The sequence below is a fragment of the Sphingomonas flavalba genome, assembly GCF_004796535.1.
Taxonomy (GTDB): domain Bacteria; phylum Pseudomonadota; class Alphaproteobacteria; order Sphingomonadales; family Sphingomonadaceae; genus Sphingomonas_L; species Sphingomonas_L flavalba.
Genome location: NZ_SPHY01000014.1, coordinates 1 through 54746 on the forward strand (window position 1 = coordinate 1; position 54746 = coordinate 54746).

At 69.0% G+C, this 54746-nt stretch carries 59 protein-coding genes, 1 tRNA gene and 1 pseudogene (1 of these 61 running past the window's edge); 33 read left to right on the top strand and 28 right to left on the bottom strand.

The features are described from left to right. The 5 genes and pseudogenes from E4A53_RS12050 to E4A53_RS12070 all read right to left on the bottom strand — a co-directional run. Positions 1-419, bottom strand: a pseudogene (locus tag E4A53_RS12050) (hypothetical protein); the annotation flags it as partial. A gap of 218 nt (positions 420-637) precedes the next feature. Then, entirely contained in the window at positions 638-2008 is a 1371-nt protein-coding gene (locus E4A53_RS12055) for a M24 family metallopeptidase (RefSeq protein ID WP_136163370.1), read from the bottom strand. Between the two features lie 53 nt (positions 2009-2061). Continuing rightward, complete coding sequence (locus tag E4A53_RS12060; RefSeq protein WP_239018287.1) at positions 2062-3354, bottom strand: M24 family metallopeptidase; 1293 nt, start codon at positions 3352-3354, stop codon at positions 2062-2064. A 236-nt stretch (positions 3355-3590) separates the two neighbouring features. Beyond that, on the bottom strand, positions 3591-4367 hold the full coding sequence (locus tag E4A53_RS12065) for an IclR family transcriptional regulator domain-containing protein (RefSeq protein WP_136163372.1): 777 nt from the start codon (positions 4365-4367) through the stop codon (positions 3591-3593). A gap of 219 nt (positions 4368-4586) precedes the next feature. Next, positions 4587-5366 carry a crotonase/enoyl-CoA hydratase family protein gene (locus tag E4A53_RS12070; protein ID WP_136163373.1) on the bottom strand — a complete coding sequence of 260 codons (780 nt, stop codon included), beginning with the start codon at positions 5364-5366 and terminating at the stop codon, positions 4587-4589. A gap of 110 nt (positions 5367-5476) precedes the next feature. On the opposite strand from E4A53_RS12070, the gene E4A53_RS12075 reads away from it, so the two are divergent. Both E4A53_RS12075 and E4A53_RS12080 read left to right on the top strand, forming a co-directional pair. Further along, entirely contained in the window at positions 5477-5920 is a 444-nt protein-coding gene (locus tag E4A53_RS12075) for a PaaI family thioesterase (RefSeq protein WP_136163374.1), read from the top strand. Then, complete coding sequence (locus E4A53_RS12080) at positions 5917-6306, top strand: PaaI family thioesterase (RefSeq protein ID WP_136163375.1); 390 nt, start codon at positions 5917-5919, stop codon at positions 6304-6306. Before E4A53_RS12075 ends, E4A53_RS12080 begins: the two co-directional genes overlap by 4 nt. 40 nt (positions 6307-6346) lie before the next feature. Here the strand turns inward: E4A53_RS12080 and E4A53_RS12085 are convergent, their stop codons facing one another. After that, a complete protein-coding gene (locus tag E4A53_RS12085; RefSeq protein ID WP_136163376.1) occupies positions 6347-7135 on the bottom strand; it encodes an SDR family oxidoreductase in 789 nt (262 codons plus the stop codon). A gap of 156 nt (positions 7136-7291) precedes the next feature. Here E4A53_RS12085 and E4A53_RS12090 point away from each other — a divergent pair, with 156 nt between their 5' ends. The 8 genes from E4A53_RS12090 (at position 7292) to E4A53_RS12125 (ending at position 17208) form a co-directional block, all read left to right on the top strand. Further along, a complete protein-coding gene (locus E4A53_RS12090; RefSeq protein ID WP_136163377.1) occupies positions 7292-8125 on the top strand; it encodes an SDR family NAD(P)-dependent oxidoreductase in 834 nt (277 codons plus the stop codon). After that, positions 8122-9561 (top strand): MFS transporter, encoded by a 1440-nt coding sequence (locus E4A53_RS12095; protein WP_136163378.1) that lies wholly within the window; start codon positions 8122-8124, stop codon positions 9559-9561. The genes E4A53_RS12090 and E4A53_RS12095 overlap by 4 nt, the downstream gene beginning before the upstream one ends. Before the next feature lie 71 nt (positions 9562-9632). Further along, positions 9633-10910 carry an acyl-CoA dehydrogenase family protein gene (locus E4A53_RS12100; RefSeq protein ID WP_136163379.1) on the top strand — a complete coding sequence of 426 codons (1278 nt, stop codon included), beginning with the start codon at positions 9633-9635 and terminating at the stop codon, positions 10908-10910. Next, entirely contained in the window at positions 10907-11995 is a 1089-nt protein-coding gene (locus tag E4A53_RS12105) for a Zn-dependent alcohol dehydrogenase (RefSeq protein ID WP_136163380.1), read from the top strand. The genes E4A53_RS12100 and E4A53_RS12105 overlap by 4 nt, the downstream gene beginning before the upstream one ends. Further along, entirely contained in the window at positions 11992-13035 is a 1044-nt protein-coding gene (locus E4A53_RS12110; protein ID WP_136163381.1) for a phosphotransferase family protein, read from the top strand. Before E4A53_RS12105 ends, E4A53_RS12110 begins: the two co-directional genes overlap by 4 nt. 16 nt (positions 13036-13051) lie before the next feature. Beyond that, the gene (locus tag E4A53_RS12115; protein ID WP_239018288.1) at positions 13052-13840 is read left to right on the top strand and encodes an SDR family NAD(P)-dependent oxidoreductase; all 789 of its coding nucleotides are present in this window, start codon (positions 13052-13054) and stop codon (positions 13838-13840) included. A 12-nt stretch (positions 13841-13852) separates the two neighbouring features. After that, positions 13853-15880, top strand: coding sequence for a 3-hydroxyacyl-CoA dehydrogenase NAD-binding domain-containing protein (locus E4A53_RS12120; protein WP_136163383.1), 2028 nt, complete (start codon positions 13853-13855; stop codon positions 15878-15880). Continuing rightward, positions 15877-17208, top strand: coding sequence for an amidase family protein (locus tag E4A53_RS12125; protein WP_136163384.1), 1332 nt, complete (start codon positions 15877-15879; stop codon positions 17206-17208). Before E4A53_RS12120 ends, E4A53_RS12125 begins: the two co-directional genes overlap by 4 nt. A gap of 7 nt (positions 17209-17215) precedes the next feature. On the opposite strand, the gene E4A53_RS12130 is transcribed toward E4A53_RS12125, so the two are convergent. After that, complete coding sequence (locus E4A53_RS12130) at positions 17216-17767, bottom strand: MarR family winged helix-turn-helix transcriptional regulator (protein WP_136163385.1); 552 nt, start codon at positions 17765-17767, stop codon at positions 17216-17218. Between the two features lie 103 nt (positions 17768-17870). Between E4A53_RS12130 and E4A53_RS12135 the strand changes: the two genes are divergently transcribed. Then, positions 17871-18107, top strand: a complete 237-nt coding sequence (locus tag E4A53_RS12135) for a thioredoxin family protein (RefSeq protein ID WP_136163386.1) — start codon at positions 17871-17873, stop codon at positions 18105-18107. A gap of 69 nt (positions 18108-18176) precedes the next feature. Here E4A53_RS12135 and E4A53_RS12140 read toward each other — a convergent pair whose 3' ends face one another. Then, positions 18177-18578 carry a hypothetical protein gene (locus E4A53_RS12140; protein WP_136163387.1) on the bottom strand — a complete coding sequence of 134 codons (402 nt, stop codon included), beginning with the start codon at positions 18576-18578 and terminating at the stop codon, positions 18177-18179. Between the two features lie 163 nt (positions 18579-18741). On the opposite strand from E4A53_RS12140, the gene E4A53_RS12145 reads away from it, so the two are divergent. Further along, positions 18742-19281 (top strand): CHAP domain-containing protein, encoded by a 540-nt coding sequence (locus E4A53_RS12145; protein ID WP_420822628.1) that lies wholly within the window; start codon positions 18742-18744, stop codon positions 19279-19281. On the opposite strand, the gene E4A53_RS12150 is transcribed toward E4A53_RS12145, so the two are convergent. The 3 genes from E4A53_RS12150 to typA all read right to left on the bottom strand — a co-directional run bounded on the left by E4A53_RS12150 (position 19282) and on the right by typA (position 22535). Then, on the bottom strand, positions 19282-19653 hold the full coding sequence (locus E4A53_RS12150; protein WP_136163389.1) for a hypothetical protein: 372 nt from the start codon (positions 19651-19653) through the stop codon (positions 19282-19284). A gap of 215 nt (positions 19654-19868) precedes the next feature. Further along, positions 19869-20522: a PEPxxWA-CTERM sorting domain-containing protein gene (locus E4A53_RS12155; protein WP_168694381.1), complete on the bottom strand. Its 654-nt coding sequence runs from the start codon at positions 20520-20522 to the stop codon at positions 19869-19871. A 180-nt stretch (positions 20523-20702) separates the two neighbouring features. Beyond that, positions 20703-22535, bottom strand: a complete 1833-nt coding sequence (gene typA, locus E4A53_RS12160; RefSeq protein ID WP_136163390.1) for a translational GTPase TypA — start codon at positions 22533-22535, stop codon at positions 20703-20705. Between the two features lie 132 nt (positions 22536-22667). Between typA and E4A53_RS12165 the strand changes: the two genes are divergently transcribed. The 3 genes from E4A53_RS12165 to E4A53_RS12175 all read left to right on the top strand — a co-directional run bounded on the left by E4A53_RS12165 (position 22668) and on the right by E4A53_RS12175 (position 25113). Beyond that, positions 22668-23057: a hypothetical protein gene (locus tag E4A53_RS12165; protein WP_239018289.1), complete on the top strand. Its 390-nt coding sequence runs from the start codon at positions 22668-22670 to the stop codon at positions 23055-23057. A 115-nt stretch (positions 23058-23172) separates the two neighbouring features. After that, positions 23173-24387, top strand: a complete 1215-nt coding sequence (locus E4A53_RS12170) for a toxic anion resistance protein (protein ID WP_136163391.1) — start codon at positions 23173-23175, stop codon at positions 24385-24387. 9 nt (positions 24388-24396) lie between these two features. Then, positions 24397-25113, top strand: a complete 717-nt coding sequence (locus tag E4A53_RS12175; protein ID WP_136163392.1) for a hypothetical protein — start codon at positions 24397-24399, stop codon at positions 25111-25113. Between the two features lie 16 nt (positions 25114-25129). On the opposite strand, the gene E4A53_RS14685 is transcribed toward E4A53_RS12175, so the two are convergent. The 3 genes from E4A53_RS14685 to pabB all read right to left on the bottom strand — a co-directional run bounded on the left by E4A53_RS14685 (position 25130) and on the right by pabB (position 28414). Further along, positions 25130-25276: a hypothetical protein gene (locus E4A53_RS14685; RefSeq protein ID WP_168694382.1), complete on the bottom strand. Its 147-nt coding sequence runs from the start codon at positions 25274-25276 to the stop codon at positions 25130-25132. Between the two features lie 102 nt (positions 25277-25378). Then, complete coding sequence (locus E4A53_RS12180; protein ID WP_136163393.1) at positions 25379-26581, bottom strand: pyridoxal phosphate-dependent aminotransferase; 1203 nt, start codon at positions 26579-26581, stop codon at positions 25379-25381. 30 nt (positions 26582-26611) lie between these two features. Next, positions 26612-28414 (bottom strand): aminodeoxychorismate synthase component I, encoded by a 1803-nt coding sequence (gene pabB, locus E4A53_RS12185; RefSeq protein ID WP_206366315.1) that lies wholly within the window; start codon positions 28412-28414, stop codon positions 26612-26614. A 9-nt stretch (positions 28415-28423) separates the two neighbouring features. Between pabB and E4A53_RS12190 the strand changes: the two genes are divergently transcribed. Beyond that, positions 28424-29086: an MBL fold metallo-hydrolase gene (locus tag E4A53_RS12190; protein WP_136163394.1), complete on the top strand. Its 663-nt coding sequence runs from the start codon at positions 28424-28426 to the stop codon at positions 29084-29086. 4 nt (positions 29087-29090) lie between these two features. On the opposite strand, the gene E4A53_RS12195 is transcribed toward E4A53_RS12190, so the two are convergent. Further along, on the bottom strand, positions 29091-29561 hold the full coding sequence (locus tag E4A53_RS12195; protein WP_136163395.1) for an MAPEG family protein: 471 nt from the start codon (positions 29559-29561) through the stop codon (positions 29091-29093). A 189-nt stretch (positions 29562-29750) separates the two neighbouring features. On the opposite strand from E4A53_RS12195, the gene rpmF reads away from it, so the two are divergent. The 5 genes from rpmF to E4A53_RS12220 all read left to right on the top strand — a co-directional run bounded on the left by rpmF (position 29751) and on the right by E4A53_RS12220 (position 32739). Continuing rightward, positions 29751-29930 carry a 50S ribosomal protein L32 gene (gene rpmF, locus E4A53_RS12200; RefSeq protein WP_136163439.1) on the top strand — a complete coding sequence of 60 codons (180 nt, stop codon included), beginning with the start codon at positions 29751-29753 and terminating at the stop codon, positions 29928-29930. A 28-nt stretch (positions 29931-29958) separates the two neighbouring features. Then, the gene (gene plsX, locus E4A53_RS12205) at positions 29959-31011 is read left to right on the top strand and encodes a phosphate acyltransferase PlsX (protein WP_136163396.1); all 1053 of its coding nucleotides are present in this window, start codon (positions 29959-29961) and stop codon (positions 31009-31011) included. After that, the gene (locus E4A53_RS12210) at positions 31008-31970 is read left to right on the top strand and encodes a beta-ketoacyl-ACP synthase III (protein ID WP_136163397.1); all 963 of its coding nucleotides are present in this window, start codon (positions 31008-31010) and stop codon (positions 31968-31970) included. The genes plsX and E4A53_RS12210 overlap by 4 nt, the downstream gene beginning before the upstream one ends. A gap of 80 nt (positions 31971-32050) precedes the next feature. Beyond that, positions 32051-32350 carry an integration host factor subunit alpha gene (locus tag E4A53_RS12215; RefSeq protein ID WP_136163398.1) on the top strand — a complete coding sequence of 100 codons (300 nt, stop codon included), beginning with the start codon at positions 32051-32053 and terminating at the stop codon, positions 32348-32350. Positions 32351-32355: 5 nt separating this feature from the next. Continuing rightward, the gene (locus E4A53_RS12220; protein WP_136163399.1) at positions 32356-32739 is read left to right on the top strand and encodes a MerR family transcriptional regulator; all 384 of its coding nucleotides are present in this window, start codon (positions 32356-32358) and stop codon (positions 32737-32739) included. 239 nt (positions 32740-32978) lie between these two features. Here E4A53_RS12220 and E4A53_RS15020 read toward each other — a convergent pair whose 3' ends face one another. Further along, entirely contained in the window at positions 32979-33731 is a 753-nt protein-coding gene (locus E4A53_RS15020) for a cold-shock protein (RefSeq protein WP_136163400.1), read from the bottom strand. Positions 33732-33966: 235 nt separating this feature from the next. On the opposite strand from E4A53_RS15020, the gene E4A53_RS12230 reads away from it, so the two are divergent. The 6 genes from E4A53_RS12230 (at position 33967) to rpoN (ending at position 39029) form a co-directional block, all read left to right on the top strand. Next, positions 33967-34755 (top strand): TerC family protein, encoded by a 789-nt coding sequence (locus E4A53_RS12230; protein ID WP_136163401.1) that lies wholly within the window; start codon positions 33967-33969, stop codon positions 34753-34755. 42 nt (positions 34756-34797) lie between these two features. Next, a complete protein-coding gene (locus E4A53_RS12235; RefSeq protein ID WP_136163402.1) occupies positions 34798-35418 on the top strand; it encodes a ribonuclease D in 621 nt (206 codons plus the stop codon). After that, on the top strand, positions 35411-36058 hold the full coding sequence (gene lptC / locus E4A53_RS12240) for an LPS export ABC transporter periplasmic protein LptC (RefSeq protein ID WP_136163403.1): 648 nt from the start codon (positions 35411-35413) through the stop codon (positions 36056-36058). The genes E4A53_RS12235 and lptC overlap by 8 nt, the downstream gene beginning before the upstream one ends. Then, complete coding sequence (locus E4A53_RS12245; protein ID WP_136163404.1) at positions 36055-36621, top strand: LptA/OstA family protein; 567 nt, start codon at positions 36055-36057, stop codon at positions 36619-36621. The genes lptC and E4A53_RS12245 overlap by 4 nt, the downstream gene beginning before the upstream one ends. A 90-nt stretch (positions 36622-36711) precedes the next feature. Beyond that, a complete protein-coding gene (lptB, locus tag E4A53_RS12250; RefSeq protein ID WP_136163405.1) occupies positions 36712-37479 on the top strand; it encodes an LPS export ABC transporter ATP-binding protein in 768 nt (255 codons plus the stop codon). 5 nt (positions 37480-37484) lie between these two features. Continuing rightward, the gene (rpoN, locus tag E4A53_RS12255; protein ID WP_136163406.1) at positions 37485-39029 is read left to right on the top strand and encodes an RNA polymerase factor sigma-54; all 1545 of its coding nucleotides are present in this window, start codon (positions 37485-37487) and stop codon (positions 39027-39029) included. Between the two features lie 116 nt (positions 39030-39145). On the opposite strand, the gene E4A53_RS14690 is transcribed toward rpoN, so the two are convergent. Then, a complete protein-coding gene (locus E4A53_RS14690; RefSeq protein WP_168694378.1) occupies positions 39146-39442 on the bottom strand; it encodes a hypothetical protein in 297 nt (98 codons plus the stop codon). Here E4A53_RS14690 and E4A53_RS12260 point away from each other — a divergent pair. Together E4A53_RS12260 and E4A53_RS12265 are read left to right on the top strand one after the other, a co-directional pair. Further along, complete coding sequence (locus tag E4A53_RS12260; protein ID WP_168694379.1) at positions 39423-40193, top strand: HupA family protein; 771 nt, start codon at positions 39423-39425, stop codon at positions 40191-40193. The genes E4A53_RS14690 and E4A53_RS12260 overlap by 20 nt on opposite strands. A gap of 14 nt (positions 40194-40207) precedes the next feature. Next, positions 40208-41542: a surface lipoprotein assembly modifier gene (locus tag E4A53_RS12265; protein ID WP_136163408.1), complete on the top strand. Its 1335-nt coding sequence runs from the start codon at positions 40208-40210 to the stop codon at positions 41540-41542. A 15-nt stretch (positions 41543-41557) separates the two neighbouring features. On the opposite strand, the gene E4A53_RS12270 is transcribed toward E4A53_RS12265, so the two are convergent. The 3 genes from E4A53_RS12270 to gyrB form a co-directional block, all read right to left on the bottom strand. Next, positions 41558-42796: a threonine synthase gene (locus tag E4A53_RS12270; RefSeq protein WP_136163409.1), complete on the bottom strand. Its 1239-nt coding sequence runs from the start codon at positions 42794-42796 to the stop codon at positions 41558-41560. Between the two features lie 50 nt (positions 42797-42846). Continuing rightward, the gene (locus E4A53_RS12275; protein ID WP_136163410.1) at positions 42847-43038 is read right to left on the bottom strand and encodes a hypothetical protein; all 192 of its coding nucleotides are present in this window, start codon (positions 43036-43038) and stop codon (positions 42847-42849) included. Between the two features lie 81 nt (positions 43039-43119). After that, complete coding sequence (gyrB, locus tag E4A53_RS12280) at positions 43120-45588, bottom strand: DNA topoisomerase (ATP-hydrolyzing) subunit B (protein ID WP_136163411.1); 2469 nt, start codon at positions 45586-45588, stop codon at positions 43120-43122. Between the two features lie 115 nt (positions 45589-45703). Here gyrB and E4A53_RS12285 point away from each other — a divergent pair, with 115 nt between their 5' ends. Then, a complete protein-coding gene (locus tag E4A53_RS12285) occupies positions 45704-46534 on the top strand; it encodes an AraC family transcriptional regulator (protein WP_136163412.1) in 831 nt (276 codons plus the stop codon). A gap of 482 nt (positions 46535-47016) precedes the next feature. Here the strand turns inward: E4A53_RS12285 and E4A53_RS12290 are convergent. Continuing rightward, positions 47017-47093, bottom strand: a tRNA-Arg gene (locus E4A53_RS12290). 82 nt (positions 47094-47175) lie between these two features. On the opposite strand from E4A53_RS12290, the gene E4A53_RS12295 reads away from it, so the two are divergent. Continuing rightward, positions 47176-47691 (top strand): hypothetical protein, encoded by a 516-nt coding sequence (locus E4A53_RS12295; RefSeq protein ID WP_136163413.1) that lies wholly within the window; start codon positions 47176-47178, stop codon positions 47689-47691. Between the two features lie 34 nt (positions 47692-47725). Here the strand turns inward: E4A53_RS12295 and E4A53_RS12300 are convergent, their stop codons facing one another. The 3 genes from E4A53_RS12300 to E4A53_RS12310 all read right to left on the bottom strand — a co-directional run bounded on the left by E4A53_RS12300 (position 47726) and on the right by E4A53_RS12310 (position 49632). Further along, positions 47726-48271, bottom strand: coding sequence for a phosphatase PAP2 family protein (locus E4A53_RS12300; RefSeq protein ID WP_136163414.1), 546 nt, complete (start codon positions 48269-48271; stop codon positions 47726-47728). Between the two features lie 3 nt (positions 48272-48274). Then, positions 48275-49087, bottom strand: coding sequence for a class I SAM-dependent methyltransferase (locus E4A53_RS12305; RefSeq protein WP_136163415.1), 813 nt, complete (start codon positions 49085-49087; stop codon positions 48275-48277). Between the two features lie 65 nt (positions 49088-49152). Then, positions 49153-49632, bottom strand: a complete 480-nt coding sequence (locus tag E4A53_RS12310) for an outer membrane protein assembly factor BamE (RefSeq protein WP_168694380.1) — start codon at positions 49630-49632, stop codon at positions 49153-49155. 114 nt (positions 49633-49746) lie between these two features. On the opposite strand from E4A53_RS12310, the gene E4A53_RS12315 reads away from it, so the two are divergent. Both E4A53_RS12315 and E4A53_RS12320 read left to right on the top strand, forming a co-directional pair. Then, positions 49747-50268: a ubiquinol-cytochrome C chaperone family protein gene (locus tag E4A53_RS12315; protein WP_239018290.1), complete on the top strand. Its 522-nt coding sequence runs from the start codon at positions 49747-49749 to the stop codon at positions 50266-50268. Then, the gene (locus E4A53_RS12320) at positions 50265-50786 is read left to right on the top strand and encodes a YceD family protein (protein ID WP_136163418.1); all 522 of its coding nucleotides are present in this window, start codon (positions 50265-50267) and stop codon (positions 50784-50786) included. Before E4A53_RS12315 ends, E4A53_RS12320 begins: the two co-directional genes overlap by 4 nt. A gap of 70 nt (positions 50787-50856) precedes the next feature. On the opposite strand, the gene E4A53_RS12325 is transcribed toward E4A53_RS12320, so the two are convergent. The 4 genes from E4A53_RS12325 to gspL all read right to left on the bottom strand — a co-directional run. Further along, positions 50857-52077 carry a type II secretion system F family protein gene (locus E4A53_RS12325; protein WP_136163419.1) on the bottom strand — a complete coding sequence of 407 codons (1221 nt, stop codon included), beginning with the start codon at positions 52075-52077 and terminating at the stop codon, positions 50857-50859. Positions 52078-52342: 265 nt separating this feature from the next. After that, on the bottom strand, positions 52343-53803 hold the full coding sequence (gspE, locus tag E4A53_RS12330) for a type II secretion system ATPase GspE (protein ID WP_136163420.1): 1461 nt from the start codon (positions 53801-53803) through the stop codon (positions 52343-52345). After that, positions 53800-54252: a type II secretion system protein GspM gene (gene gspM, locus E4A53_RS12335; protein WP_136163421.1), complete on the bottom strand. Its 453-nt coding sequence runs from the start codon at positions 54250-54252 to the stop codon at positions 53800-53802. The genes gspE and gspM overlap by 4 nt, the downstream gene beginning before the upstream one ends. After that, positions 54249-54746 carry the end of a type II secretion system protein GspL gene (gene gspL / locus E4A53_RS12340; protein WP_136163422.1) on the bottom strand. It continues 615 nt past the right edge of the window, so only the last 498 of its 1113 coding nucleotides appear in the window; the start codon falls outside the window, past its right edge; its stop codon occupies positions 54249-54251. The genes gspM and gspL overlap by 4 nt, the downstream gene beginning before the upstream one ends.

Sequence of the window (54746 nt, forward strand, 5' to 3'; positions counted from 1 at the left end):
AGCCGCCAGTTCTGCCCCGCGCCACGCGCCGCCGGCAGCTTCACCGTCTTGCCGTTCGACAGATTATACGTGTCGTATTTGTGCAAAACCGCCTGAACGTAATAGGTCCCGGCGGGGACCTGACCGACGTCCTTCGCGGGGAAGCCGAACACGCCCGGAGCGATCGTCGTCGCCTGGCCAGGCTTCAGCCCCTCGACATTCACGCCGAAGATCTGCGCGCCGTTGAAGGTCGGGTTGACCTGGAAGCGCGGCTCGGTCTTGCCGTCTGGGGTCAGGATCAGGATGACGCGGCCGTCATAGGAGCGCTCCAGCCCCTTGCCGGCCAACTCGACGCGGAAGCTCTCCGCCGCTGCCGGCATCGCCGCCATCACCAGCGCGCTCGCCAGCAGACTGCGACGCAACGTCGTCCAATCCTTCATATGCCTCCCCCTTTCAGGCCCGAATCTCAGCCCGGCACGCCTTGTCCAGGCGCGCGGTATCGCGGGCGATACGTAGATTGCGCTATCCCACCAAGCTATTTGGGCGCACAGCGAACATTATTTCACTATCCGGACATTTTTCTGGCGCGGTGGTGCGTCAGAGCCTCAATCTTTCGATGTAGCGCGGGCTATGGGGCCGTTCGTCCCCGGCAACCCGATCAGGGCTTCGGCCTGACCAGATGGAAGCTGCTCTGGCGGCCATCGATATAGCGCACCACCTTGCCGTCGAAGAACGCATCCTCTTCCGACGGGAAAGTGACCATCTGTCCGCCCCATTCCGGCACGGCGGCGGAGGCGCTCAGTTCGATCGACCAAGCGGTGTTCGGCCGCAGCCTGTATTCGCCGCGCGGGTCAGCGTTCTGATTGTCCCAGAAGCCGATCGAGGCGCCGGCGGCATGGCCGTGATAGCCGATCGGGTGCGAATAGATCGACGGCTGCAATCCTTGCGCAATCGCCTTGGCCCGGGCGCGGGCGAGGACCGCGTTGCCGCTGTCGCCAACCCTGAAGGACGAGGTGAGCGCGTCCTGCACCCGATTGTTCGCCAGGCGGCCGGCCTTCAACCCGGCCGGCACATCGCTCTCGCCGTCACGCAGCACATAGCCGAGATGCTGGGTGTCCGTGTTCAGCCCCAGATAGGTGATGCCGAAGTCGGTCCACAGCATGTCGCCTTTCTGGATGACGGTATCGCCGTCCAGCCGGCCGCTCGCCCCCTGCCGCATCACCGACACCGACGGCTGGAACCAGGTCTCGACCCGCATCTCCGCGATCCGGTCGCGGAACCACCAGACGACATCGTCGGTCGTCGTCACGCCGGGGGTAATGACCTTTTCCGAAAGACCTTCGGAAATGATCGCATGGGCAAGGCGGACGATTTCCGGATAGCGCTCCATCTCCGCCGGGATCCGCGTTTCCAGCCAGCCGACCGCCAGATTGTCGGTCCGCACGATCCGCGAGCGCAGGTCCGGCGCCAGCGCCTTGGTCATGTCCTCATACTGGCTGAGGGTCATGCCGTCGGCATAGGCGGTCAGTGACGAGGCGTTGATCGCGATCTTCTTCGGATTGCGCTCGGCGATGATCTGGGCGAGCCGCTTGAACTGATCCGGCTCCTTCTCCGGCTCCCACGCCGCCTTGAAGAAATCCGCCAGGCCATAGCGGCTGACGGTCAGCCGCTCGACGCCCTTGTCGCCGCCACGGTCGAAAAACACCAGGATCGTCCGCCGCCGCGCGTGCAGGCTCTCCGCGTCGAGCATCGTCTGGACGACCGGGTCCTCGAAATTCTCGCGGGCGATCAACACCCACATGTCAACGCCGTTCTCGCGCATCAGCGGCGCGATCAGCGTGTCGAGCCGCTCCTTCAGCCAGGCGTCCTGCACCTGGGCGCGTTCGCGCATCGACAGCACCCTGGGGTAGGCCGGCCGGTCGACTTCCTCTGTGTTCAGCGCGGCCGGCGCCTGGGCGGCGGCAGGCACGGCCGGCATCGCCACCGTGACGAGCAGAGGGAGCAGGGCAAAGCGCGAGAAACGGGTCATCGATGTGCAATCCTTGGTCAGCATACTGGCAATTCCGGCCCGGCGGCCGCCGTTCACGGCCGCGGGATCAGGATCATGTCGGCCTGGTAGCCGTCGAGGAAGCGGAACGCCTTGCCGTCGTAGAAGCCGTCCTCCTCGAACATGAAGCGCGCCTTCTGCCCGCCCCATTCCGGCACCGCGTGGGCTGCGTTCAGCTCGATCGACCAGGCGGTGTTGGGGTGGATCGGATAATCGCCTCGGAACGGCACGCCGGACTGGTCCTCCCACGCGCCGATCCACGGGCCGGCGCCGTGGCCGTGATGGCCGATCGCGTGGGAATAGATCGTGCCTTCGACCCCAGCGGCGGCGACGCGCTTGCGCGCGGCGGCGAGTACATCGTTGCCCGTCCGCCCGGACCGCAGCTCCGCCACCACGGCGCGATGGACCGTGTTCATCGCGTCAAGCCCGTCGCGCAGGCCCTTGGGCGCCTCGGTCTCGCCGGGGCGCAGCACATAGGCCATGCGCTGGACGTCGGTTTTCAGGCCCAGATAGGAAATGCCGAAATCCAGATGCAGCATGTCGCCGGGCTGGATGATCTCCTTGTTGCCCAGGCCGATCTTCTCGATATCGAACGTCGCCATCTGCGCGCGCTGGATCGATACGGACGGCTGGAACCAGGTGTCGAGCTTCAGCTCGGCAATCCGCTCGCGGAACCACCAGACCAGATCCTGGGTGGTGGTGACGCCGGGGGTGATCGCCCGTTCCGAAAAGCCTTCCTGGATGATCGCATGAGTGATCCGCGACAACGTCGGATAGGTCGCCATCTCCGCCGGGATCCGCGTTTCCAGCCAGCCGAGGCCAAGCCGGTCGTGGCTGACGAAGCGCTCGGCGTATTTGGGACCGACGGCGCGGGTCAGTTCGACCAGATGACTGGCGGTCATCCCGTCGGCGAGCGGGAATTCGGCGGCGCGGTTGAGGGCGATCGTCTTGGGGTCGCGCTCGCGTACGATCTTCGCCAGTTCCGCCCACTGATCCGGCTGGGCGTCGGGGTTCCACGACGGCACGAAATCGCCGACCGGATAGCGGGCCAGCACCAGCCGCTCGATACCCTTGTCGCCGCCGCGATCGAAGAACACCAGGATGGTGCGCCGCCGCGCGCTGAGCCAAGTGGCGGGCAGCATCGTCTCAGCGACCGGATCCTCGTGATATTCGCCAGCGATCAGGATCCACATCTGGACGTTGTCACGGCGCATCAGCATCGGCACCAGCGTGTCGAGCCGCTCCTTCAGCCAGCGGTCCTCGACCTTGGCGCGCTCGACCAGCGGCAGGATCGCCGGCATCGCCGGATCGACCTTCTCCGCAGCCATAGCCGGTGCGGATGCCAGCATGGCCAAGCCTGCCGCAAATGCGATCATCGCCTTCATAGGAAAAGCCCCCAACCCCACACCGCGGATCCAGTCCGGCGGCGATATGTTCTATATTTTAGAGTACAAATGTTCGCGATGCGCGCAAGAGGCGACCGAAAATATTAGCTTACCTGCTAAAATCGCCCGATATTCTTATGTCCGCATTCCGAACATTGCCGCTGAGCAGCGGATTGACCCTAAAGCCCGGCGGTCACGCGGCGCGACGCGGCCTGCAGCGCCGGCAGGATTCGCCCGGTGATGTCGGGCAGCGAGAAACGCGCCGTCGGGCAGCAGACGTTCAGCGCCGCGATCGTGCGGTGGGCGCTGTCGCGGATCGGCACGGAGATCGACTGGATGCCGACCTCCAGTTCCTGGTCGACAATCGAAAAATCCTGGGCGCGCGCTTCGTCGATCATCGCGCGCAGCTTCACCTTCGACATCACCGTGTTCGACGTCAGCCGTTCCAGCGTCACCCGATCGAGATAGTCGAGCAGCGCGTCCTCCGGTTCCATCGCCAGCAGGATCCGGCCGGTCGACACCGCATGAGCCGGCGCGCGGGTGCCTACGGCGAAGCTGATGTTCATCAACCGGTCGGACGTCGCCCGCGCGATATAGACCGCGTCCTCGCCGGACAGCACCGCCACGAACACCGATTCCTGCAGCGCCTTCGCCAGATCGTTCATGATCGGCTGGACGACATCCAATATCCCCATCGACGCCAGCGCCGAATAGCCAAGGCGCAGCACCTTCGGCTTCAGCGAGAACAGCTTGCCGTCCTTACCGGCATAGCCTTCGTGGACCAGGGTCAGCAGAAAGCGGCGAGCCGTCGCCCGCGTCATCCCCGTCGCGCGCGCCACCTCGCTCAGCGTCATCTTCGGTCGGCTGCGGGTGAAGGCGCATATCACCTCCAGCCCGCGGGCAAGAGAATGCACCAGATCGCGGTCGTTGATGTCGGAGCTGTCGAACGAATCCACGATGTCATCCTATCCATCACGCCGGGGCCCAGTCGCGCCGCATCGCCGCGATCGGCTAACACCATGCCTGCAGGAAACGTCCGCACGCCCCACCCGCCGCGGAAGCCCCGAACCCCGGCCGAACGGCGACTATGGCGAGTTCCGCCGGTGATGAAAAGAGGGACCGCGCGCCCCGGTCCGGAACAGGGCGAAGGCGGTGGTACCGCCCCCACTCCTCCTTCAATCGGCAAAGCGCGGCGCGCGTTTCTCGATGTTCGCCAGCACCGCCTCGCGCTGGTTGGGCGCGCCGATCAGCGCCGCCTGCTCGGCGCTCTCCGCCCGCAGGATGGCGGCGAGGTCCTGGTCCGGCGCCGCGTTGAACAGCCGCTTGGCGGCGCGGATCGCATCGGGGCTGCGCCCGGCGATCGCGCCGGCAAGCGCCAGCGCCTCGACATGGGGATCGCCGGCCAATCGGGTAACGAGGCCAAGGGCCGCGCCCTCCACCGCGTCGAATTGTCGGCCGCTGTAGGTCAGTTCGCGCGCGACGTCGTCGCGGACCAACGTACGCAGCAGCGCGATGCCCCCCATGTCGGGCACCAGCCCCCATTTGATCTCCATGATCGACAGCCGGGTGTCGGGCGCAGCGATGCGGATGTCGGCGCCGAGCATGATCTGGAACCCACCGCCGAAGGCGACACCGTGGACGGCGGCGATCACCGGAACCGGCAGCATCCGCCAGCCGACCGCGACATGCTGGAAGATATTGGTCGGGCCGTAAGGCCGCGCGTCGAGCGCCCCGGTCAGCCCGCCGGCAAAGCTCGCCACATCCAGACCAGCGCAGAACGCGCGCCCTTCGCCCGACAGCACCACCGCGCGCAGGCCGGGCATCGCCTCCAGTTCGGCCAGCACCGCCACGATGCCGTCGAACATCGCCGGGTCGAGCGCGTTCATCTTGTCGGGCCGGGCCAGCCGCACGTCGGCGACGCCGCCTTCCACCGTCATCGTTACCCGGTCACCCATCACCGCGCCTTTCCCGTCACATGCCGCCACCGACTGTCCACCAGCGCGGCGGGCGCTGCAAGAGCATGCCGCTTGCGCCGACGAGCGGCGGCCCGCTACAGGCTGGTGCCATGGCACAAACGGAATGGCCGACATTCGATCCGGCGCGGTTCATCGAGGCGCTGGCCGGCCGGCATCACAGCGGCCTGCTCGACCTGCGCTACGAGCGGCACGGCACCGATTGGGTGGAGCTGTCCATCCCCTACGCCGCGCATCTGGTCGGCGACCCGGAAAGCGGCGTGCTCGCTTCCGGCCCGATCCTGGCGATGATGGACATGGCGACCAGCATGGCAATCTGGGTCAAGGGCGGCCGCTTCCGCCCGCAGGCGACGCTCGACCTGCGCGTCGACTATCTGCGCCCGGCGGCGCCCGGCAACCGGGTGATCGGCCATGGCGAATGCTATCGCGTGACCCGCTCCGTCGGCTTCGTGCGCGGGCAGGCGCATGACGGCGATCCGGACGATCCGGTCGCGCATGTCGTCGGCACCTTCATGTTCATGGACAGCATGGCATGAGCATCGCGCTGCCCCCCTACGCACTTTCCCTCGGCCTTTCCGTCGACCGGCTGGAGGACGGCGCGCCGGTGCTGCTGATGCCGTTCGCGCCGCCGGTGGTCGGCCGCCCCGGCTTCGTCCATGGCGGCGCGCTCGGCGGGCTGCTGGAGATGGCGGCGTTCAGTGCGTTGCGCGCCCGCTTCTCCGGCGACGATCACCCCCGGCTGAAGCCGATCAACGTCTCGGTCGAATATATGCGCGGCGCCCGCGAGCGCGAGACCCGCGCCGTCGGCATCGTCACCCGCCTTGGCAACCGCATCGCCAATCTGGAGGCGATCGCCTGGCAGGACGACCGCGCCCGCCCGGTCGCCACCGCCTGGATGAACGTGCTGATCGATCGGGATTAGGCTGGTCCAGCGGCTGTCAGGCGGCACCGTCCCGCGCGGGTCAGGCTTCGATCTTCGTCTCGATCCTGGCGTTGACCAGGCCGCCGTCGACGGTGACGGTATCGCCGACCACATAATCGCCAGCGCGGCTTGCAAGGTAGACCGCCGCCGCCGCCAGATCCTCCGGCCGGCCGATCCGCCCGGCGGGGATCACCTTCGCCACCGCGTCGCCATGGTCGCGCGCCGCCTTGTTCATGTCCGACCCGAAGGCGCCGGGGGCGAGCGAGGTGACGACGATGCCGTCGGCGATCAGCCGCGCCGCCATCCGCCGGGTCAGGTGGATAAGCCCCGCCTTCGACGCCTGATAGCTGTAGGTTTCCCACCCGTTCAGCCGCTGCCCGTCGATCGAGCTGATATTGATTACCTTGGCCGGGCGCCCGCCGGCGGCGGCGGCCTTCAGTTGCGGATACAGCGCCTGGGTCAGGAAAAACGGCGATTTCAGGTTCAGGTCCATCACCTTGTCCCAGCCGGCCTCCGGAAAAGCCTCGAACGGCTCCCCCCAGGCGGCGCCGGCATTGTTGACCAGTATGTCCAGCCGCGGCTCGTGCTCCGCCAGCCGGGCGGCCAGCGCCTTGCAGCCTTCGACCGTCGACACGTCCTGCGGCAGGGCGATGCAGTTCGGCCCCAGTTCCGCCGCCGTCGCCGCGCAGGCATCGGCCTTGCGCGACGAGATGTAGACCTTCGCGCCCTGGGCGATGAAGCCCTCGGCGATCCAGCGCCCGATGTTGCGCGATCCCCCAGTGACCAGCGCGACGCGCCCCTCCAGGCTGAACAGTCCGGCGATATCCATGGCAAACCTCCACGTTTTTCGGGCGTGATCTCGTCCGCCCCTGCCGCTCCCGTCAAGGCGCATCACCGCAAGCCCGCATTCCGTAGCGGCGGGCGGCAGGGCGTTGACCGCGCCCATCCCGGCCATATTCTCAACCGTGAAAACAGGAGAGGGCCGATGCGATTCACGGGCAAGACGGCGGTGGTGACGGGTGCTGCGTCCGGCATCGGCCGGGCGACGGCATTGCGCTTCGCGCGCGAGGGCGCGACGGTGATCGCCGGCGACATCGACGAGGCGGGCGGCGCCGCGCTGGCGGCCGAAACGGAGGCGCAGGGCCGCATCCGCTTCCAGCGCACCGACGTTACCGCCGAAGCCGACATCGTCGCGCTGCTCGCGGCCGCCGATGGGCCGGACATCCTGTTCAACAATGCCGGCGCCGGCGGCCAGCGCGGCCGTATCGACGAGATTGACGCCGCCGGCTGGGACGCGACGATGGCGCTGCTGCTGCGTTCGGTCGCGCTTGGCATCCGCCACGCCGCGCCGCTGATGGCGGCGAAGGGCGGCGGCGCGATCGTCAATACCGCGTCGATCGCCGCAACAATGGCCGGTGCCGCGCCGACCGCCTATTCGACCGCCAAGGCCGGCGTGCTGCACCTGACCAAGATGGCCGCCGCCGACCTGGCGCGCAGCAATATCCGGGTCAACGCGGTGCTGCCCGGTTTCATCCTGACCAACATCTTCACCGCCACCCTCGGCCTGACCGGGGCGGTGCGCGATCAGGCCAATGCCGCGATCGCCGCCGTCGCCACCGGCGCCCAGCCGGTCCGCCGGCCCGGCCGGCCGGAGGACATCGCCGCCGCTGTCGCCTTCCTCGCCAGCGAAGAGGATGCCGGCTTCATCACCGGCACCCACATCCTGGTCGACGGCGGGATGAGCGTCGGCCCCCGCCACAGCTGGGACGCGGATGCGCCGGGGTTGTTCGACGCGCTAGAGGCCATGGCCGGGAAATGACCGGCACGGCCGACCGGGTCCCGCTTGCCACCAAGCTGGCCTACGGTTTCGGCGCCGTTGCCTATGGCATCAAGGACAATGGTTTTCAGGTCTTCCTGCTGATCTTCTATAACCAGGTCGTCGGCCTGCCCGCCGGCACCGTCGGGCTGGTCATCATGGCAGCGCTGTTCGTCGATGCGTTCGTCGACCCGGCGATCGGCGTCGCCAGCGACCGCACGCATAGCCGCTGGGGCCGCCGCCATCCCTGGCTCTACGGCTCGGCGCTGCCGATCGCGCTATGCTGGGTGCTGTTGTGGAACCCGCCGCCGGCCGACACCTTCTCGACCCCGCTCTACCTGTTCCTGATCGCCATCCTCGTCCGCACCGCCATATCGACCAACGAAGTGCCGTCGGTGGCGATGGTGCCGGAACTGACCCGCGACTATCACGAACGCACCGCCGTCATCCGCTATCGCTATTTGTTCGGCTGGGCCGGCGGCCTCGCGCTGCTGTTCCTCGCCTATGGCTGGCTGTTCGTGCCGCCCCGTGGCGCGCTGACCGGCCCGCTTGCGCCGGTCGGCTACCATAATTTCGCGCTGGTCGGCGCGGCGGTGATGCTGGTCAGCGTGCTGCTTTCCGCCATCGCCACCCACCGCCGGATGGCGGCGCTGCCCGACCGCGCCGGGGCACCGGCGGAATCGCCGCGCGCGCTGCTGCGCGACCTCGGTCGCGCGCTGTCCAACCGCGCCTTTCTGTTGCTGATGGCGGCCGGCATCTTCGCCTATGTCAACCAGGGCGTCAGCTTCGCGATGACCAATTACCTGCTGAATTTCGTCTGGCATTTCGCGCCGGGCGATTTCCTGGTCTATGCCGTGGTGCTGTTCGCCGGCGTCGGCGCCGCGTTCTTTGCGGTGACGCCGATCGCCCGCCGGCTCGGCAAGAAGCATGCGGCGGCGCTGCTCGCCCTGCTCGCCAGCCTGTTCGCGACGCTGCCTTACTGGCTGCGGCTGGCCGGCCTGTTCCCGCTGCCCGGCAACCCGGCGATGCTGCCCGCCTTCCTGGCGCTGATCGGCGTGGCGACCGGCTGCGGCGTCGCGGTGATGATGCTGACCGGATCGATGATGGCCGACGTCGTCGAGGCATCGGAGGAACGGACCGGCCGGCGCGACGAGGGGCTGTTCTACGCCGGTTCGCTGTTCATGCAGAAATGCACCTCCGGCCTCGGCATCTTCGCCGCCGGGCTGATCGTCGCCGCCGCCGGATTGCCGGCCGGGGCGGTCGCCGGCCAGCTCGCCGACTCGGTGATCGACCGGATGATGGCCGGATTCGCCGGGGTGACGGTGGCGCTCGGGTTGGCGTCCGCCTGGCTGTTCACCCGCTTTCCGTTCGGCCGCGCGGAGCACGAGGCGCGGTTGGCCAAGCTTGCCGTAGCGGCAGCGCCGACGCCGGAAAAATGACGGATTTCAGGGCTGGCGGACTCGGGCGTCGGCTGACAAGACTGTCCTGAACAGCAGCCGGGAGAGCGCTCGTGGATTTCACCCTGACCGATCGCCAGACATATTGGCGCGACCGGGTCCGCGCCTTCGTCGAAGCGCATATCCGCCCCCGCGACGACGATTATCACGCCCAGCAGGCCGAGGGAGATCGCTGGAAAGTGCTGCCGGTGATCGAAGAGGAAAAGGCACGGGCGAAGGCGGAGGGCATCTGGAACCTGTTCATGCCGCCATCGTCCGGCCACGCCCCGGTCGACGCCGGCTTCGCCTTCGACGGACCGGCGCTGACGAACCTTGAATATGCGCTGTGCGCCGAGGAGATGGGCCGGATCGGCTGGGCATCGGAGGTGTTCAACTGCTCCGCGCCCGACACCGGCAATATGGAGGTGCTCCACCGTTACGGCACCCGCGCGCAGAAGGACCGCTGGCTGCAACCGCTGATGGACGGGGAGATCCGCTCCGCTTTCCTGATGACGGAACCGGGCGTCGCCTCGTCCGACGCCACCAATATCGAAACGCGCATCGCCCGCGACGGCGATTACTACGTGCTGAACGGACGCAAATGGTGGTCGTCGGGCGCCGGCGACCCGCGCTGCAAGGTGGCGATCGTGATGGGCAAGACCGATCCCGACGCCAGCCGCCATGCCCAGCAGTCGATGGTGCTGATGCCGCTCGACGCGCCCGGCGTCACCATCCTGCGCCACCTGCCGGTATTCGGCTATGACGACGCGCCGCACGGCCATATGGAGATCGCGCTGAACGACGTGCGCATCCCCGTCGACGCGATGCTGCTCGGCGAAGGGCGCGGGTTCGAAATCGCGCAGGGGCGGCTCGGGCCGGGCCGCATCCATCACTGCATGCGCACGATCGGCGTCGCCGAGGAAGCACTCGACAAGATGGCGCGCCGCCTGCTGTCGCGCGTCGCCTTCGGCAAGGCGATCGCCGAACACAGCGTCTGGGAACAGCGCGTCGCCGCCGCCCGGATCGACATCGAGATGTGCCGGCTGCTCTGCCTGAAGGCTGCTGACATGATGGACAAGGCCGGCAACAAGGCGGCGCAGGCGGAAATCGCGATGATCAAGGTCGCCGCCCCGCAAATGGCGCTGCGCATCCTGGACGATGCGATCCAGGCGCATGGCGGCGCCGGGGTCAGCGAGGATTTCGGCCTGGCCCGCGCCTATGCCGGCATCCGGACCCTGCGCCTCGCCGACGGGCCGGACGAGGTGCACAACCGCGCCATCGCCCGGCTCGAATTCGGCAAGCATGGCGGACGCGAGGCGATCGCCGCCGCCCGCGCGGGGGCAGGCCGGTGAAGGCCGCGATCCTCTCCGCTCCGGGCACGCCGCTGACCATCGAGGAGGTGACGATCGCCGCCCCCGGCCCGCATGAGGTGTTGATCCGCACCGCCGCGGTCGGCGTCTGCCGGTCCGACCTGCATTTCGTCGACGGCGCCTATCCGCACCCGCTGCCGACCATTCCGGGCCATGAGGCCGCCGGCGTGGTCGAAGCCGTCGGCAGCGAGGTGACGACATTGCGCCCCGGCGATCCGGTCGTCACCTGCCTCAGCGCCTATTGCGGCCATTGCGACCAGTGCGTCACCGGCCATATGTCGCTGTGCACCGATGCCGGGGTGAAACGGCGCAAGGACCAGCCGCCGCGCCTGACGCTGGCCGCCGACGGCAGCACCGTCCACCAGATGCTGAACCTGTCCGCCTATGCGGAACAGATGCTGGTCCACGAACATGCCTGCGTCGCGATCGACCCGGACATGCCGCTCGACCGCGCCTGCGTGCTTGGCTGCGCGGTGACCACCGGCGCCGGCGCGATCTTCCACGCCGCCGACGTCGCACCGGGGGAAACGGTGGCGGTGGTCGGTTGCGGCGGCATCGGCCTGGCCGCGGTCAACGCCGCGAAGATCGCCGGGGCCGGGCGGATCATCGCGCTCGACCCGGTGCCGGAAAAACGCGCGCTGGCGCTGAAGCTCGGCGCGACCGACGCGGTCGACGCCGCTGCCGAGACTGCCGCGGCGGAAGTCGTCGCGATGACGCAGGGCGGCGTCCATCACGCGATCGAGGCGGTCGGCCGCCCGGCATCCGGCGACCTTGCCGTCGGGCTGCTCCGGCGCGGCGGCACCGCGACCATCCTCGGCATGATGCCGCTGACCCACAAGGTCGGCCTGTCGGCGCTCGACCTGCTCGCGTCGAAAAAGCTGCAGGGCGCGCTGATGGGCGGCAATCATTTCCCGGTCGACATTCCCCGGCTGGTCGCCTTCTACCTGCGCGGCCTGCTCGACCTGGACAGCATCATCGCGGAACGCATTCCGCTCACCCGCATCAACGATGCCTTCGCCAAGCTGCGCCAGGGCGATTCCACCCGCAGCGTCGTGGTCTTCGAATGAGCGACACCGTCCCCGTCGCCCCCGGCGACCGGCTCGACACCGGCCGGCTTGAACAGTGGATGGCCGCCAATATCGCCGGATTTTCCGGCCCGCTGACCCTGGCCAAGTTCAGGGGCGGCCAGTCCAACCCGACCTATCGGGTCGACACGCCCGGCGGCGCCTATGTGCTGCGGCGCCAGCCGTTCGGACCGCTGCTGCCCTCCGCCCACGCCGTCGACCGCGAATATCGGGTGATCGCCGCCCTCCACCCGACCGGCTTTCCGGTCGCCCCCCCCTATGGCTTGTGCACCGACCCGGCGGTGATCGGGTCCATGTTCTACGTGATGGGCCTCGCCGAAGGGCGCAACCTGTGGGACGGCAGCCTGCCCGGCTGCGCGCCGGACGAACGGCGCGGCCTGTACAATGCGATGATCGACACGCTCGCCCGCCTCCACGCCGTCGATCCCGATGCGGTCGGCCTTGGCGACTATGGCCGGCCGGGCAATTATTTCGAACGGCAGGTCGCGCGCTGGACCAAGCAATACCGCGCGTCGGAAACCGAAACGGTGCCGGAGGTCGACCGGCTGATCGCCTGGCTCCCCGCAACGGTGCCGCCGCAGGATCGGGTCTCCATCGTCCATGGCGACTACCGGCTCGACAATATGATCTTCGCCGCCGGCGAACCGCGCGTCGTCGCGGTGCTCGACTGGGAATTGTCGACCCTCGGCGATCCGCTGGCCGATTTCTCCTATCTGCTGATGAACTGGGTGACGGCACCGGAGGGCCGCTCCGGCATCGCAGGGCTGGACCTGCCGGCGCTCGGCATCCCGACGCTGGAGGAGGCGGCGGACCGCTATTGCGCCGCGACCGGGCGCAGCGGCATGCCGGACCTCAACTGGTATTTCAGCTATAACCTGTTTCGGCTTACAGGCATCGTCCAGGGGATCAGGAAGCGCATCGTCGACGGCAATGCCAGCTCGGCGGAAGCGGAAGCGACGGCGGCACGCCTGCCGGCGCTGGCGCGGGCGGCCTGGCATTTCGCCGAACGGGCGGGCGCATGAGGAAGGATTTCGAACGGTGAAGCTGGCGGGCAAGGTCGCGATCATCACCGGTGCCGGCTCCGGCATCGGCCGGGCGACCGCGCAACGTTTCGCCGCCGAAGGCGCGCGGCTGGTGCTTGGCGACGCGAACGATACGGTGCGGGAGACCGCCGCCGCGATCGGCGACGCCGCCACCGCCCTGATCATCGACGCGGGCAGCGAGGCGGATGTCGCCCGGCTGGTCGCCACCGCCACCGACCGTTTCGGCCGACTCGACATCGCTTATGCCAATGCCGGCATTTCCGGCGGGCTGACCGGCCTGCTCGACCACAGCGTCGCCGACTGGGATGCGATCCTCCGGGTCAATCTGATCGGCCCGTTCCTGCTGATCAAACATGCCGCGCCGGTGATGATGGCGGCGAGCGGCGGCGCGATCCTGTGCACCGCCAGCGTCGCCGGCCTGCGCTCCGGCGCCGGCTGCCCGGCCTATTCGGCATCGAAGGCCGGGGTAATCAATCTGGTCCAGACGGCGGCGCAGCAATTGTCCGGCACCGGCGTGCGCGTCAACGCCATCTGCCCCGGCCTGATCCAAACCGGCATGACCCAGCGCGCCTTCGACTATGCCGCCGAAAAGGGCGTGACTGCCCGCATCGGCCGGCTCAACCCGCTGCGCCGCGCCGGCCAGCCGGCGGAAGTCGCGGCACTGGCGCTGTTCCTCGCCTCGGACGAGGCGAGCTATGTCAACGGGCAGGCGATCGCCGTCGACGGCGGCCTGTCCTCCTCCCACCCCGTGACCCGTCAGGAGACGGGCAAGACCGCTGCGTAAGAAAGGAAGCTCATGTCCTCCCCCATTTCTACCGAACGCCACGGCGACGTCCTCGTCATCACCTCGGACAACCCGCCGGTCAACGCGCTCGGCGCCGCCGTCCGCACCGGGCTTGACGCCGCGATCAAGGCGGCGATCGCCGACGACGCGGTCAAGGCGGTGGTCATCCGCTGCGCGGGCCGCACTTTCTTCGCCGGCGCCGACATCACCGAATTCGGCAAGCCGCCGGTCGAACCCTGGCTGCCCGCGCTGGTCGACACGATCGAAGCAAGCCCCAAGCCGGTCGTCGCCGCGATCCACGGCACCGCGCTCGGCGGTGGGCTGGAAACCGCGCTCGGCTGCCATTACCGCATCGCCGTTTCCTCGGCGAAGCTCGGCACGCCGGAGGTGAAGCTTGGCCTGCTGCCCGGCGCCGGCGGCACCCAGCGCCTGCCCCGCACCGCCGGGATCGAGGCGGCGGTGGAAATGTGCGCCACCGGCACGCCGATCAGCGCCAAGCGCGCGCTGGACCTGGGCCTGGTCGACCGGATCGCCGGTGAGGACAGTCTCGCCGCCGACGCCATCGCCTTCGCCAACGAGGTGATCGCGCAAGGCCCGCGCCCGACGCGCGCGCTGCCGGTCAAGGGCGATCCAGCCGCGATCAAGGCCTTTGCCGAGGCCAATGCGAAGAAATTCCGCGGCTTCGACGCGCCCGCCGCCGCCATAGCCTGCGTCGAGGCGGCGACCCGCCTGCCGTTCGACGAAGGCATGGCGTTCGAGCGCGAACAGTTCACCAAGCTGATCTTCGGCACCCAGTCGGCGGCGATGCGCCACATCTTCTTCGCCGAGCGTCAGGCCGCGAAGATCGACGGCGTCGACAAGGACATTGCGCTGCGCCCAATCAACAAGGTCGGCGTGATCGGCGCCGGCACGATGGGCGGCGGCATCTCGATGAATTTCCTGACCGCCGGCATCCCGGTCACCATCGTCGAGATGAAGCAGGACGCGCTCGATCGCGGCGTCGGCCTGATCCGCAAGAATTACGAGGCGTCCGCCGCCAAGGGCCGCTTCACCGCCGAACAGGTGGAGGCGGCGATGGAGGCGCTGACCCCGACCCTGTCGTTCGACGATCTCGCCGACTGCGATCTGGTGATCGAGGCGGTCTATGAGAATATGGACGTGAAGAAGGAGGTGTTCGGCAAGCTTGACCGCATCGTCAAGGCCGGCGCCATCCTTGCGTCCAACACCAGCTACCTGAACGTCGACGAGATCGCAGCCTCGACCGGCCGGGCCGGGGACGTGCTCGGCATGCATTTCTTCTCGCCGGCGAATGTGATGAAGCTGCTGGAGGTGGTGCGCGGCGCCAAGACCGCGCCGGACGTGCTGGCGACGGTGATAGCGCTGGCCAAGAAGATCAACAAGGTCGCGGTGGTCGCCGGCGTCTGCCACGGCTTCATCGGCAACCGCATGCTGATGCCGCGTCAGGTCGAATCGATGAAGCTGCTGATGGAGGGGGCCACCCCGGCGCAGATCGACAAGGTCCATGTCGAATTCGGCATGCCGATGGGGCCGTTCCAGATGAGCGACCTCGCCGGTGTCGACATCGGCTGGCACCGCGACCCCGCCAGAATCGAGAATATCCGCGACGCGCTGTGCGCCGTCGGCCGCTGGGGGCAGAAAACCGGCAAGGGCTTCTACGATTATGACGACAAGCGCCGCCCAAGCCCGAGCGCGGAAGTGCAGGCGATCATCGACGATTTCGCCGCCAAGGCGGGGATGACCAAGCGCGCGATCAGCGACGAGGAAATCGTCGAGCGCACGCTTTACCCGATGGTCAACGAAGGGGCGCTGATCCTGGCGGAAAAGATGGCGCAGCGCGCCTCGGACATCGATGTCGTGTGGATCTACGGCTATGGCTGGCCGGTCTATCGCGGCGGGCCGATGTTCTGGGCCGATCTGGAAGGCGCCGACAAGATCGTCGCCGGCCTCGAAAAGCACGGCTTCGCCATTGCGCCGCTGCTGAAGGAGAAAGCGGAGACGAAGGGCCGGTTCACGTCGTGAGCCTGGCCGCGGCCGAGCCCGGCGCGATCGCCACCGCCCGGGCGATCGCCGCCGGCACGACCAGCGCCCGCGCGGCATGTGAGGCGGCGATCGCGCGGATCGCGGAGCGTGACGGGACGATCAACGCCGTCGTCATCCGCGATTTCGATCGTGCCCGCGCCGCCGCCGATGCCGCCGATGCGCGGCTGGCGGCGGGGGAGGCGGCGGCGGCGCTGCTCGGCGTGCCGATGACGATCAAGGAATCGTTCAACGTCGCCGGCCTGCCGACAAGCTGGGGCTACGCAGCGCACCGCGACCACATCGCCACCGCCGATGCCGCCGTCGTCCGGCGGCTGAAGGCGGCAGGCGTGGTGTTTCTCGGCAAGACCAACGTGCCGACCGGCCTGACCGACATCCAGACGGTCAACCCGATCCATGGCCGCACCACCAATCCGCATGATCCGGCGCGCACGCCCGGCGGCTCATCGGGCGGCGCCGCCGCTGCGCTCGCCGCCGGCATGGTCCCGCTCGAATATGGCTCCGACATCGGCGGGTCGATCCGCACCCCGGCGCATTTCTGCGGCGTCTGGGGGCACAAGAGCAGCTTCGGGCTGGTTTCGTCGGAAGGCCATGCGTTCCCCCGCACCGATGGCGCCGCCGCCCCGCTCGGCGTTGTCGGCCCGCTCGCCCGCAACCCGGAAGACCTTGCCCTCGCCCTGATGCTGACCGCTGACATCCCGCCGCCGCCGGCGCGGATCGAGTCGCTGGCCGGCGCCCGTATCCTGCTGCTGACCAGCCACCCGCTCGCCCGCGCCGACAGCGCGATCGTCGCGGCAATCGCGGCGGCGGGCGATGCCTGCGCCCGTGCCGGCGCCCATGTCACCGACAGCGCGGCGCTGCCCGATCTGGAAGCGATGCACCGCGCCTATATGCGGATGATGAACACCGTGCTCTCCCGAGGCGCGCCGCCGCCGGGCGGCACCCCGCTGACCGCCGCGCAGTGGTTCGCAATGTGCGACGATCAGGCCCGCTGCCAGCGGCAGTGGCACCGCCTGTTCGAGGATTTCGACGCGGTGTTCGCCCCCGCCTGCGGCGTCGCCGCCTTCCCGCATGACGCGGAACCGGACGCGCGCAAGCGCCAGTTGCTGATCGACGGCGAACCGACGCCGTTCGGCGCCCAGTTTGCCTGGGCGGGCATCGCCACCTATCCCGGCCTGCCCGCCACCGCGGCGCCGATCGGCGCTACCACGGACGGCCTGCCGATCGGCATGCAGGTGGTCGCCGACCTCTATCAGGACCGCACCGCGATCCGGCTTGCCGCCCTTGCCGTGGCGGCGCTCGCGCGCTGATCCGCCCTTACGCCGCCTCCTGCTCGACGCAGATCGCGGCGGCGTCGCGGGTATCGAGCGGCACCGCCAGCAATGCGCAGAAATGCGGCGCCCCGCCCTCCGCATCGCGCCGGAAATGGCGGCAGTCGGCGCATTGGCCGAACGGGCGATAGCCGCGCGCGCCGAGATAGGTCGCCAGCATATGCGCGAACAGCGGCGCCAGCGCCGCCCGCTCCTTAGCATCCAGCCCGGCAAGCATCGCCTCGGCCACGCCGTCCCCCGCCTCGGCGAGCGCCGCTTCGCCACGCCGGGTCAGCGCCAGCCGCACCAGCCGCCGGTCGGCCGCGTCGCCGGTCCGTGCGACCAGCCCCTTGCGCTCCAGCGCGGCGATGGTCTGCGATACCGTGCCCTTGGTCTGGCCAAGCCAGGCGGTCAGCGCGCCCGGCGTGCGCGAGAATCGGTTCGCTTCGGCCAGATAGCGCAGCGCCTGCAACTGCACGGGTTTCAGCCCGTCGCCATGGCCGTCGCCGGCAATCAGCCGGGCGGCGCGGGTCAGCAGGTCGGGCAGGCGATCAGGCATTGCAGAGATAGTATCGACTAAAAACTATTTGCTCAAGCAGAAAGCCTGTGGCATCCAAATGGTATCGAGTCGCTACTTATTGCGCTCGACCAAGGAGAACCCCATGCCCCAGAAAGCGATTTTCTATCATGCCGGCTGCAGCGTCTGCGTCGATGCGGAACAGGCGGTGGCCGCCGCGATCGACCCGGCGCGCTACGCGGTCGAGATCGTCCATCTCGGCGAAGAGACCGGCCGGGTGGCGGAGGCGGAGGCCGCCGGCGTCAAGTCGGTGCCGGCCCTCGTGCTTGACGGCCTGCCCTATCACATCAATTTCGGTGCTTCGATCGACGTGCTGAAATAACCACCCCCGCCCCGGCGCCTCCCCGCCGGGGCAACCCCGCACGCCGCGCGGGCAGTGGTTGGACGCCCGTCAGCGCCGCCGGTAGCGCGGCAGGCCGTAACGCTGCTGCGAGAAGGAGATCATCGCGCCGGCATTGTCGCCGAGCGGGATAGCCGCCGCGCCATAAAAGCCGCGCGTGCCGCCGGTGCCGATCATGAAACCGACCTCGCCGTGGACCCGCCGGTCCGGCCGATCGATACCGTCAAGCGCATCGTCATCCACCGCGCCGCCGCCCGTCGCCTGGGCAAGCGCGGCGTCGACCTTCTTTTCACTGCCGTCGGCCATCGCCGCCTCGCGCTGTTCCGGGGTCAGACGGATGACATGCGCCGGGGCTTCGGCATCGGTCGCGCCATCCACCGCCTGTGCAAGCGCCGGCGCAGCACAGTACAGGGCGGAAAACCCGACAACGGACAGGATCGGACGCAGGGCCATGCCACGGTCCTGCGCCGTTTAGCCTGACCGCCGCCTGAACCAAACGCACTGATCGCGCCGCCGCGTCGATTCACCGCAAAGCGGCGGATGCGTTAACCCGCCGCTCTTTCCTCCCGGCGCCTGTGCCGCCAGACCGGTTTCACCTCGAAGGGGCGGCATTTTGATCAGCGGTTCGATTCGCACGATTTTCTGCGCGGCGGTTCTTGCGGCTTCAGCTATTGCCGCCACGCCGGCGATGGCGCAGTTCTGGCAGTGCGCGCCGTTCGCCCGCTCCATTTCCGGCATCGACATTCGCGGCAATGCCGGCACCTGGTGGGCACAGGCGGAGGACCGCTACGACCGCGGCCAGTTGCCGCAGGCGGGCGCCGTCGTCGTGCTGAAACCCTATGCCGACATGCGCGTCGGCCATGTCGCGATGGTCAGCAAGATCGTCTCGGCGCGCGAAGTGCTGGTTACCCACGCCAACTGGTCGCGGCGCGGCCAGGTCGAACGCAACGTCCGCATGGTCGACGTGTCGGACGCCGGCGACTGGAGCCAAGTCCGCGTCTGGTACGCCGGCTCGGGCGACCTCGGCACTACTGTCTACCCGGCCTACGGCTTCATCTACGCGAAGGACGCGCCGGCCGGGGCCGACGCGCCTGCGCCGCAAGTCGCCTCCACCCGCATGGCGGATGTCGGCGCGGTCATTCGCGCGCTGCGCTGATCAGTCGCAGACGCGCACCCGCCGCCAGCCATAGCCGTCCCACTCGCGGTCCCACCAGCAGCGGCCATAGTCACCGTAATAGGGGCCGGGCGCGTAATAGCGCGGAGGCGGGGCATAGCCGTACCCATAACCGCCGCCATAATAGCCGCGATCGCGCGAAGCGAGAGCGGAGCCGACCGCCAGGCCAAGGATGCCGGCGCCGATCGCCAGGCCGGCGCGGTCGCCGCGATAGCCCCGATAGTGGTGGCTATAGCCGCCATGACCGCCATAATAGCCACGCCCGTAGGGCCGCGCCTCGGCCGGTGTGGTTGCCGCTACCATCGCGCCGACCGCGACGGCCGACAGCGCCACCTTCCCCATCCAAGTCTTCATCGCATGTCTCCACCTGAGCAGTACACGACGCGCGGCGGTGCGACTCGCACACTGTCCCGTCGTCTTATGCACTATCGCGCAAGCCGGCTGAACCGGCGGCGAACCGCTCGTTAACCTGCAATTCAAACGCCGATGGTGGAAATTCCGCGCACGGCGGGCGCGAAAGCGACGGGAAAAGGCGCTGCCCCTTCCCGCCCCCGTTCGCTGATCAGCGATCAGGCCGCCAGCGGCGCCGCGCGGCGGGTGCGGCGCACCGCGCCGCCGACCAGCGCGAAACCGCCGATCATCATCGCCCAGGTCGCCGGCTCCGGCACCGCATTGAAGCGGACTTCCGACAGGCCAGCCGAATAAGTGGTGTAGATCGTCCCCTCGGCATAGTTGCTGAGAATGTCGATCTGGACGTAGCGCGCGTCGCCACCGATCGCGAAACGCTGCGCGCCGATCGGCGAGCCGTCAGGCGCCCGTTCCATCCGGCCGCTGAACACCTCGGCAAAGCTGGCGCCGTCGAGCGAGGTCAGGATGCGGAAATCCTTCACCCCCCGGTCGAGGGTGGAGATGACCGGCGTGTTGGTGCCGAAATTATACTGCCAGATGTCGGCGCTGGTCAGCGTGTAGACCGCGCCCAGGTCGAAGGTCAGCAGCGCCTGCGCCGCGCCCACACCCTGGTTGGTCATCCACATATTGGCGAAATTCGAGTCGTGCAGGTCGCCGGACAGGCCGCTGCCGTTGATCAGATTCTCGGCCTTGTAGAAGCCGCCATGGGTCTGGGTGCTGGATGCGGTGACGCTGACCGGGGTGACGACCACGGCCGATGCCGGGACCGCAGCCGCGAGCGCGACGGCGGCCAGAACGAAACTGGACTTGAGCATGATGAAGATTCCCCATGAAGGACTTGATGCGTCCGATTCGCCGGCATGCGGCGGTGGACAGCGCCCTCCTTCCATCCGGGGCTGACAGTTTGATGACCGCGCCGGTAACCATGCTGTCACGCGGGGCGGGCATGGCCGCGCGAGTCGCCGTCCCGAAACGGGACGGACGGCACGGGAGGGTCAGGCCGCCTTGGCGCGCGACGCCCGCTTGCGCTCGTGCGGATCCAGATGGCGCTTGCGCAGCCGGATCGACTTCGGCGTCACCTCGACCATCTCGTCGTCGTCGATATAGGCGATCGCCTGTTCCAGCGTCAGCCGCCGGGGCGGGGTCAGCCGGATCGCGTCGTCCTTGCCGCCGCTGGCGCGGAAGTTTGTGAGCTGCTTCGCCTTCATCGGGTTGACCTCCAGGTCGTCCGGCTTGGCGTTCTCGCCGATAATCATCCCCTCGTAGAGCGGGTCACCCGGCGCGACCATCAGTATGCCGCGATCCTCCAGCGCGTTCAGCGCATAGGCATTGGCCTCGCCGCCGCCGTTGGAGATCAGCACGCCGTTCTTCCGCCCCTCGATCACGCCCTTGTACGGCCCGTATTTCTCGAACAGCCGGTTCATGATGCCGGTGCCGCGCGTGTCGGACAGGAATTCGCCGTGATAGCCGATCAGCCCGCGCGACGGGGCGGAAAAGGTGATCCGCGTCTTGCCGCCGCCGGACGGGCGCATGTCGGTCAGCTCCGCCTTGCGGATCGCCATCTTCTCGACGACGGTGCCCGAATGCTCGTCATCGACGTCGATGACGACGGTTTCATACGGCTCCTGCCGCGCGCCGTTCTCCTCGCGGAACAGCACGCGCGGCCGGCTGATGCCCAGCTCGAACCCTTCGCGGCGCATCGTCTCGATCAGCACGCCAAGCTGCAATTCGCCGCGCCCGGCGACCTCGAAGCTGTCCTTGTCGGCCGCCTCGGTGATCTTGATCGCGACATTGCTTTCCGCCTCCCGGAACAGGCGGTCGCGGATCATCCGGCTGGTCACCTTGCTGCCCTCGCGCCCGGCCATCGGGCTGTCGTTGACCGCGAAGCGCATCGACAGGGTCGGCGGATCGATCGGCTGGGCATGGAGCGGCTCGCTGACGCTGACGTCGGCGATGGTATTGGCGACGGTGGTGTTGGCCAGCCCGGCGATCGAGATGATGTCGCCAGCGCCCGCTTCCTCCACCGGCACCCGCTCCAGCCCGCGAAACGCGAGCAGCTTTGACGCGCGGCCGGTTTCGATGACGTTGCCGTCACCGTCGAGCGCGTGGACTGGCATGTTCAGCTTGACGGTGCCGGAATGGACCAGCCCGGTCAGGATGCGGCCGAGGAAATTATCGCGGTCGAGCAGGGTGACGAGGAACTTGAACGGCCCGTTCGGGTCGGCCTTCGGTGCCGGTACGTGGCGGACGATCGTTTCGAACAGCGGCGCCAGCGTGCCTTCGCGCACGTCCGGATTGTCGCCGGCATAGCCGTTGCGGCCGGACGCGAACAGCACCGGGAAATCAAGCTGCTCGTCGCTCGCCTCCAGCGATACGAACAGGTCGAACACCTCGTCCAGCACCTCTTGCGCGCGGGCGTCGGCGCGGTCGATCTTGTTGACGACGACGATCGGGCGCAGGCCCAGCGCCAGCGCCTTGCCGGTGACGAACTTGGTCTGCGGCATCGCCCCTTCGGCTGAATCGACCAGCAGGATGACGCCGTCGACCATCGACAGGATGCGCTCCACCTCGCCGCCGAAATCGGCGTGGCCGGGGGTGTCGACAATGTTGATCCGGGTCTTGTTGCCGGCATGGTCGTCCCACTCGACCGACGTGCACTTGGCGAGGATGGTGATCCCGCGCTCGCGTTCCAGGTCGTTCGAGTCCATCACCCGCTCCTCGACGCGCTGATTGTCGCGGAACGTGCCGGACTGGCGGAAAAGCTGGTCGACAAGGGTGGTCTTGCCATGATCGACATGCGCGATGATGGCGACGTTGCGAAGGCTCATTCAGAATTCCGATGGTGCGCGAAAAAGCGGGCGGTCGCGCATAGCCTAAATGGTGCGGCGCGGAAAGGGGCGCGTTCGCCCGGGCATCTTCGCTGGGGCATGGCGGACCGATCAGTGCTATAAATACAGGTGATGACTCGCCTCGCCCTGCCGCTGCTCCTGCTGCCCGTACTCGCGCTAAGTGGCGCCGGGGAACCGACCGGCGCGCAGCGGCAGCTGGCGAAGGACATCGCCGGCCGAACCGCCGGAAAGCCGGCGCACTGCGTGCCCACGTCGAACGGCAGCGAGGCATTGCGGATCATAGACGAACGCACGCTCGCCTATCGCGACGGCCGCACCCTGTGGGTCAGCCGGCTCGATGCGCCCTGCCCCGGCCTTGCCCCGGCGCGGACGCTGGTGACCGAGACGTTCGGCGGCCAATATTGCCGGGGCGACCGCTTCTACACGCTCCAGCCTGGATCGACGATGCCCGGTTCGTTCTGCTTGCTCGGCGATTTCACGCCCTATCGCCAGCCGCGCTAGAGTCAGGCCGAAGCGGTGCCCGCCCGTCGACCGACACACCGCCACCTTCCACGAACGCGCTTGAACGGTCGACCAAAGCGCCTAATCTTGGTGGGAAACGCGGGCAGGAGCACCCATGGCAAGCACCCCAACCCAGACGGCGGAGGCCGATCTCGTCCTCAACGCCCCCGATCCGGTTCCTGCCGTCGCGCCGGAAAAGGCGGCCGGCCTCGTGCCCCTCGACAGCGGACAGAAGAGCGCGCTCGACCAGAAAGTCTCCGCCTTTGTCGAGGACTTGATCGCGCAGGACGTCAACAGCCCGGAATTCGGCAAGCGCGTCGATTCGATCACCGCCCTCGGCCAGAAGGAGATCCGCGCCGCCGCCGGTGAAAGCAACCGCTTCCTCGACCGGCCGGTCCGCGCGATGGACCAGGAATCGGGCGTCGGAAACGACCTCCTGCAGCTCCGCCAGACGATCGAGGATCTCGATCCGTCGCGGCGCGGCAACCTGCTCGCCCCGAAGAAGCTGTTCGGCATCATCCCGTTCGGGTCGAAGATGCGCGACTATTTCGACGGCTACAAATCGGCGCAGAGCCACATCGCCACCATCTTGACCCGCCTCGCCGGCGGCAAGGACGAATTGCTGATGGATAATGCCGCGATCGCGGTCGAGCGGCAGAAATTGTGGGCGGCGATGGGCCGCCTGGAACAGATGATCCACATGTCGAAGGCGCTCGATGCCCAGCTGGAGGACAAGGCGAACGACCTCGACGCCAGCGATCCGGCCAAGGCCAAGGCGATCCGCGAAACCGCCTTGTTCTATGTGCGCCAGCGCACCCAGGATCTGCTGACCCAGATGGCGGTCAGTGTGCAGGGCTATCTCGCGCTCGATCTGGTCAAGAAGAACAATGTCGAGCTGATCAAGGGCGTCGACCGCGCCTCGACCACCACCGTCTCCGCACTGCGCACCGCGGTCACCGTCGCCCAGGCGCTGACCAACCAGAAACTGGTGCTGGAACAGATCACCCAGCTCAACACCACGACCGCCAACATCATCGACGGCACCGGCAAGATGCTGAAGGAGCAGACCGGCCGCATCCACGAGCAGGCAGCGTCGGCGACGATCCCGATCGAGGTGCTGCAACGCGCCTTCCAGAACATTTACGACACGATGGATTCGATCGACACATTCAAGCTGAAGGCGCTCGATTCGATGAAGACGACGGTCAACACCCTGTCGGTCGAGGTCGAGAAATCGAAGGGCTATATCGCCCGCGCCGAGGGCGCCGAACAGGCGAAGGCGCTGCCGTCCGGCCCCGATCCGTTCGGCGCGCTGGAGCAGGCGGGGTAAGGACCGGCCTTGGTCGACAGCGACAGCATCATCCGCCACGCCGAGGAATTCATGCGGCGCGTGTCGCCGGAAGGGCGGGCGAGGGCGCGTCGCGCCCGCGAGCGCCGCCGCCGGGCGTTCTGGCGGGTGGCGCGACGGCTGTTCGGCGCCACCGTCGCGATCTTTCTCGCCGCGATCGTCGCCGGGCTGGTCCTCGGGCCGATCGGCGATACCGGCGTACTCGTCACCGCCCTCGCCCTCGTCGTCGCCTGGGGCGCGGTGTTGGCCTTTTCCCGCCGCCCGGAGCCGAGCGCCGAGGCGCTGGTCCAGACCGACCTCGCCCTGCTCCCCGGCCGCACCGAGGAATGGCTGGAGCGCCAGCGCGCGGCGCTTCCCGCCCCGGCCGCCCGGCTGGTCGACGGCATCGGCGTCCGCCTCGACGCGATCGCGCCGCAGCTCAACGGCCTCGACCCGCGCGAACCGGCCGCCGCCGAAGTCCGCCGCCTGATCGGCGAGGATCTGCCGGAGCTGGTCAAGGGCTATCAGCGCGTGCCGGCCAGCCTGCGCCGCGAGGGGCGCGACGGCCCCAGTCCCGACAGTCAGCTTCTCGACGGGCTGAAACTGGTCGACAGCGAACTGGCGCGGATGACGGAGCAGCTTGCGTCGGGCGATCTCGATGCCCTCGCCACCCGCGGCAAATATCTTGAGCTGAAATATCGCGGCGACGCGGATATCCGCGAGCCGTAGCGCCCGCTCTCCGCGGTCAGCGGGCGGGCTGTTCCACCGCCACCGCCGCGGCCGCGGCGGAATCGGCCTCCGAATCGGGCGCCAGGCCGATGACGGCAATGGCGACGAGGGCGAATCCGGCGGCGAAATGGCGGAACAGGTCGGAACGGAAAAAGGCGGTCACGAACAGAATCCCCGTCTGGCGGCTGCGGTCGCTTTTCCAGCTAGCCGCGCAATGATGACAGTTCGCTTAACCCGGCGGTCGGCTGGCGTTCAGCCGGCCGGGTCAGCGCAGCGCGGCGCAGGCTTGCTGGATGCGGGTGCACGCCTCGGTCAGCACCGCTTCCGACGTCGCATAGCTGACGCGGAAACCGGGGCTGAGGCCGAAGGCGCCGCCATGGACGGCGGCGACCCGCGCCTCGTCGAGGAAATAGCCGATCAGCGCCTCGTCGTTGTCGATCACCGCGCCCTTCGGCGTCGTCTTGCCGATGCAGCCGGCGGCATCGGGATAGACGTAGAAGGCGCCTTCCGGCGTCGGGCAGGTCAGGCCGGGCGCGGCGTTCAGCATGGCGACGACCAGGTCGCGCCGCTTGCGGAACGCCTCCTGCCGTTCCTTCAGGAACGCCTGCGGGCCGGTCAACGCCGCCACTGCCGCCGCCTGCGCGATCGAGCAGGGGTTGGACGTCGACTGCGACTGCAGCTTGGCCATCGCCTTGATCAGCCAGGCCGGGCCGCCGGCAAAGCCGATCCGCCAGCCGGTCATCGCATAGGCCTTGGAACAGCCGTTCACGGTCAGCGTACGCTCGTAGAGGTCGGGGCAGACCTGGGCGATCGTCGCGAACGCATAGTCGGCGTAGAAAATGTGCTCGTACATGTCGTCGGTCAGGATCAGCACGTCCGGGTGGCGGCGCAGTACCTCGCCCAGCCCCTTCAGGTCGTCGGCCGAATAGGCGGCGCCGCTGGGGTTGGACGGCGAGTTGAGCAGCACCCAGCGGGTGCGCGGGGTGATCGCCGCCTCAAGCTGGGCCGGGGTGATCTTGTACTGCTGGTCCGCCCCGGCGGCGACAATCACCGGGGTGCCGCCGGCAAAGGCGACGATGTCGGGATAGCTGACCCAATAGGGCGCGGGAATGATCACCTCGTCGCCCGCGTCGACGGTCGCGACCAGCGCGTTGAACAGGGTATGCTTGCCGCCGACATTCACGCTGACCTGATTCGCCTCGTAGGTCAGGCCGTTGTCGCGCTTGAACTTGGTGATCACCGCCTGCTTCAGCTCGGCGGTGCCGTCGACCGGGGTGTATTTGGTCTTGCCGGCGCGGATCGCCTCGATCGCCGCCTCCTTGACGAAATCCGGCGTGTCGAAATCCGGCTCGCCCGCCGACAGGCCGATCACGTCGACACCCTGGCGCTTCAGCTCGAATACCCGGCCGGTCATGGCGAGGGTAGCCGACGGCTGGATGCGGTCGATCGCGGCGGAGAGGCGGGGCATGGCGTTTCCTTATGTTGCGGCGCGGCGGCGCTATAGCGCAACGACTCGTGCGGGCAACAGGCCGCGCAGGGCATTTCCAATCAGAAAGCCATCGGCAAGGTCGGCGGGTGTCAGGTCGGCCTCCTCGGCCCGCCCGCTGTCGAGCAATTCCTGCCTGAGGATGCCGGGCAGTAGCCCGCGCGCCACAGGCGGGGTCAGCAGCCGGTCTCCGCGCGCGACGAACAGGGTGGAGAAGCTGCCCTCGGTCAAAAAGCCGTCGGGGTCGACGAACGCCACCTCGAACGATCCTGCGGCGGTGCGGGCGGCGGTCAGGAAGCCACGGTCGCTGGTCTTGTGGCGCAGGCGGATGTCGGCCGGCGCGACGGGCAGCGGCACCAGCGCCACGCCGACCGGGCCGTCCGGCGCGGCGGGTGCCGCCCGCGCCTCCACCGCCAGCGCGCCGTTGGCGGCGAGCAGCAGCCGTACCCGTGCCGAATCGCGCAGGCGAAAAGTCGCCGCCTGCAATTCATTACGCGCCTGATGCCGATCGAACGGAAAGCCGAATGCCTCGGCGCTCGCCTTCATCCGCGCAAGGTGGAGGTCGAGGCGGAGCAGCCCGTCGACCGGATCGAAGGCCATCGTCTCGATCAGGTCGAATCCCGCCGGTGTCGCCACGAACGCTCCCTTGTCCAGACATTCGCGCCATTCGGCCGCCGGTACGCTGTCGGCCACGATCCCGGCGCCCAGCCCCAGCGACGCCGTTTGTGCCCCCGCGCGCAGGTGGAGCGTGCGGATCGCGACATTGAACGCCGCATCGCCGTCCGGATCAAGTCTGCCGATCGCGCCGGTATAGATTCCGCGCGCCCGGCCTTCGATCGCGGCGATCAGTTCCATCGCCCGCAGCTTCGGCGCGCCGGTAATCGATCCGCACGGGAACAGCGCCACCAGTGCGTCGACCGCGTCGCGCTCCGCCGCCAGCCGGGCGATGACCGTCGACGTCATCTGGTGGACGGTCGGGTAGCTCTCGACCGCGAACAGCCGCGGCACGGCGACACTGCCCGGCGTCGCGACCCGCGCCAGGTCGTTGCGCAGCAGGTCGACGATCATCAGGTTTTCAGCCCGCTGCTTCGGGTCGGCGCGCAGGCGGGCGACGGCGGCGGCATCGTCGCCGGTGCGCGGCGCGGTGCCCTTCATCGGCCGCGCTGTCAGGATGCCGTCCTCCAGCGTGAAGAACAGTTCCGGCGACAGCGACAGCAGCCAGTCGGTGCCGGTGAACAGCAGTGCGCCGTGCCCGGCCCGCTGGCGGCGGCGCAGCCCGGCATAGAGCGCGCGCGGATCGCCGAGCACGGGCACAGCGGCATCAAAGCTGATATTGGCCTGGTAGATATCGCCGGCGGTGATCGCCGCCTGCGCCGCCACGACCATCGCCTGATAGGTGGCGGCATCGACGGGCGGGCGCGGCGCCCCGGCCCAGGCGCCGGCCGGGTCGGGCAGCACCGCGTCGGCGTCGACCGTCTCGACCCGGTCGAACAGGCCGAACCACAGCAGCGGCATGATGGGCGCGCGGGCGACGCCGGCCAGCGCCGGTTCCAGCGCATGCCCCGCCTCGTAGGACAGGAAACCGGCGGCGTGGCGCGACGATGCGCGCAGCCGCGCCAGCGCCGGCGTCAGTTCCTCCGGCCGGTCGGCGCGGACGATCTCCGCCGGTGCGCGGTACAGGCGCGCGCCGCCACCGGGGCCGGCATCATCGAGCAGGACGAACGGTTCGGGCAGGGTCACGCGGGCGTCAAAGCCGGAACCGCGCGCGATGGCAAGGGGCCGCCACGGCTTGCGCCGGCGCGCCGGCCACGCCATCTCCGGGCGATGAGCAATCCCCCCCTGAAGGCGGCGATCGTGCCGGTCACGCCGTTGCAGCAGAACTGCACCCTGCTGTGGTGCACCGCGACCAACAAGGCGGCGTTCGTCGATCCGGGCGGCGACCTGCCCCGGCTCCGCGATGCGGCAACCAAGGCCGGCGTCACGATCGAGAAGATCCTGATCACCCACGGCCATATCGACCATTGCGGCGAGGCGGGGACGCTGGCCAAGGAGTTGGGCGTGCCGATCGAGGGACCGCACGAGGCCGACCGCTTCTGGATTGCGCGGCTGGAGGACGATGGCCGCCGTTACGGCGTCGACGGGCGGGTGTTCGAGCCGGACCGCTGGCTGGCGGACGGCGATACGGTGACAATCGGCGATCTTGTCCTCGACGTCATCCACTGCCCGGGCCACACGCCCGGCCATGTCGTCTTCCACCACCCGGCGTCGAAGCTGGCGATCGTCGGCGATGTGCTGTTCCAAGGGTCGATCGGCCGCACCGACTTTCCGCTCGGCAATCATCAGGATCTGATCGACGCGATCACCGGCAAGCTGTGGCCGCTGGGCGGCGACACCGCCTTCGTGCCGGGCCACGGCCCGATGTCCAACTTCGCGCACGAACGGCGCAGCAACCCGTTCGTGGCCGATTCGGTAATCGCCGCCGGCTGAGCGGCTATTGCAGCGATACGCGCGGCAGCGTCAGCATCGCCGCCGGTGCCGTCTGTGCCGCGCCGATCGTCACCGCCTCGCTGATCCGCCCGCCGGAAGCAAAGGGGATGACGATGGCGCAGATGCCGAGGCCGACCAGCGTCAGCATCGTCACCGCCGTGCCGATGAAGCGCAGCCGCACCACCCCGTCCATGCCAAAGGCGTGGCAGATGCGGGCAAGGACATAGACGACGCCGACTGCCCACAACCACGGGCTGGTCCCTTCCGCCAACTCGATCAGGCCGATCAGAATCAGCACGATCGGGGTGTATTCGACGAAATTGGCGTGGGCGCGCATCCGCGCAATGAGCAGCGGGTTGCCGCCGTCGCCGATGAGGATCTTCTCGCGCGTGCGCACCTGGCCGCAGCGCCAGCCAAGCCAGACGTTGAGCAGCGCCGCAGCGCCGGTTATCGTCAGGGTGATCGGCAGGATCATCTTTCCCTCCCCGCTATCGACAGCGGCATGCCACGCGGACTCGGCGCTTGCAACGATGGCGGGAATCGCTATAGGCGCAGGCTCGCTTGCGCACAGTCGGCCGCCAAAGGTCCGCGGCCCCAAAGGCCGTTGTTCTTCAGCGGCCTTCCCTGCGTACATGGTTGGATTCGGATTGGAACAGGTGCCGTCATGGCAGTGCCAAAGAGAAAGACTTCGCCTTCGAAGCGCAACATGCGCCGCAGCCATGACGCGCTGTCGGCCCACGCCTTCCAGGAATGCTCGAACTGCGGCGAGCTGAAGCGCCCGCATAATATCTGCCCGTCCTGTGGGCATTATAACGGCCGCGAGGTCGTTTCGATCGGGGCCTGACGGTCACGCTTACCGGGAGGTGCGGCGAGTGAGCGGTGCGCCGCGGATTGCGATTGACGCGATGGGCGGCGACGAGGGGCTGGCCGTTATGCTGGACGGCGTTGCCCTTGCGCGCCGCCAGAATACCGCGCTGCGCTTCCTGCTGGTCGGTGACGAGGCGCAGATCCGCGCCGGGCTGGCCAGCCATCCCAATCTTGCCGCCGCTTCGGAAATCGTGCCGGCGGCGGATGTCATCGCCGGCACCGACAAGCCGAGCGCGGCGCTGCGCCGGATCAAGACCAGCTCGATGGGCCTGGCGATCACCGCGGTGAAGGCCGGCAATGCGGACGCCGCCGTGTCGTCCGGCAATACCGGCGCGCTGATGGCGATGGCCAAGATCACGCTGCGCACGCTGAAGGGCATCGACCGGCCGGCGCTGGCCGCGCTGCTGCCGACGCTGGGCGACACCGACCTGGTGATGCTTGATCTTGGCGCCAACACCGAGTGTGATGCGCGCAACCTTGCCGAATTCGCGGTGATGGGCGCCGCCTACGCCCGCACCGTCAATGGCCTGACCCGGCCGCGCGTCCGCCTGCTCAACATCGGCGAGGAAGAGTTGAAGGGCACCAGCGAGGTCAAGGCGGCGGCGGCGATGCTGCGCGCGGCGCCGCACCTGGCGCTGCGCTTTGACGGCTATATCGAGGCCGATCGGCTTGGTCGCGGCGATGTCGACGTCGTCGTCTCCGATGGATTCACCGGCAATATCGCGTTGAAATCGATGGAAGGCACGGCGCGGATGATCACCGACCTGTTGCGCCGGGCGTTCACCAGCTCGCTGCGATCCAAGGCGGGCTTCGTGCTGTCGCGCCCGGCCTTCCACATGCTCGGCACCCATCTTGATCCGAACAACCACAACGGCGCGGTGTTTCTCGGCCTGAACGGCATCGTCGTCAAAAGCCATGGCGGTGCCAACCCGGGCGGGGTCGCCCATGCGATCGGCGTCGCCGCCAAGCTGGTGCACGACGATATCGGCCGGCGGATCGCCGACGACCTTGCCGGCATCGGCGCGCAGGCGCCGACGGCACCGGCCGCCGCGCAATGACGACGCGCTCCGTTATTCTCGGTACCGGGTCCGCGCTGCCCCGGCGCTGCGTCTCCAATGCCGAGTTGGCCGAAACCGTCGACACCACTGATGCATGGATCGTCGAACGCACCGGCATCCGCTTCCGCTACATCGCCGGGGAAGGCGAAACGACGGCGACGCTGGCAACCGACGCGGCGCGCCGGGCACTCGCAGCTGCCGGCATCGCTGCCGACGCCGTCGACCTGATCGTCCTCGCCACCGCGACGCCGGACCAGACCTTTCCCGCGACAGCGACCAAGGTGCAGGCGGCGCTCGGCATCGACGACTGCGTCGCGTTCGACGTGCAGGCAGTTTGCTCCGGTTTCCTCTACGCACTTTCGGTCGCCGACAGCATGATCCGCACCGGCGCGGCGCGGACCGCGCTGGTCATCGGCGCGGAGACGTTCAGCCGAATCCTCGACTGGGAGGACCGCGCCACCTGCGTGCTGTTCGGGGATGGCGCCGGCGCCATCGTCCTCGGCGCGGAGCAGGGCAGCGATCGCGGCATCCTCGCCACGCGCCTGCATGCCGACGGGCGGCACAACCAGTTGCTCTATGTCGACGGCGGCCCGTCGACGACGGAGACCGTCGGCAAGGTGCGGATGAGGGGGCGCGAGGTATTCCGCCACGCCGTCGTCAATCTGGCGGCAGTGATGAACGAGGTGCTCGAGCAAGCGGGTGTTTCCGCCGACGCGATCGACTGGCTGGTGCCGCACCAGGCCAATGCCCGCATCCTCGACGCGACCGCGCGCAAGCTGGGCCTGCCGCCCGAAAAGGTGGTGATGACCGTCGACCGCCACGCTAACACCTCAGCCGCGTCGGTGCCGCTTGCACTCGACGCCGCCGTCGCCGACGGACGCATCCGGCGCGGCGACCTGGTGGTGCTGGAGGCGATGGGCGGCGGCTTCACCTGGGGCGCGTCGATCCTACGCTACTAAAGCACTAGCAGTACTGCGCTTTTACCCAGCAGTGGATTGGTATACTATGCGCTGGCGAGGGGTAGTGAGGGCACTAAGGAATGGCTGAACCGGGAACTTTGACGCGCGCTGATCTGGCGGAGGCGATTCATCTTGAAATCGGCCTGTCGCGTGCTGAATCGGCGACGATCGTCGAACAATTGCTCGGCCATATCAGCGATGCGCTGGCGAAGGGGGAGAATGTAAAGATCTCCAGCTTCGGCAGTTTCGTGCTGCGCGACAAGGGCGAGCGCATCGGCCGCAATCCCAAGACCGGGATTGAGGTGCCGATCGCGCCGCGGCGGGTGCTGACCTTCCGCGCCAGCCAGATGATGCGCGACCGCATCGTCCGCGCCGGCTGACCGTAATGTCCGAGGACAAAGCCGCCGGCGCGTTCCGCACCATCGGCGAAGTGTCCGAGGAACTGGCTCTACCGCAGCATATTCTGCGCTATTGGGAAACGCGCTTTCCGCAGTTACGGCCGTTACAGCGCGCCGGCAAGCGCCGCTATTACCGCCCCGACGACATAGCGCTGGTGCGCCGGATCAACCGGCTGCTGAACCAGGAAGGCTATACGATCAAGGGCGTGCAGAAGCTGCTCGGCGCCCATCCGCACGGTGACGCGCCGCCGCCGGCCCCGGTCGCCGCGCAACCTGCCCAGGCAACGAGCGGCGTGCCCGCTGCGCTGATTGCCGAGCTGAAGCGGATTCGCGCGCATCTGTCGATCGCCCTGGTCGAGGACCGCGCCTGACGGCTGGAGTCCGTCCATAAGGGTGAAACAGCACTCCTGCGCGGGCAGGAGCCAAGCGCATCGTTCCATCCGCTACGAACCGCGGCGTGTGCAGGACCAAAGGTGCGGACGGCGTTGCAGCATAGACGCCGCGGCGGACGCTCCCGCCGCCAAGGCCACAAAAGACCCCCGGCGAAGCGCAGGCTCCGCCGGGGATCGTTCGTCCATTCCGTGCGGGCCGGCAGCCGCCGGCCCAGATGCTACTGGATCGCCTGTAGGTTGACCGCGGCGTATTTGCCGCGCCGATCGACCTCCAGCTCGAACTCCAGCCGGTCGCCTTCATTCAATGCCGGCAGCCCTGCCCGCTCGACTGCGCTGATGTGCACGAAGGCATCGGGCTGGCCGTCATCGCGCTGGATGAAGCCAAAGCCCTTCATCGCGTTGAAGAACTTGACCGTCCCCGACGCTTTCTCGCCGGTCAGCTGCCGCTGCGGCCCGCCACGCGGCGCGCCGCCAGCATCGCGGTCCCGCGGCGGGCCACGATCGGTCACCGGCAACGGCTCGCCCTCGATCTTCAGGTCAGTGGCCGACACGCGGCCGCCACGATCGACCAGGGTGAAGCCGAGCGGCTGCCCCTCCGCCAGGCCGGTCAGCCCGGCCTGCTCGACCGCGCTGATGTGCACGAACACATCCTCGCCGCCATCGTCGCGGACGATGAAGCCAAAGCCTTTCTGGCCGTTGAAGAATTTGACGACACCCTTGCCTTCGCCGACGACCTGGGCGGGCATGCCGCCGCGCCCGCCGCCGCCGAAGCCACCACCGGCCCCGCCGCCGCCGAAGCCGCCGCCGCGCGGGGCGCCGTAACCGCCGCCACCACCGCCACCGCCGTAGCTATCGCCACCGCCGAACCGGCTGCTGCCCCTGTCCTGGTAACCGTCGAAATGCTCGTCGCCGAAACCGTCGCGTTTATCGCGCCCACCACGCTGGCCGCGCCGCCCTCTCTCAAAACTCATGCCCTGTTGATCTTTCCCGGTCCGCCCGACTTAACGCGAGACCTTGCACACCGGGCGACGGGTGCAAGACCTACGGCACGCAAACCAGAGTCGCGCCGACTAGTCATTCATAGCGAAAAAAACATCATCGGGCGAATAATTTCGGAATGGCCACGCCAATTGATGACTATTCATCCCTATAGAGTGCGGCAATAACACACTTCCCGGCCGGCCGGCCGAAGCCAGAGGCACATCGATGGACGCGATCGTCACCCTGTTATCCGACCCGACGGCCTGGGCGGCGCTTGCCACGCTGGTGGTGCTGGAGGTCGTGCTCGGCATCGACAACCTGGTGTTCATCTCGATCCTGTCGAACCGCCTGCCGGAAGGGCAGCGCCAGCACGCGCGGCGGCTGGGCATATCGCTGGCGCTTGGGCTGCGGCTCGGCCTGCTACTCACCGTATCGTGGCTGGTCGGGCTGACGACGCCTGTCTTCGACCTCGGTTTCGTCATCGACGGCGATCATGGGCCGGCGCTGGAAACCGCCTTTTCGTGGCGCGACCTGATTCTGATCGCCGGCGGCCTGTTCCTGATCTGGAAGGCGACAACCGAAATCCACCACAGCGTCGACCCGACGCCGTCGCACGCCATGCTCGACAAGAAGGGCGCCGTGGCACTGTCGTTCGGCAGCGCGATCGTCCAGATCCTGCTGCTCGACCTGGTCTTCTCGATCGATTCGATCCTGACCGCAGTCGGCATGACAGACCATGTGCCGATCATGGTCGTCGCGGTGATCACCGCCGTCGCGGTGATGCTGCTCGCCGCCGACCCGCTCGCCAACTTCATCGCCGACAACCCGACGGTGGTGATGCTGGCGCTCGGCTTCCTGCTGATGATCGGCCTGGTGCTGATCGCCGACGGCTTCGGCGTCCATGTGCCCAAGGGCTATATCTACACCGCGATGGCCTTCTCCGCGCTGGTCGAGGGGCTGAACATGGCGGCGCGGCGGGCGCGGCGGCGGTCGGCTGGGCATGGCGGCGAATGATCGGCCATTGAGCCGGCGGCCCAGCGCGCCTATTGCCCGCTGATGGCTGTCCATTTCCACGAAGAAGATCTGCCGGAGGGCGTGTTCGCCGCCGGCGCCGCCGTTGCCGTCGATACCGAGACGATGGGGCTCCACCCCGGCCGCGACCGGCTGTGCCTCGTCCAGATTTCCGACGGCGGCGGCGACGAGCATCTCGTCCGCTTTGGCCCCGGCAGCAGCTATGCCGCGCCGGTGCTGAAGGCGGTGCTGACCGACCCCGCCCGTCTGAAGCTCTATCATTTCGCCCGTTTCGACCTGGCGTCGATCCAGGCCTATCTCGGCGTGATGGCCGCGCCGGTCTATTGCACCAAGACCGCGTCGCGGCTGGTGCGGACCTACACCGACCGCCACGGCCTGAAGGAACTGGTTCGCGAACTGCTCGGCCAGGACATCTCGAAGCAGCAGCAGTCGTCCGACTGGGGCGGCCCGGTGCTGAGCGACGCGCAGAAGGATTATGCCGCTTCCGACGTCCGCTACCTCCATCAATTGAAGGAGGAACTCGATCGCCGGCTGGCGCGCGAGGGGCGCGCGGCGCTCGCCCAGGCCTGTTTCGATTTCCTGCCGCATCGCGCCGCGCTCGACCTTGCCGGCTGGCCGGAGATCGACATCTTCGCCCATGTCTGAAATCGCCATCCGCCAGCAGTCGGCGCGACGGCGCTGGGCGGCGCCCGGCAGCCCGCACGATTCGCTGATCCGGGTGCTGCGGGTCGTGCTGCCGGCGGCGATCGGCGGGCTGACCGCGCTGCTGGCGATCGCCCCGCTGACCACCGGCAAGGACCTGAGCTTCGTGCTCGACAAGGGCAAGGTCGCCGTCGCCAAGGAACGGATGCGTGTCGTCGCCGCCAACTACCGCGGCCGCGATAGCAGGGACCGGCCGTTCGTGCTCAGCGCCGGCTCGGCGGTGCAGCGCAGTTCCGCCGATCCGGTGGTCCGGCTCGAACGGCTGACCGCGCGGATCGAGATGCAGGAAGGACCGGCGGTGATCGCCGCCAACCAGGGCCGCTACGACATGGATCGGGAAACCGTTGCCGTCGACGGCCCGGTACTGTTCCGTTCGGCCGACGGCTACCGCATCCTGACCCGCGACGTCGACGTCGACATCCGCAACCGCCTGGCCACCAGCCGCGGCGCGGTCGACGGCCAGATGCCGCTCGGCACGTTCAGCGGCGATCGGATGAGCGCCGACCTCAACCAGCGCATCGTCCGGCTGGAGGGCCGCGCCCGCTTGCATATCGACCAGCGCGCGGCCAAGGGAACAAAATGACGCGTCTCGTCCCGTTCCTCTCCCTCCTCCTGCTCGGTGCAAGCGGGATGCCGGCGCATGCCCAGTCGCTGAAGAACCACGATACCCGTGCCCCGGTCGATGTCGAAGCCGACCGGATCGAGGTGCAGGATCGCGCCGACCGGGCGATCTTTTCCGGCAATGTCCGCGTCCGCCAATCCGGGCTGGCGCTCGATTCGCAGCGGGTGACCGTCGCCTATGCCGACACCGCATCCGGCAGCAGCATCCAGATCCGCCGGCTCGACGCGGCCGGCGGGGTCGTGGTGCGCAGCCGCGGCGAAACCGCACGCGGCGACTTCGCGATCTACGACCTCGACCGGCGCCAGATCACCATGCTCGGCAACGTCATCCTCGATCAGGGCGCGAACCACCTGCGCGGCGCGCGGCTGGTCTACGACCTCGACAGCGGCCGCGCCTCGGTCGACGGCGCCGCGACCGGCGGCCCGCGCATCGAAGGCGGGACCGGCGGGCGGGTGACCGGCCGTTTCACCGTGCCGGATCGCGGCAACGCCACCCCGACACCGGCGCCGTCGCCCCAGCCGTGACGATGGCGGGTTGCCGCCATGCACGAAGCTTGCCAGAATCCCCGCCGTTAACCATCGCCTAACCACTTCATGCGACCAGCCGGGACCAGGATGGACGATACCGCAGCCTTTTCTCCACACGACACGCCGCCCCCGGCCGATGGCCTGGCGCTGGTATCGATCGCCAAGGCCTATGACCGGCGCTCGGTATTGTCGGACGTGTCCCTGTCGGTGGCGCGCGGCGAGGTCGTCGGCCTGCTCGGGCCGAACGGCGCCGGCAAGACCACCTGCTTTTATTCGGTGATGGGGCTGGTACGCCCCGATTCGGGCCGGATCATGCTCGACGGAGAGGATATCACCGGCCTGCCGATGTACCGGCGGGCGATCCTCGGCCTCGGCTATTTGCCACAGGAAACGTCGATCTTCCGCGGCCTGAGCGTCGGCCAGAACATCTCGGCGGTGCTGGAGATGACCGAGCCGGACAAGGCGGTTCGCGCCGAACGGCTGGAGACACTGCTCGCCGAATTTGGGCTGACCCGGCTGCGCGACGCGCCGGCGATGGCGCTGTCCGGCGGCGAGCGGCGACGCTGCGAGATCGCCCGCGCACTGGCCGCCGATCCGTCGATCATGCTGCTCGACGAGCCGTTCGCCGGTATCGACCCGATCTCAATCGCCGACATCCGCGACCTCGTCCGCGACCTGAAGAAGCGCAACATCGGCGTGCTGATCACCGATCACAACGTCCGAGAGACGCTGGATATCGTCGACCGCGCCTGCATCATCTACGATGGGCGGGTGCTGTTCGCCGGCAGTCCGGCGGCGCTGGTCGCCGACGAGAATGTCCGCCGCCTCTACCTCGGCGAAAGCTTCGAGTTGTAGCGGCGATGGCGATCGGCCCGCGCCTCGACCTGCGCCAGAGCCAGTCGCTGGTGATGACGCCGCAGCTCCAGCAGGCGATCAAGCTGCTCGCGCTGTCCAACCTGGAGGTCGAGAGCTTCATCGCCGAGGAACTGGAGCGCAATCCGCTGCTCGACGCCGGGTCGGACGAGCGCGGCGACGCGGCGCCGGAAGGCGACGATGCCGGGGGCGACGACAGCGGCGAGAACGGGGGCGAGAACGGAGGCGAGGCGCCGGAACCGGAAACCGCCGACCGGCTGCTGGAGCGCGGCACCGCCGACAGCGACGCGCCGCTCGATGTCGATTATGGCGCCGAGACATTCCATCACGACAGCCCGGCCGATGCGGCGGCGCCGGGCATGGACGGGGCGCTTGGCCTCGGCGGCGGCAGCGGCACGGGCGGCGACGGCGAGGGGATCGATTTCGACAGCTTCGCGGCGGACGCGCTGTCGCTCCACGACCATCTGCTCGCCCAGGCCGGTACCGCCTTCGCCGCCCCGGACCTGACGATCGCCGGCCACCTGATCGATCAGATCGACGAGGCTGGCTATCTCGACGCCGACCTGCTCGACATGGCGGCCCGACTGGGCGTCCCGCTCGCGCGGATCGAGCGGGTGCTGGCGGTTGTCCAGAGCTTCGACCCCACTGGGGTCGGCGCCCGCTCGCTCGGCGAATGCCTGGCGCTGCAGGCGCGGGAGGTTGACCGCTACGATCCGGCGATGGCGCGGCTGCTCGACAATCTCGACCTGCTCGCCGCCGGACGGATCAACCGGCTGAAGCGAATGTGCGGCGTCGACGACGAGGACATGGCCGACATGATCCGCGAGCTGCGCGGCTATGACCCGAAGCCGGGGCTGCGCTTCGGCGGCGAGCGCAGCCCGGCGGTGACGCCCGACCTGTTCGTCGCCCGACGCGGCGCCGGCTGGGCGATCGAGATCAACGCCGCCACCCTGCCGCGCTTGCTGGTCAACCGCGGCTATTATGTCGAATTGCAGGCCGGCAGCCCGGACAAGGCGGCAAAGACCTGGCTGTCGGAATGCCTGGCCAGCGCCAACTGGCTGGTCCGCGCCCTCGATCAGCGCCAGCGCACGATCGTCAAGGTCGCCAGCGAGATCGTGAAGCAGCAGGAGGCGTTCTTCCTGCACGGCGTCGCCCATCTGCGGCCGCTGACCCTGCGCACGGTGGCGGAGGCGATCGGCATGCACGAATCGACGGTCAGCCGTGTCACCAGCAACAAATATCTGAGCTGCGCGCGCGGGCTGTTCGAACTGAAATATTTCTTCACCAGCGCGATCCAGGCGGCCGACGGCGGCGAATCGGTGTCGGCGGAAGCGGTGAAGAGCGCGATCCGGGCGCTGATCGCGGCGGAGGACCACGACGCCATCCTGTCCGACGATACGCTGGTCGACCTGCTGCGCGAGCGCGGCTTCGACATCGCCCGCCGGACGGTCGCCAAATATCGCGAGGCGATGGGCATCGGATCGTCCGTCCAGCGCCGGCGGCAGAAAGCGCTCGACATGCACGCCGCCTGATCGGCCGGGCGCATTCTCAACATCGCGTTAACCAGTTCGCAACGCCTGCTGCGCATAGCCTCGCGGTCCGTATCAGCGATGGCAGGCGCAATCCCAATGATGAACAGCCGGAACTACTACATATTCAGCCTCGGGCTGGTGCTTGCCGCGTGCGGTGGCGGTGGCGGAGTCAATTCCACTCCGGCGCCGACCCCCAGCCCTTCGCCGAGCCCCTCACCCAGCCCGTCCCCATCGCCGAGCCCATCGCCGTCTCCGACTCCTTCGCCGTCGCCGAGCCCCTCACCGTCCCCAACCCCTTCGCCGTCGCCGAGTCCTTCGCCCAGCCCGACGCCCACCAACACGACGCTCGCACCGCTGTCGGTCAGCGAGACCTTCCAGGCGACCGGCGCGTCGATGAACACGACGGTCGACAAGACCACGGCCGCGGCCAGCGGCATCACCTCCACCGCACGCAATTTCGGCGGCGGCGTATCGCTGGCCTACAATGCGGCGACCGGCGGCTATACAATTACCGACGGCGCGGCGAGCAAGACCTTCCTGCCCGCAGACCGCAGCGCGGCCGACAGCAATGCGACGATCAGCGTCTACACCCGCGCGGACGCCGCCAACCGCAGCGACCAGCTGGTGCTGTTCAACCCGGGCAGCGGCAACACGACGCTGGCGCTGACCTATGTCAGCTACGGCGCGTGGCAGACCATCCTCGACACCGGCGGCGCGCTGAACGTCGATCAGCGCTATTTCCTCTACGGCATCCGCCAAGGCGCCAATCAGCCGAGCACCGGGTCAGCCAGCTACACTACCCAGGTCGACGGGTCGTGGAACACCACCTCCGGCCTCTACGCCCTTGGCGGAACCGCAACGTTCAACGCCGATTTCTCCGCAATGACAGTGTCGACCGATCTCAGCCTGACCGGCACCGACATCCTCGACGGCAGCCGCACCAAGGCGCTCGGCCTGTTCAAGGGGGTCGGCACGATCGCCCAGTTCGGCGGCGGCTTCGGCGGCACCTTCACCCATCAGGGCGCCGATGCCGACGGCAATGTCTATTCGGGCGGGTTCAACGGCGCCTTCTTCGGGCCGACCGGGAGCGAGATGGGCTACACCTACCGCCTGACCGGCGCCAACGGCGCCGCGGTCGGCGCGGTCGTCGGCAAGAAGCAGTAGTAACCGGCCGCGCCATGTTCCGGCTGCTGATCGCCGCCGCGATCGCCCTGTGCGGCGGCGCGGCGACGGCGCAGGCGCCCCCGGCCGACTGCCCGCCGGACCGCGCCTGCGCGACCAACCTGAGCGCCGCGGAGGTCTTCGCCGCCGCCGATCGCTATATCGGCGCCGGCCGGCTTGACGACGCCGAAACCCTGCTGCGCGGCCTGACCGGCGACAGCCAGGCCGACATCCGCGCCGAAGCACGCTTCCGCCTCGCCCGCCTGCGCGAAAGCCGCGGCGACCGCGACGGGGCGATCGCGCTGCTGAAGGCGCTGCTCGACGAAAAGCCCAATGCCCAGCCGGTACGGTTGGAACTGGCGCGGCTGCTCGCCGCCGGTGGCGACGAATCCGGCGCCCGCCGCGAGCTGCGCCGCGCCGGCGCCGCCGGCCTGCCGGAGGACGTCGCCCGCGCCGTCGACCGCTTCGCCGCCGCGCTGCGGTCCAGCCGCCCGTTCGGCGGGTCGTTCGAAATAGCGCTCGCGCCGGACAGCAACATCAACCGCGCCACCGCCCGCGAGACCGTCGACACGGTCATCGCCCCGCTCTACCTGGACGACGACGCCCGCGCCCGCTCCGGCCTCGGCGTCGCGATCGCCGGCCAGGCTTTCGCCCGCGTCGACCTGTCGGATACGGCATCCTGGCTGACCCGGCTGTCGGGCAGCGCCAATCTGTACGGCGCCAGCCGGTTCAACGACATCATCGCCACCGTCGCCACCGGCCCGGAAATCCGCGCCGGGCGCACCCGCTGGCGGCCGGCGGCGATCGCCAGCAAGCGTTGGTTCGGCGGCCGGCTCTATGCCGACAGCTACGGCGTGTCGCTCAACATGCTGAAACCGCTCGATCCGCGCAGCCAAATCGAAGTCGAGGCGACAGCGCTTAAAAGCCGCTACCCGCTGGTTCCGGCGCAGAACGGCACGCTTTACGACCTGAACATCGCCTATGACCGCGCGATCACGCCGCGCTTCAGCACCCGCATCGGCGCGCGATTCGACCGGCAGACGGCGGCGATGCCGGCGCTCGCTTCGACCAGCGGCGCGATCGAGTTGCTCGCGGCGCGCAGCTTCGGCAAGCAGTTGCTGTTCGTGCAAGGCAGCGTCAGCCGGCTGGGCAGCGACGCGCGGCTCGGCCTGTTCCCGAAGACGCGCCGCGATACCCGCTGGGACGTGACGGGCGGCATCGTGCTGCGCCAGCTCAGCTACAAGGGCCTGGCGCCGCTGCTCCGCGTCACCCGGTCGGTCAACGATTCAACCGTCGGCCTCTATGCGTTCAAGCGCACCCGCTTCGAATTCGCGCTATCGCGGGAATTCTAGCGGCGCGGCCCAATCTCACCGCATCGCCGCCCAGTCGATCGGCTGGTGGCGGTCGATCGCTGCGTGGGCCGGCGGCATCGGGTATTTGAGGCCGCTGGCGCAATTGTAGAGGACGGCGCGGTCGGTGCGGGCGATCAGACCGCCATCGATCGCCGCCTCCCACGCCGCCGCCGTCGCCGCCCCTTCCGGGCAGAGCAGGAATCCGCCTTCGCGCGCGACCCGGTCACGGACCTCGATGATCGCATCGTCGTCGACCGCAATCGCGAAGCCCCCCGATTCGCGCACCGCGTTCAGGATCAGGAAATCGCCGATCGCGCCGGGCACGCGGATGCCGGAGGCGACGGTGTGGGCGTCAGTGACCGGCTCGGCATGGTTGGCGCCTGCCTTCCATGCGTTGACGATCGGCGCGCAGCCGCTGGCCTGTACTGCCACCATCCGCGGCCGTTCCGGCCCGATCAGGCCGATCGCCTCCAGCTCGGCGAACGCCTTCCACATGCCGATCAGCCCTGTGCCACCGCCGGTCGGGTAGAAGATCACGTCGGGCACCTGCCAACCAAGCTGCTCGACCAGCTCCAGCCCCATCGTCTTCTTGCCCTCGATCCGGTAGGGCTCCTTCAGCGTCGACAGGTCGAACCAGCCCATCGCCTCCCGGCCTTCGCCGACAATCCTGCCGCAATCGCCGATCAGGCCATTGACTCTCCACACTTTCGCCCCCTGCAGCGCGATCTCGCGGACGTTCACCTCCGGCGTGTCGTCGGGGCAGAAGACATAGGATTCGATGCCGGCCGCCGCGCAATAGGCGGCCATCGCCGCGCCGGCATTGCCGTTGGTCGGCATCGCGATGCGACGGATGCCCAGTTCCTTCGCCATGCTGACCGCCATCACGAGCCCGCGCGCCTTGAACGACCCGGTCGGCAGCCGCCCCTCATCCTTGACGATCGGCGCCGTCGCGCCATGCCGCGCGCCGAGTACCGGCAGCGGCACCAGCGGCGTCGCCACCTCGCCCAGGCTGACGACATTGACGACGTGGCGCACCGGCAGCATCTCGCGCCATTTCCACATGTCCGGCGCCCGTGCCGCCAGCACTTCGCGGCTGAGCGCATCGCGCACCCCGTCCAGGTCGTAGCGGACGAGCAGCGGCTTGCCCGCGCGCGACAGGCCATGGACGGTATCAGCTGGGTAGCGTTCCCCCGTCGCGGCGCATTCGAGATGGCTGACGAAGGTCGGGCGGTCGACGATGTTCGGCTGGGTCATGCCCGGTATGTGCGGCATTCCGGCGCGTGATGCCAGAGGGCACCGCGCGGCTATTCGGCAGCGCGGGCCAGTTCGCGGGCCCGCTGGGCAAGGCGGGCGGCCTCGTCGATCAGCGCGGCGGCGTTATCGCCGCGCTTGCCAACTGCGATGGCCAGGCAGTTGCTCGCCTCCGCCCGCAAGCGGCCGGCCCGTTCGGCCTGGCGGGCGGCCCTGGCCTGCCGGAGGAAATCGGTTACACCCATGCGGCAGAAGCGCGGCCGGCCGCGGAAAGTTCCCCTTTTCGCGCCGAGCCGTAGCGTCCGCCCGCCGCCGTTGCAGCGGCGCTACACGTCGAGATTGGCGACGCTCAGCGCATTCTGCTGGATGAACTCGCGGCGCGGATCGACGACGTCGCCCATCAGCCGGGTGAAGATCTCGTCGGCCAGATCGGCCTGCGCCACCTGCACGCGCAGCAGCGAGCGGTTCTGCGGGTCGAGCGTCGTCTCCCACAGCTGCTCGGAGTTCATTTCGCCCAGCCCCTTGTAGCGCTGGATCGCCAGCCCCTTGCGCCCGGCGGCGAGCACCGCCTCCAGCAACTCGCTCGGCCGGTTGACCGCGGTGCCGCGCGTGTCGACGGCATCCTCCTCCTCCTCCTCGTCGCGCGCCGCCGCTGCCTGCCGGGCAGCGACCAGCCGCGCCGGAGCAGCATAGGCCTGCGCCTGCTCCTGGGTCAGGCCGTGCAGCTTGCGCGCCTCGGCGCTGATCAGGAAGGCGCCGTCGACATGGTGATGATCGGTCACGCCACGCCACAGCCGGGCCAGGTGATAGCCGCCGTCGCTGCCGAGCGAGCCGCTCCAGCGCGCGCCGGGATCGGCCGCGCCCAGCCAGGCAGCGATCCGCTCGACCGCCGCCGTCTTGCCGGCTTCGTCCAGCTCCGGCGCCAGCGCCCCGGTCAGCGCCATCGCCTCGACGATCGCCGGGTCGTAGCGGCGCGGGATATAGCCCATCAGCACCCGCATCCGCCGCGCATGCTCGACCAGTTGGCGCAGGTCGTCGCCGGCGCGCTGACCCTCCGCCCCGTCCAGCACCATCGTCGCCAACCCGGCGTCGATCAGATACTGGTCGAGCGCGCCGTCGTCCTTCAGATAGACTTCGGACCGGCCGCGCGTCGCCTTGTACAGCGGCGGCTGGGCGATGAACAAATGGCCGCGGTGGATGATCTCCGGCATCTGCCGGTAGAAAAAGGTCAGCAGCAGCGTGCGGATATGGGCGCCGTCGACGTCGGCGTCGGTCATGATGACGATCTTGTGGTAGCGCAGCTTGTCGATGTTGAAATCGTCGCGGCCGATGCCGGTGCCGAGCGCCTGGATCAGCGTGCCGACCTCCTTCGACGACAGCATCCGGTCGAAGCGGGCGCGCTCGACGTTCAGGATCTTGCCCTTCAGCGGCAGGATCGCCTGATAATGCCGGTCGCGGCCCTGCTTGGCGGAGCCGCCGGCGGAATCGCCCTCGACCAGGAACAGTTCGGACTTGGCGGGATCGCGCTCCTGGCAATCGGCCAGCTTGCCGGGGAGCGAGGCGATGTCCATCGCCCCCTTGCGCCGGGTCAGCTCGCGCGCCTTCTTCGCCGCCTCGCGCGCCGCCGCCGCATCGATCACCTTCTGGACGATCGAGCGCGCGTCGGCCGGGTTTTCTTCCAGCCACTCGGCCATCTTGTCCGACATCAGCGCCTCAAGCGGCTGGCGGACCTCCGACGAGACCAGCTTGTCCTTGGTCTGCGAAGAGAATTTCGGGTCAGGCAGCTTGACTGAGACGATCGCCGTCAGCCCTTCGCGCATGTCGTCGCCGGTCAGGCTGACCTTCTCCTTCTTCAGCAGGCCGGATTTGTCGGCATAGCCGTTGAGCGTGCGGGTCAGCGCGGCGCGGAACGCCGCCATGTGGGTACCGCCGTCGCGCTGGGGGATGTTGTTGGTGAAGGCGAGGACGTTCTCGTAATAGCTGTCGTTCCATTCGAGCGCGACCTCGATGCCGATCGAATCGCGCTGGCCGTGGACGGTAATAGGCTCCGGGAACAGCGGCGTCTTGTTGCGGTCGAGGAACTTGACGAACGCGGCGATGCCACCCTCGTAATGCAGCTCGCGCGACACGGGCTCCTCGCCGCGCGCATCGGTCAGCCGCAGCCGGACGCCGGAATTGAGGAAGGCCAATTCGCGGAAGCGATGCTCGAGCTGCTCGAAGTCGAAGGTGACGATCTTGAACGTCTCCGGCGACGGCAGGAAGGTGACGCGGGTGCCGCGCTTGTCGCCGGCCGGGCCGACGACCTTCAGCGGCGCAACCGCTTCGCCATGCTCGAAGCGCATGAAATGCTCTTCGCCGCCGCGCCAGATGGTCAGCTCCAGGAACTCGCTGAGCGCATTGACCACCGACACCCCGACGCCGTGCAGCCCGCCCGACACCTTGTAGGCGTTGTCGTCAACGCTGTTCTCGAACTTCCCGCCGGCGTGGAGTTGGGTCATGATGACCTCGGCCGCCGAAACGCCTTCCTCCGGGTGGATGCCGGTCGGGATGCCGCGGCCGTTATCCTCCACCGACACCGATCCGTCCGGGTTCAGCTGGATCTGGATCAGGTCGCAATAGCCGGCCAGCGCCTCGTCGATCGCGTTGTCCGACACCTCGAACACCATGTGGTGGAGGCCGGAACCGTCATCGGTGTCGCCGATGTACATGCCGGGCCGCTTACGAACCGCGTCCAGCCCCTTGAGCACCTTGATGGATGCGGCGCCGTAGCCGCTTGTGTCGGGAGATGTTGCCATGCACAGTATATAGCGATCACGCGCGGAAAGCCCAATCAAAAGTGGGCTCGCCAAGGCTTGCCAAGCCACGTATCGCGGTCCAGAGCGGGGGACAACAGGGGTCTGGGGACACAATTTGCTGCTGTCGCGCAATTATCCGGCCGCGCCCGCGCTCGCCCCCTATTTGCGGCGCCTCTATGTATTCGAGGCGGACCTGCCACACGACATGACTGTCGTCGACCGACTGCTCGCCGAAACCGCCTTTATTCGCATATTGTTAAGGGGTGAATGGCTGGGCGAGGTCGCACCGGGCGAATGGCGCGGCGCCGGGCCGGTGGTGCTGTTCGGATCTAATTTCCGCCCGTTCGCCGTCAAGGTCACCGGCCCGTTCCGGGTGATCGGCGTGTCGATCCACCCCAGCGCGTGGCGGACGTTGTTCGGCTGCTCCGCCAGCAACTTCGCCGATCGGATGTGCCCGCTGCAAGAGGTGTGGGGCGACGATGCCGATGCCATGCTGGACGGCGTGCGACGGGCGAGCGACGATACCGGCGTCGTCGCAGCGATCGAGGCGGTGGTCAGCCGCCGGATCGACCGCGCCGAATATCCGACCGACCCGCAGATGCTTCGCTTCGAATATATCGCGCGCAACGACAGCACGATCCGCGTCGTCGACGCGGCGGAGCGCCTGGGCCTGTCCGTCCGCCAGATGGAGCGCCAGTGTCGCGCCGCCTTCGGCCATTCGCCGAAGGCCGTCCTGCGCCGCAGCCGCGCCCTCGACATGGCAATGGCGATGCGCGGATTCAGCAAGTTCAGCGCCGACGAGCTGGCGGCGCTCAATTATTTCGACCAGTCGCACCTGAACCGCGAGTTCCGCCACTTCTTCGGCATGACTCCAGGCACCTTCGCCACCGCGCCGACCCCGCTGTTCACCGCCGGTCTCAAGCTGCGCGCCGAGGGGCTGTACTAGAGTCTGTCCGTTTTAGGCGGCACCAGCCCGCTCCCCCACCCGGCCTCCCAACGGCAGTATCATGTGGGAGGCCGGGTGGGGGAGCGGGCTGGTGTCGATTCCGCTTCAAGCGGACAGACTCTAGGTCCCGTTCGCAACCGGCAGGATGCACGACGCCGCCCCGAACCGGCGTCAGGTACACCCCGTCCGAAGCCGGGCGGTCTGGTGAGCAGCGTTCAGCGGCTCGACGCGATTTCCAGGCTCGACTGGATATGCGGCGCCGAAACGGGCGCCGATGGTCGATAATCCGACGACCCAGCAGCGGGACGACGAGCATCCTTCCCGCCTGACGCTGCCAGCGCCCTGCGCCTGCGGGCGTGGGGTGCTGCTACGAGCACCGCTTTTACCGCACCGGCGGCTTACGGTCCGCTTATGGGGCGCGCACAGGGGGCTGCGGGCGCTTTTCGCATCCGCACTAACCGATAGTATTTGCTTGGGAAAATTGGCGCGCCCGGAACGATTCGAACGTCCGACCCTCAGATTCGTAGTCTGATGCTCTATCCAGCTGAGCTACGGGCGCGCGTGGAGGCGGTCACATAGGCGGGTCGGCGCAAGCGCGCAAGCCCGTTGCGGCACTTTCCGCCACCGCCTACAGCACCGGCATGACGACGCGCTTTCCGGTCGCGGCATCAGCCGCTTTCGTCCTGCTCGGCGGCTGCGTCGACGGGGCGGGGCAGTCGCCGTCGCTGGCACCGCGCGCGATCGAGCGGATGCGCTTCGATCCACCCGCCCAGCCGGAAGCGCCGGCGCCGCTGCCACCCGACAGCGGACTGCAGGTGCGGATCGACGGTTTTTCTGCTGCGCTCGACGCCGCCGACCGGGGCTTTACCACCGCGCTGCCCGCCGCGCGCCGCGCCGCGGCAGCGGCCGGCGCCGCCGGCAGCGAAAGCTGGATCGCCGCCCAGCAGCAGACCACTGCCGTCGAGGCACTGGCCGGTCAGGCGTCGGCGGTACTCGCCGACATCGATTCACTCTATCTCGACCGCGCCAACGCGGCGGCGGGCGGCGGCGATCCGGCCGGGCTGGACAGCCTGCGCGCCTTGCGCGCCCGCGCCGACGCCCTCGTTACCGCCCAGCGCCAGGCGGCAGACGGACTGAAATCCCGGCTCGATCGGTGAATTCTGCGTTGGGCGGCGGTGCCGCTCCACGCCCCTAGAAACGCACCGCCATCGCGACCCCGCCGCTCTTGCTGTCGCCCCAGGGGACGATGCGCACGCGATCGTCGCGGCGGCGGGTGATCAGGAAGCCGGCGGCTTCGCCGATCGCCGCGCCGGCGACCGCATCGTACCAGTGGTGCTTGTCCGCCTTGACCCGGCTGACGCCGACGAACGCCGCGACGATCTGCGCCGGCAGGCCCGCCTGCCAGCCATAGCGATTGTGCAGCGTCGCGGCGGCGGCAAACGCCATGGATGTGTGGCCGGACGGGAAGCTCTTGCGGTCGCTGCGGTCAGGTCGCCATTCGGGAAAGGCTTCCTTCAGGCCATAGGTGACCAGCGCCGTCGCGCCGATGCTGCCGCCGGCCTGCAACGCGCCGTTCCGGTCGCCCTGCACCGCCGGCGCGCCGAGCGCGACGACGACCAGCGCGTCGCGGGCGATCGACCCGGCGTCGTCCCAGCCCTTGGCCCCGGCCCATGCCGGGGCGGCACCCGCCAGCGCGGCGGCCAGCACCGCCGTCGCCGCCAGCCGCCGGGCGTCCACCGGCTATTGCGCCGGCTTGCGGAATTTCAGGGTCATGCGGTCGCTCTCGCCGATCGCCGCATATTTGGCCCGGTCGGTATCGCCCAGCCGGAAGGTCGGCGGCAGCGTCCACACCCCCTTCTCGTAATCATGGGTATCCTTCGGGTTGGCGTTGACGTCCGACGCGCCGGCATATTCGAAACCGGCCGCCTCGGCGATGCGGCGCACCGTCGACACCTTCAGATAGCCGCTGCTCTGCTCGCGCGCGCCGTCCGCATCCTCGGGCAGCCGGTGCTCGACGATGCCCAGCGTGCCGCCGGGCTTCAGCATGCGGAACGCGCTAGCGAACACGTCCTTTTCCGCTCCTTTGCCGCCCATCACCCAGTTGTGGATGTTGCGGAAGGTCAGCACCGCGTCGACGCTGTCGTCCGGCACGTCGTCCGCGCCGGCGGGAAAGCCCGCGAAGCGCACTTTCGCCAGAACCGGGTCGGCGGCGAGCCGCGCCTGCAGCGCGTCGCGCCCGGCGCTGGGCGCCGCGGAGGCATAGAGCGTGCCGGCCTCCAGATAGCGGCCGAGGATGACGGTGTACCAGCCGCCGCCGGGGATCAGCTCGACCACCGTATCGGTCGGCTTCACGCCGAAGAAGGTCAGCGTCTCGGTCGGGTGGCGGTACTGGTCGCGCGCCCTGTCGGCGGCGCTGCGACCGGGATCGGCCACCGCCTTCATCAGCGCCGGGTCGTGGGCGGCATGATTGGCATGATCGGCCTGGGCCAGCGCGGCTGAACCGGCGGTGCCCGTCAGGGTGAGCGCGATGCTCGCGGCAATGAAACTGCGCATTGTCGTCATCCTCCGGCTGTCGTCGAATATGCGGGATCGCCCGTCGGCCTCGGTCCCGCCCCTGGTCACGGGGTAGTCCCGCCGGCGCCGCCGCCCATGCTGCCCGGCACCGCGCCGACGCGGCCGATATTGCCGAACAGATCCTGGAAGAAGCCGCGCTTGCGGCCCAGCGTCGGCGTCGTCTTGCCGAACGGCTTGATCGACGCGATCTGGTCCAGCCCGGTCTTTTCGACCTTGGCGACGTTGCCGGCCTTGTCGAAGCTGACATGCAGCACTTCCTGCGCGGTCGGCCGTGGCTGGGAAAAGGCGAGCTGACGGGTATCGCGCGAGAAATAATACCAGTCGTTGTCGGTGAACTGCCCGGCGAAGGTCGGCCGGCCAAGCGTCTTGTCGACCGACTCCTTGTTGTCGATGCCGGGCTGCACGGTCGAAACCAGCGTCTGGTCGAAGAAATAGCCCTGATGCCCGCGAATCTGCGCCGCGCAGCCGCCCAGCGTGCCCGCCGCCAGCAGCAGCACGGCCAGGGGGGCTGCCCGTCGGGTCATCGAAACCATGCCTGTCTCCACCTCACACGCGGGCTGTTGCATCCTGCGCCCGCAACCTCAATATGCGCGGACGCGCGCTCTCACAAGAGCGCCGCCCAGCCGGAGCCGCCGTCCTTGCCGATTCTCGACCGCCTGTTTCGCCGCCGCGACGACCGCTCGGCGCTGGTCCCTCTCTACCATAACATCGTCACCGCCGCGCGCCAGCCCCACTGGTACCGCGAAGGCGCGGTGCCGGACACGATAGACGGCCGCTTCGACACGCTGTCGACCCTGCTCGCGCTGGTCCTGCTGCGGCTAGAGGACGACCCGGCGGCGCGGGCGGAAACGGCTCGGCTGACCGAATTGTTCGTCGCCGACATGGACGGGCAGTTGCGTGAGATCGGTATCGGCGACCTCGTCGTCGGCAAGCATGTCGGCAAGATGATGGGCGCCCTCGGCGGCCGGCTCGGCGCGCTGCGCGACGGCCTGGCGCCAGACGGCGCCTTCGCCGACGCGCTGGTTCGCAACCTGTGGCGGGGCGCACCGCCGCCGCCCGCCGCGCTCGCCGTGGTCGAGAGGCGGCTGCGCGCCTTTTCCGCCGCGCTCGCCGCGGCGGACACGCAGGCCCTGCTCGCCGGGAAGCTGCCAACGCCGTGACCACGCCGGAATTCTCCCGCCCGCTCACGCTCGACACGATCGGCGACGCACCACGCACGGTGACGGTCGAAGCCGACGAAGCCGAACGCGCGGCGCTCGCCGCCCGCTTCGGCCTCGCCGGGATCGCGCGGCTGGCGGCGCGCGCCGCCGTGTCCCGCCGGTCCGGCTTCCCCTATGCCGAAGGGACGGTCAGCGCCGCCGTCACCCAGAACTGCATCGTCACCGGCGATCCGCTGCCGGTAACGGTCGAGGAGCCGTTTGCCCTGCGCTTCCTGCCGGCGGACATGGCAAGCGAGGCGGAGGTGGAGCTGGACGCCGCTGCCTGCGACACGATGTTCCATACCGGCGGCGCGATCGATCTGGGCGAGGCAGCGGCGGAGACGCTGGCGCTGGCGCTGGACCCGTTCCCGCGCGGCCCCGGCGCCGACGTCGCGCTGAAAGCCGCCGGGGTGATCGGCGAGGACGCCTACGCCCCGCTCAACGCCTTCGCCGCGCTGAAAGGGCTGAAGCAGGGATAGCGCACCGCCCCCCCGTCATTGCGAGCGCAGCGAAGCAATCCACACCCGCCCCCATCACCGCCGCCCCGCGCTACCCCGCGACCAGGTCGTTCAGCCCGATGATCGGCAGCAGGATCGCCAACACCATCAGCAGCACGACGCCGCCCATCAGCAGCAGCACCGCCGGCTCGACCAGCGCGACGATCGTCGCGACCAGCGCGTCCAGTTCGCGTTCCAGTTCGGCGGCGGCGCGGCCCAGCGCCTCGCCAAGCTGGCCGCTATTCTCGCCGCTGGCGACGATCGCGACCAGCATCGGCGGAAAGGCGTCGGCCTCGCTCATCGCCCGCGACAGGCTCGACCCTTCCGTCACCCGCTGCGCCACCGCCAGCGCCTGGGCGCGGATGAAATGGTTCGGCGTCACCGCCGCCGCAGCCGCCAGCGCGTCGACCGGCGGCACCGCGCTTTGCACCAGTGTCGCCAGCGTGCCGCCGAACCGCGCCGCGTTCATCTGCCGACTGAGCCGCCGGAACGGCTTGCGCGTCGCCAGCGCCCGGTGCAGCCGCAGCCGGTTGTCCGGCACCCGCAGCCACCGCGCCCAGAAGAACCCGGCGACGAGCAGCGCCAGCAGCAGGTACAACCCGTAATTCTGCAAGCCGGAACTGAGCGCGATCAGCAGCCGGGTCAGCAGCGGCAATTCCGCCCCGCGCGACACGAACACTCGGACGATGTCGGGCACGACATACAGCATCAGCAGCACGACCATGCCGAGCGCGACGCTGGCGAGCAGCGCCGGGTAGAGCAGCGCCAGCTGCACCTTCTGTTGGGTGCGGTGCCGCCGCTCGACGAAATCGGCGAGATGGGCCAGCACGTCGGACAGCCGGCCCGATTGCTCGCCGGCGGCGATCGAGGCGCGGTAATATTCGGGGAAGGCGGCCGGGTGGTCGCCCAGCGCCTGCGCGAATGTCCGCCCCTCCAGGATCGCGCCGCGCACATTGACCAGCAGCGTCCCGACCGCAGCGCTTTCCGCCTGCCCGGCGACCAGCGCCAGCGCCTCCTCGATCCGGACGCTGCTGCCGATCAGGGTCGACAGTTGCCGCGTCGCCGTCGCCAGCGCGCGCGGCCCGATCCGCTTGCGCGAAAACAGCGCCAGCCCGGGCGCCGCCGCGCCCGCCTCCCGCGTCGGCGCGATCGCGGTCGGCAGCAGCGCGCGCTCGCGCAGCGCCCGCCGCGCGCCCGATTCGCTCGCCGCCTCGATCACCCCCTTGCTGGCCTTGCCCTGCGCGTCGACCGCCCGATACAGAAAGGCCGGCATCAGCCCCGCCCCCGCCCGGCCCGCCAGCGCGCCCCGCATCCGGCCATCCCGGGCGCAGTCGAGGGGCGCACAGACCCACGGCCCCCCAGCACCAACCCACCCTCAAACCGTCCATCCCGAGCGTAGTCGAGGGACGCACGCACCCGCGCGGAATCCGTCCCTCGACTACGCCCGGGATGGACGGAGGAGGTTCCCGAAACGCAAGCTCCCCGGGCCTCGGCCGCGCGTGGGACGGACAGGGCCGCGCAAGGCACCGCGCCGGCCATCACCCCTCGTCCCGCACCACGCGCGCCACTTCCTCGGCGGTGGTCAGTCCGGCGCGCAACTTCTCCACCCCGTCGTCAAGCAGGCTCGGCGAATGGCGCCGCGCCGCCGCCGTCAGTTCCGCTTCCGCCGCGCCGTCATGGATCAGCGCGGCAAAGGCGTCGTCCACCGCGACCACTTCATAAATCGCGGTGCGCCCGCGATAGCCCTCATTGTGGCAGGCGGCGCAGCCGGTTGCCCGCCACAGCGGCTCGCCCGGCGCGATCGCCCCGCCGGTCAGCACGCGGTCCGCCTCGCTCGCGGTGTCGGCCGCCCGGCACTCCGTGCACAACCGCCTTACCAGCCGCTGGGCGATCAGCCCGACGACCATCGGCGCCAGCAGGTAACGCTCCACCCCCATGTCGATCAGCCGGGTGATGCTACCCACCGCGCTGTTGGTGTGGAGGGTGGACAGCACGAAATGCCCGGTCATCGACGATCGCACCGCCGTTTCCGCCGTCTCCTGGTCGCGGATCTCGCCGACCATGATGACGTCCGGGTCCTGGCGCAGGATCGCGCGCAGCCCGCGCGCGAAGCTCATGCCGGTGCGGGTGTTGACCTGGGTCTGGCTGATGCCGGGCAGCTCATATTCGATCGGGTCCTCGACCGTCATGATGCTGCGCTTGCGGTTGTTCAGCCGGTTGAGTGCGGCATAAAGCGTCGTCGTCTTGCCCGATCCGGTCGGCCCGGTGACCAGCAGGATGCCGTTCGGCCGCTCCAGCAGTCGGGCGAACAGCGCTTCGTCGCGGGCGCTCATCCCCAGATTCTGCAAGTCGTGATGCACCGCATCGCGGTCGAGCAGGCGCATCACCACCCGCTCACCATGCTGGGTCGGCAGGGTGGAGACGCGCACGTCGATCTCGTGCCCGCCGACGCGCAGGGTGACGCGGCCGTCCTGCGGCACCCGCTTTTCGGCGATGTCGAGCCGCGCCATTACCTTGATGCGGCTGACCAGCAGCGGCGCCAGCGCCCGCTTCGGCTCGATCATGTCGCGCAGCACGCCGTCGATGCGGAAGCGGACGACGACGCGCTTCTCCTGCGTTTCGATATGGATGTCGGACGCGCCCTCGCGGCTCGCCTCCAGCAGCAGCGCGTTGATCAGCCGGACGACCGGCGAATCGTCGCGCTGGTCGAGCAGATCGTCGACCGTCGCCGCGCTCTCCGCCAGCGCCGCCAGGTCGGTGTCGAGCGCTGCGGCAAAGCCGGCGGCGGCGTTGGCGCTGTCCTGATAGGCATCGCGCAACGCCGCGTCGAACGCCGCCTCGTCGAGCGGCACGAAGCGGATCGCCGGGCCGAACAGCCGCTGCACCTCCAGCCGCGCGGCAAGCGGTGCGTCGGCCAGATGCGCGCATTCGGCGCCGCCGTCGCGGACGATGACGCCATGCCGCCGGGCATAGCCATAGGGCAGGGCGGCCGCGCTCACCGGAACACCAGCGTGACGGAGACCATGCCCGCCGCCGCGCCGCGCGCGATCCGCGTTTCGGCGACGGCCACGCCGGCCTGCGCGTCGAGCGCCGCCAGCCACTGCATCACCGCCGGGAACGGCGCCGCCTCCACGATCGCGCGGGTCCGCGCCCCGTCCGCTTCCGAGCGGGCGATGGTCACGCCGGCCTGCGCGGCGGCGGTCTGGACGATCGTCGCCGGGGGGCCGGACAATTGCGCCGGCCCCTGTCCCGCCGCCGGCGCACTCCGCAGCCGCGCGTTCAGCCGCTCCAGCGTCGCGATCTCGGTCCGCGTCTCGGCGCGCGCGGTGAATAGCGGCTTGACGATGCCCAGCCACAGCATGGTCGCGGCCAGCAAGCCGCCGAGCACGCCGAGCAGCAGCCGCTCGCGCGGTTCGCGGTCCCGCCACCAGGCCCGCACCGCGCTCATCGCCCGCTCCCCGCGCCGTCGGCGCGCAGCGTCACCGTCGCCAGCATCCGACCGCCCTCCTGGGTGACGCCGCCGGGCGCCGCCTTCAACCCGGCGTCGGCCAGCGCGGCGCTGACCGCCGCCAGCTTCGCCGGGTCGCCGGCGGCAACGCCCAGCGCCACCGTGCCCGCCGCCTCGTCGAGCACCGCCGTCTCGATCGTCGCCGCATCCTTTACCGGTGCCAGCGCCTGCCCGAGCCGCGCGAACAGCGGCAGCGCCCGGCCCGGCGCCTTGTTGCCGCCGGCGGGAAGCAGCGCGCTCGCCTGGGCGATCAGGTCGTCGGCCGGCGCCGCGCCTGGCGCCCGCGCCTGGATCAGCCCCGCTGTTTCCGCCCGCGCCGCCGCCGCCGTCCGCTTAAGCGCGATCAGGTCGGCGCCAGCGATCAGCAGGTGGGCGGCGGCGCCGACGCCAACGATGATCGCCAGCCGCCGCGCCCAGCCGGGCAGGCCGGTCCG

Coding starts and splice junctions, on each gene's coding strand:
- E4A53_RS12055 (WP_136163370.1), bottom strand. CDS start 2,008: ATGACCCGTTTCTCGCGCTTTGCCCTGCTCCCTCTGCTCGTCACGGTG.
- E4A53_RS12060 (WP_239018287.1), bottom strand. CDS start 3,354: ATGGCTGCGGAGAAGGTCGATCCGGCGATGCCGGCGATCCTGCCGCTG.
- E4A53_RS12070 (WP_136163373.1), bottom strand. CDS start 5,366: ATGGGTGACCGGGTAACGATGACGGTGGAAGGCGGCGTCGCCGACGTG.
- E4A53_RS12075 (WP_136163374.1), top strand. CDS start 5,477: ATGGCACAAACGGAATGGCCGACATTCGATCCGGCGCGGTTCATCGAG.
- E4A53_RS12080 (WP_136163375.1), top strand. CDS start 5,917: ATGAGCATCGCGCTGCCCCCCTACGCACTTTCCCTCGGCCTTTCCGTC.
- E4A53_RS12085 (WP_136163376.1), bottom strand. CDS start 7,135: ATGGATATCGCCGGACTGTTCAGCCTGGAGGGGCGCGTCGCGCTGGTC.
- E4A53_RS12090 (WP_136163377.1), top strand. CDS start 7,292: ATGCGATTCACGGGCAAGACGGCGGTGGTGACGGGTGCTGCGTCCGGC.
- E4A53_RS12095 (WP_136163378.1), top strand. CDS start 8,122: ATGACCGGCACGGCCGACCGGGTCCCGCTTGCCACCAAGCTGGCCTAC.
- E4A53_RS12110 (WP_136163381.1), top strand. CDS start 11,992: ATGAGCGACACCGTCCCCGTCGCCCCCGGCGACCGGCTCGACACCGGC.
- E4A53_RS12120 (WP_136163383.1), top strand. CDS start 13,853: ATGTCCTCCCCCATTTCTACCGAACGCCACGGCGACGTCCTCGTCATC.
- E4A53_RS12130 (WP_136163385.1), bottom strand. CDS start 17,767: ATGCCTGATCGCCTGCCCGACCTGCTGACCCGCGCCGCCCGGCTGATT.
- E4A53_RS12135 (WP_136163386.1), top strand. CDS start 17,871: ATGCCCCAGAAAGCGATTTTCTATCATGCCGGCTGCAGCGTCTGCGTC.
- E4A53_RS12140 (WP_136163387.1), bottom strand. CDS start 18,578: ATGGCCCTGCGTCCGATCCTGTCCGTTGTCGGGTTTTCCGCCCTGTAC.
- E4A53_RS12150 (WP_136163389.1), bottom strand. CDS start 19,653: ATGAAGACTTGGATGGGGAAGGTGGCGCTGTCGGCCGTCGCGGTCGGC.
- E4A53_RS12155 (WP_168694381.1), bottom strand. CDS start 20,522: ATGCTCAAGTCCAGTTTCGTTCTGGCCGCCGTCGCGCTCGCGGCTGCG.
- typA (WP_136163390.1), bottom strand. CDS start 22,535: ATGAGCCTTCGCAACGTCGCCATCATCGCGCATGTCGATCATGGCAAG.
- E4A53_RS12165 (WP_239018289.1), top strand. CDS start 22,668: ATGACTCGCCTCGCCCTGCCGCTGCTCCTGCTGCCCGTACTCGCGCTA.
- E4A53_RS12170 (WP_136163391.1), top strand. CDS start 23,173: ATGGCAAGCACCCCAACCCAGACGGCGGAGGCCGATCTCGTCCTCAAC.
- E4A53_RS12180 (WP_136163393.1), bottom strand. CDS start 26,581: ATGCCCCGCCTCTCCGCCGCGATCGACCGCATCCAGCCGTCGGCTACC.
- pabB (WP_206366315.1), bottom strand. CDS start 28,414: ATGGCGTGGCCGGCGCGCCGGCGCAAGCCGTGGCGGCCCCTTGCCATC.
- E4A53_RS12190 (WP_136163394.1), top strand. CDS start 28,424: ATGAGCAATCCCCCCCTGAAGGCGGCGATCGTGCCGGTCACGCCGTTG.
- E4A53_RS12195 (WP_136163395.1), bottom strand. CDS start 29,561: ATGATCCTGCCGATCACCCTGACGATAACCGGCGCTGCGGCGCTGCTC.
- rpmF (WP_136163439.1), top strand. CDS start 29,751: ATGGCAGTGCCAAAGAGAAAGACTTCGCCTTCGAAGCGCAACATGCGC.
- E4A53_RS12210 (WP_136163397.1), top strand. CDS start 31,008: ATGACGACGCGCTCCGTTATTCTCGGTACCGGGTCCGCGCTGCCCCGG.
- E4A53_RS12215 (WP_136163398.1), top strand. CDS start 32,051: ATGGCTGAACCGGGAACTTTGACGCGCGCTGATCTGGCGGAGGCGATT.
- E4A53_RS12220 (WP_136163399.1), top strand. CDS start 32,356: ATGTCCGAGGACAAAGCCGCCGGCGCGTTCCGCACCATCGGCGAAGTG.
- E4A53_RS15020 (WP_136163400.1), bottom strand. CDS start 33,731: ATGAGTTTTGAGAGAGGGCGGCGCGGCCAGCGTGGTGGGCGCGATAAA.
- E4A53_RS12230 (WP_136163401.1), top strand. CDS start 33,967: ATGGACGCGATCGTCACCCTGTTATCCGACCCGACGGCCTGGGCGGCG.
- E4A53_RS12235 (WP_136163402.1), top strand. CDS start 34,798: ATGGCTGTCCATTTCCACGAAGAAGATCTGCCGGAGGGCGTGTTCGCC.
- lptC (WP_136163403.1), top strand. CDS start 35,411: ATGTCTGAAATCGCCATCCGCCAGCAGTCGGCGCGACGGCGCTGGGCG.
- E4A53_RS12245 (WP_136163404.1), top strand. CDS start 36,055: ATGACGCGTCTCGTCCCGTTCCTCTCCCTCCTCCTGCTCGGTGCAAGC.
- lptB (WP_136163405.1), top strand. CDS start 36,712: ATGGACGATACCGCAGCCTTTTCTCCACACGACACGCCGCCCCCGGCC.
- rpoN (WP_136163406.1), top strand. CDS start 37,485: ATGGCGATCGGCCCGCGCCTCGACCTGCGCCAGAGCCAGTCGCTGGTG.
- E4A53_RS12260 (WP_168694379.1), top strand. CDS start 39,423: ATGAACACGACGGTCGACAAGACCACGGCCGCGGCCAGCGGCATCACC.
- E4A53_RS12265 (WP_136163408.1), top strand. CDS start 40,208: ATGTTCCGGCTGCTGATCGCCGCCGCGATCGCCCTGTGCGGCGGCGCG.
- E4A53_RS12270 (WP_136163409.1), bottom strand. CDS start 42,796: ATGACCCAGCCGAACATCGTCGACCGCCCGACCTTCGTCAGCCATCTC.
- E4A53_RS12275 (WP_136163410.1), bottom strand. CDS start 43,038: ATGGGTGTAACCGATTTCCTCCGGCAGGCCAGGGCCGCCCGCCAGGCC.
- gyrB (WP_136163411.1), bottom strand. CDS start 45,588: ATGGCAACATCTCCCGACACAAGCGGCTACGGCGCCGCATCCATCAAG.
- E4A53_RS12295 (WP_136163413.1), top strand. CDS start 47,176: ATGACGACGCGCTTTCCGGTCGCGGCATCAGCCGCTTTCGTCCTGCTC.
- E4A53_RS12305 (WP_136163415.1), bottom strand. CDS start 49,087: ATGCGCAGTTTCATTGCCGCGAGCATCGCGCTCACCCTGACGGGCACC.
- E4A53_RS12310 (WP_168694380.1), bottom strand. CDS start 49,632: ATGACCCGACGGGCAGCCCCCCTGGCCGTGCTGCTGCTGGCGGCGGGC.
- E4A53_RS12325 (WP_136163419.1), bottom strand. CDS start 52,077: ATGCCGGCCTTTCTGTATCGGGCGGTCGACGCGCAGGGCAAGGCCAGC.
- gspM (WP_136163421.1), bottom strand. CDS start 54,252: ATGAGCGCGGTGCGGGCCTGGTGGCGGGACCGCGAACCGCGCGAGCGG.